Source organism: Zavarzinia aquatilis, from assembly GCF_003173035.1.
GTDB classification, from domain to species: Bacteria; Pseudomonadota; Alphaproteobacteria; order Zavarziniales; family Zavarziniaceae; genus Zavarzinia; species Zavarzinia aquatilis.
Map to the genome: position 1 here is coordinate 1 of NZ_QGLE01000018.1, position 43,408 is coordinate 43,408.

General features: G+C 60.7%; 34 protein-coding genes, 1 tRNA gene and 1 pseudogene. 22 read left to right on the forward strand and 14 right to left on the reverse strand.

The features are described from left to right. Positions 1-150: pseudogene (locus DKG74_RS20110) on the forward strand (integrase core domain-containing protein); the annotation flags it as partial. A 301-nt stretch (positions 151-451) separates the two neighbouring features. Here the strand turns inward: DKG74_RS20110 and DKG74_RS20115 are convergent. The 6 genes from DKG74_RS20115 to DKG74_RS20140 form a co-directional block, all read right to left on the reverse strand. Then, a complete protein-coding gene (locus DKG74_RS20115; RefSeq protein ID WP_165837782.1) occupies positions 452-1,873 on the reverse strand; it encodes a sensor histidine kinase in 1,422 nt (473 codons plus the stop codon). Next, entirely contained in the window at positions 1,863-2,558 is a 696-nt protein-coding gene (locus DKG74_RS20120) for a response regulator transcription factor (RefSeq protein ID WP_109907976.1), read from the reverse strand. The genes DKG74_RS20115 and DKG74_RS20120 overlap by 11 nt, the downstream gene beginning before the upstream one ends. A 55-nt stretch (positions 2,559-2,613) precedes the next feature. Beyond that, positions 2,614-3,342: a hypothetical protein gene (locus tag DKG74_RS20125; RefSeq protein WP_133251646.1), complete on the reverse strand. Its 729-nt coding sequence runs from the start codon at positions 3,340-3,342 to the stop codon at positions 2,614-2,616. Continuing rightward, positions 3,339-4,028: a hypothetical protein gene (locus DKG74_RS20130; protein WP_133251647.1), complete on the reverse strand. Its 690-nt coding sequence runs from the start codon at positions 4,026-4,028 to the stop codon at positions 3,339-3,341. The genes DKG74_RS20125 and DKG74_RS20130 overlap by 4 nt, the downstream gene beginning before the upstream one ends. Positions 4,029-4,038: 10 nt before the next feature. After that, positions 4,039-6,249 (reverse strand): caspase family protein, encoded by a 2,211-nt coding sequence (locus tag DKG74_RS20135; protein WP_165837783.1) that lies wholly within the window; start codon positions 6,247-6,249, stop codon positions 4,039-4,041. Positions 6,250-6,617: 368 nt separating this feature from the next. Further along, entirely contained in the window at positions 6,618-7,064 is a 447-nt protein-coding gene (locus tag DKG74_RS20140; protein WP_133251648.1) for a hypothetical protein, read from the reverse strand. A gap of 263 nt (positions 7,065-7,327) precedes the next feature. Between DKG74_RS20140 and DKG74_RS20145 the strand changes: the two genes are divergently transcribed. Together DKG74_RS20145 and DKG74_RS20150 are read left to right on the forward strand one after the other, a co-directional pair. After that, positions 7,328-7,738 carry a hypothetical protein gene (locus DKG74_RS20145; RefSeq protein WP_133251649.1) on the forward strand — a complete coding sequence of 137 codons (411 nt, stop codon included), beginning with the start codon at positions 7,328-7,330 and terminating at the stop codon, positions 7,736-7,738. A 117-nt stretch (positions 7,739-7,855) separates the two neighbouring features. Continuing rightward, complete coding sequence (locus tag DKG74_RS20150) at positions 7,856-8,323, forward strand: hypothetical protein (RefSeq protein WP_133251650.1); 468 nt, start codon at positions 7,856-7,858, stop codon at positions 8,321-8,323. Positions 8,324-8,508: 185 nt separating this feature from the next. On the opposite strand, the gene DKG74_RS20155 is transcribed toward DKG74_RS20150, so the two are convergent. Both DKG74_RS20155 and DKG74_RS20160 read right to left on the reverse strand, forming a co-directional pair. Beyond that, entirely contained in the window at positions 8,509-12,066 is a 3,558-nt protein-coding gene (locus DKG74_RS20155; RefSeq protein ID WP_109907983.1) for a CHAT domain-containing tetratricopeptide repeat protein, read from the reverse strand. A gap of 99 nt (positions 12,067-12,165) precedes the next feature. After that, complete coding sequence (locus DKG74_RS20160; protein ID WP_165837784.1) at positions 12,166-12,732, reverse strand: tyrosine-type recombinase/integrase; 567 nt, start codon at positions 12,730-12,732, stop codon at positions 12,166-12,168. Between the two features lie 287 nt (positions 12,733-13,019). Between DKG74_RS20160 and DKG74_RS20165 the strand changes: the two genes are divergently transcribed. The 5 genes from DKG74_RS20165 to DKG74_RS20175 all read left to right on the forward strand — a co-directional run bounded on the left by DKG74_RS20165 (position 13,020) and on the right by DKG74_RS20175 (position 17,168). Continuing rightward, positions 13,020-13,511, forward strand: a complete 492-nt coding sequence (locus tag DKG74_RS20165) for a hypothetical protein (RefSeq protein ID WP_133251651.1) — start codon at positions 13,020-13,022, stop codon at positions 13,509-13,511. Positions 13,512-13,540: 29 nt separating this feature from the next. Then, positions 13,541-14,209 carry a hypothetical protein gene (locus DKG74_RS21885; protein ID WP_165837785.1) on the forward strand — a complete coding sequence of 223 codons (669 nt, stop codon included), beginning with the start codon at positions 13,541-13,543 and terminating at the stop codon, positions 14,207-14,209. A gap of 17 nt (positions 14,210-14,226) precedes the next feature. Beyond that, on the forward strand, positions 14,227-15,117 hold the full coding sequence (locus DKG74_RS20170) for a tetratricopeptide repeat protein (RefSeq protein ID WP_165837786.1): 891 nt from the start codon (positions 14,227-14,229) through the stop codon (positions 15,115-15,117). A 242-nt stretch (positions 15,118-15,359) separates the two neighbouring features. After that, the gene (locus DKG74_RS21540) at positions 15,360-15,569 is read left to right on the forward strand and encodes a hypothetical protein (protein ID WP_133251652.1); all 210 of its coding nucleotides are present in this window, start codon (positions 15,360-15,362) and stop codon (positions 15,567-15,569) included. 33 nt (positions 15,570-15,602) lie between these two features. Next, a complete protein-coding gene (locus tag DKG74_RS20175) occupies positions 15,603-17,168 on the forward strand; it encodes an SEL1-like repeat protein (protein ID WP_109907987.1) in 1,566 nt (521 codons plus the stop codon). A gap of 62 nt (positions 17,169-17,230) precedes the next feature. Here the strand turns inward: DKG74_RS20175 and DKG74_RS20180 are convergent. Next, positions 17,231-18,396 (reverse strand): IS3 family transposase gene (locus DKG74_RS20180; RefSeq protein WP_109907988.1). Its coding sequence is split into 2 segments (ribosomal slippage): positions 17,231-18,144 and positions 18,144-18,396, totalling 1,167 coding nucleotides; the frame shifts between segments, so codons are not numbered across the junction. A gap of 785 nt (positions 18,397-19,181) precedes the next feature. Continuing rightward, complete coding sequence (locus DKG74_RS20185; RefSeq protein ID WP_109907989.1) at positions 19,182-20,117, reverse strand: IS5 family transposase; 936 nt, start codon at positions 20,115-20,117, stop codon at positions 19,182-19,184. A 686-nt stretch (positions 20,118-20,803) separates the two neighbouring features. On the opposite strand from DKG74_RS20185, the gene DKG74_RS20195 reads away from it, so the two are divergent. From DKG74_RS20195 to DKG74_RS20240, 11 genes are read left to right on the forward strand one after another with little or no spacing between them, the layout of a single operon-like run. Then, complete coding sequence (locus tag DKG74_RS20195; RefSeq protein WP_109908004.1) at positions 20,804-21,022, forward strand: helix-turn-helix domain-containing protein; 219 nt, start codon at positions 20,804-20,806, stop codon at positions 21,020-21,022. Next, on the forward strand, positions 21,019-21,534 hold the full coding sequence (gene brxF / locus DKG74_RS20200) for a BREX-3 system P-loop-containing protein BrxF (RefSeq protein WP_109907990.1): 516 nt from the start codon (positions 21,019-21,021) through the stop codon (positions 21,532-21,534). Before DKG74_RS20195 ends, brxF begins: the two co-directional genes overlap by 4 nt. Beyond that, on the forward strand, positions 21,531-25,271 hold the full coding sequence (locus DKG74_RS20205) for a DUF6079 family protein (protein ID WP_109907991.1): 3,741 nt from the start codon (positions 21,531-21,533) through the stop codon (positions 25,269-25,271). The genes brxF and DKG74_RS20205 overlap by 4 nt, the downstream gene beginning before the upstream one ends. A gap of 4 nt (positions 25,272-25,275) precedes the next feature. After that, a complete protein-coding gene (locus DKG74_RS20210) occupies positions 25,276-27,138 on the forward strand; it encodes an RNA-binding domain-containing protein (RefSeq protein ID WP_109907992.1) in 1,863 nt (620 codons plus the stop codon). Beyond that, positions 27,128-29,032, forward strand: a complete 1,905-nt coding sequence (locus tag DKG74_RS20215) for an ATP-binding protein (protein ID WP_109907993.1) — start codon at positions 27,128-27,130, stop codon at positions 29,030-29,032. The genes DKG74_RS20210 and DKG74_RS20215 overlap by 11 nt, the downstream gene beginning before the upstream one ends. Beyond that, entirely contained in the window at positions 29,025-31,817 is a 2,793-nt protein-coding gene (locus DKG74_RS20220) for a DNA methyltransferase (RefSeq protein ID WP_109907994.1), read from the forward strand. Before DKG74_RS20215 ends, DKG74_RS20220 begins: the two co-directional genes overlap by 8 nt. Continuing rightward, positions 31,814-32,848 carry an AAA family ATPase gene (locus DKG74_RS20225; RefSeq protein WP_109907995.1) on the forward strand — a complete coding sequence of 345 codons (1,035 nt, stop codon included), beginning with the start codon at positions 31,814-31,816 and terminating at the stop codon, positions 32,846-32,848. The genes DKG74_RS20220 and DKG74_RS20225 overlap by 4 nt, the downstream gene beginning before the upstream one ends. Further along, positions 32,845-33,354 (forward strand): hypothetical protein, encoded by a 510-nt coding sequence (locus tag DKG74_RS21545; RefSeq protein ID WP_133251653.1) that lies wholly within the window; start codon positions 32,845-32,847, stop codon positions 33,352-33,354. The genes DKG74_RS20225 and DKG74_RS21545 overlap by 4 nt, the downstream gene beginning before the upstream one ends. Beyond that, on the forward strand, positions 33,351-36,167 hold the full coding sequence (locus tag DKG74_RS20230) for a DEAD/DEAH box helicase (protein WP_109907996.1): 2,817 nt from the start codon (positions 33,351-33,353) through the stop codon (positions 36,165-36,167). Before DKG74_RS21545 ends, DKG74_RS20230 begins: the two co-directional genes overlap by 4 nt. Further along, positions 36,164-38,200, forward strand: a complete 2,037-nt coding sequence (gene pglZ / locus DKG74_RS20235; RefSeq protein ID WP_109907997.1) for a BREX-3 system phosphatase PglZ — start codon at positions 36,164-36,166, stop codon at positions 38,198-38,200. The genes DKG74_RS20230 and pglZ overlap by 4 nt, the downstream gene beginning before the upstream one ends. A gap of 6 nt (positions 38,201-38,206) precedes the next feature. Then, on the forward strand, positions 38,207-38,929 hold the full coding sequence (locus DKG74_RS20240) for a hypothetical protein (RefSeq protein WP_109907998.1): 723 nt from the start codon (positions 38,207-38,209) through the stop codon (positions 38,927-38,929). Between the two features lie 11 nt (positions 38,930-38,940). Here DKG74_RS20240 and DKG74_RS21550 read toward each other — a convergent pair whose 3' ends face one another. Next, the gene (locus tag DKG74_RS21550; protein ID WP_133251654.1) at positions 38,941-39,450 is read right to left on the reverse strand and encodes a hypothetical protein; all 510 of its coding nucleotides are present in this window, start codon (positions 39,448-39,450) and stop codon (positions 38,941-38,943) included. After that, positions 39,447-39,953 (reverse strand): hypothetical protein, encoded by a 507-nt coding sequence (locus DKG74_RS20245; RefSeq protein WP_109907999.1) that lies wholly within the window; start codon positions 39,951-39,953, stop codon positions 39,447-39,449. The genes DKG74_RS21550 and DKG74_RS20245 overlap by 4 nt, the downstream gene beginning before the upstream one ends. Before the next feature lie 719 nt (positions 39,954-40,672). Between DKG74_RS20245 and DKG74_RS20250 the strand changes: the two genes are divergently transcribed. The 3 genes from DKG74_RS20250 (at position 40,673) to DKG74_RS20260 (ending at position 41,707) form a co-directional block, all read left to right on the forward strand. Next, on the forward strand, positions 40,673-40,942 hold the full coding sequence (locus tag DKG74_RS20250) for an antitoxin (RefSeq protein ID WP_109908000.1): 270 nt from the start codon (positions 40,673-40,675) through the stop codon (positions 40,940-40,942). Continuing rightward, positions 40,939-41,343, forward strand: coding sequence for a type II toxin-antitoxin system VapC family toxin (locus DKG74_RS20255; RefSeq protein ID WP_109908001.1), 405 nt, complete (start codon positions 40,939-40,941; stop codon positions 41,341-41,343). The genes DKG74_RS20250 and DKG74_RS20255 overlap by 4 nt, the downstream gene beginning before the upstream one ends. Positions 41,344-41,437: 94 nt before the next feature. Further along, positions 41,438-41,707: a hypothetical protein gene (locus tag DKG74_RS20260; RefSeq protein ID WP_109908002.1), complete on the forward strand. Its 270-nt coding sequence runs from the start codon at positions 41,438-41,440 to the stop codon at positions 41,705-41,707. A gap of 100 nt (positions 41,708-41,807) precedes the next feature. Here the strand turns inward: DKG74_RS20260 and DKG74_RS20265 are convergent, their stop codons facing one another. Continuing rightward, the gene (locus DKG74_RS20265) at positions 41,808-43,139 is read right to left on the reverse strand and encodes a site-specific integrase (RefSeq protein ID WP_109908003.1); all 1,332 of its coding nucleotides are present in this window, start codon (positions 43,137-43,139) and stop codon (positions 41,808-41,810) included. A 146-nt stretch (positions 43,140-43,285) separates the two neighbouring features. Further along, a tRNA-Met gene (locus tag DKG74_RS20270) sits at positions 43,286-43,362 on the reverse strand. Between the last annotated feature and the right edge of the window lie 46 nt (positions 43,363-43,408).

Below are 43,408 nucleotides of genomic sequence, written 5' to 3' on the forward strand. Positions count from 1 at the left end.
AACGGGCGAATGCGGGACGAGCTTCTGAACGAGACCTTGTTCTTCGGCTTGCGCCATGCCCGCGCGGTCGTTGCCGACTGGATCGAGGACTACAACACCGAGCGGCCACATTCCTCGCTCGGCCACGAGACGCCGGCAGCATACGCCGCCGGCCTGCGCAAGTGAGACCAGGGGCAGGCCCCCTCCCTTGCATCAAACTTCACCTTGCGCAATTCTGGCCAAAGGCTCTGCTCCCAACGGGGTGAGCCATGGGGGACAGGTCACCCGACCGATGACGGGGCCAAGCCGCAAACTCGGTGACGACCGCTGTTCGCATCCCGCGCAAGTGACCGAAGCTGCGATCGCCTTCCGTGAGTTTCAGATTCCATACGCCCTGACCTAAGACGACGATCATTTTTCGCCACTGAAACCGATCACATCTCATTTCTGGCCGCAGCAGATGAAGCCACGGCTAGTTTACCTGCGGTGCAGGGAAGCGGAGCTCGAAAATCAAGCCTGGGCGATTGTCGTCCAATCGAAGCTGGATGCCGTGACGACTGGCCACGGCCGAAACCAGGGAAAGCCCGAGGCCGGTTCCCTCGTCCTCGTCATGGACCGACATGCGGTAATAGGGGAGGAAGACTTTATCCCGCTCCTCGACAGGAATCCCCGGACCCCGGTCGGCAATCCTGATCTTGCGCTCCGCCCCCAGCATCCATATCCCGACCTGCATATCGGGCGGGGAGTATTTCAGGGCATTCGCCAGGATGTTATTGAGCATCTGCCTGATATGAAACTCATTGCCGAAGAAGGGAATCGAGCACACTCCATGCGCAACGACGATGTCGGCCTTCAGGGAATCGTTGATTTCTGAAACCGCCTGGACGACCAGATCGCGCAAATCCATGGCTTTCCATCTTGCCCCGGTTTCCGCCCGCGCGCGGGAAATCTGCCACAGACTCCGGAACAGTTTGTCGAGCCCAAAAATCTCGTAGATGCAATCCCTGCGGATTTCCTCCGCATCTTCTGCGGATGCTGTTTCGAGGCGCTGGATATTATTGCGCAACTTGGTGAGAGAATTGCCGAGTTCGTGGGCCTGGAGCTCCGTCGAGACATTGAAGCTTTCCATAAGGCCTTCCAGACGAAGGAGCATGCCGTCGATGTTCTCGGCGACCTTCTCTATTTCACGGTACCCCCCGCCGGTCGGGATTTTTTCTCGGACACCCGCTGAAGATCTGAACCGGTAGCGGTCGCAGAAGGCATTGATCTCGGCGATCCGGTGAAGCAGAGGCCGCGACATGTACCAGCCTAAGAATATGCCCATCAGCGACAAGACGAGCAATGAGCCGGCGGCCGTCAGGCGCAGGACGGCATCCAGATCGTGAAGGGCCTGGATATTGCGGGAAACGATGTAGCTGAAACCGCCGCCGTCCTGGATTTCAAAGCGCCGGGCAAGAAAATGGATGCCTTCGCCGTTTGCGGCGGACTCGGTATAGCTTGCCCATTGGTCGTCGCCAAAAACGATGTTCGATGGGTCGGGGATATTCCATAGGGAACACTGGCCGCCCGAGCGAACGGGATCGGCACATGTGCCGTCGGGGGCCAGCAGGGCAAAGCGACGCAGGCCGGCTTCGGCCATGCGCCCCAGCCTGATATCTTCATCCACCCTGTCGAGGCGGAAGCGAATTTCCGCCCGAATTTCGTTCAGCCCGCGGATCGGCGAGATTTCCATTTCGATAGCCGACCGGGCCTCGGCCATGCCGCTGTGCCAAAGGGCAACAGCCGTCACCTTCAAAAGACCGGCGACAACAATGGCGATCACGATCGCGGGCGCGCATGTCGTGACGATCAGGCTGAACGAACGGGGCAAAGCACTCGACTTTTCAATGAGCACCGGGCGCCTTGCCGGGCACGAAAGCATAGCCGAAATGGCGCACCGTATCGATTCTGCCGCTAGAGCCAGCCTCCTTGAGCACGGCTCGCAGCTTGCATATCTGGACCCTTATCGTCCCTTCATCGACGAATTCTCTCCTGAACCCCTCGCGGGCAATCCGGTCGAAGCCGACGGGCTGCCCCGCATCCCGGGCCAGCACAAGGAAGATCTCATATTCCATGGTCTGCAAACGCAACTTCCGCCCACGGACCGCGACCGACCCCAAGTCGAGGTAAATTCTGACATCGCCAAGACGAAGAACGCCGCCCGGCCTCTGCCCTATGTGCTCACTCCAGTTCAACAGACCATCCAGCCGGTGGAGCAACTCCCGTTCCGAATAGGGCTTGCAAAGATAATCATCGACACCGAGTTCAATCCCGGTTTCCCGGTCTTGCGCGTCGATCAGAGCGCTCAAAGCCAATGCGGGCGTGAGCATCCCCTTCTCCCGCAACACCTTCAAAACATCGAGCCCCTCGCCATCCGGCAATATCCGGTCGACGATCAGCGCATCGAATGTCCTTTCGGCGACCAGCGAAAGACCGGCTGCCCGGGTCGGGGCAATTTCGGCTTGCCATCCTCGCTTCGCGATCGTTTCGGCGATATGGCGGGCGATATTCGCATCGTCTTCGACAATGAGGATGTTCATGCGGGCTTCTTTCGCGTCTTTGATCCCACAGGCTCCGGGTCAGTAGGTGGCACTTTCAATGCAGGAGCAGATTGTATCGCAGCGGCGACATTCCTGTATTGCGGACGATGATAAGAAATTCGCCGTCCAGCAGCGGCAACCAACTGCACCGACCGATGCTTGCCGTTCCCTCGTCAGTACAGATGGCGCGATCCCGGTCGTCGGCGACCGTCATCTCGAGAACGCCCGGGCCGTCGGCGACGATAGCCGCCACGGCGGGCGTCCCGGCGCGGAAGGGCCGGCGGAATACATGTACCGCACCGGGGGGCACGTCGAAGATCCCGGTCACGGATGTCGCCGATGCGCCACGCGCCAGGGCCGCCGAGCCTTCGCCGATGTCGTCGATCAATGTCAGCATTGTCGCATTTCCGGCGGCAAGCCGGCGCGCGTCCGCCAGCATGTCCTCGAGTGTGGCGAAAGGCTTGGCTGCGGCCGCATCCCCGGCCGGCGCCGCATATCCGCCCTCGGGAACATCCTCGATCCTGGTAAAAGGGGTAGCCGCCACGATCCGGGCCGCGGCGACGATAGCGAGAACATCCCGGTTCCGAACCGCGAGGCGGAACAGGTCCTGGGCCACCAGCAGATCGTCCAGCTGATACCTCTCGTCCCCCGCGGACGTTGAAGCGGACGAAGGCACCCCGCCATCCGAGCCAGCCCCCGCCCCGTCCGGGAAGCCGGCGGCCAGGGCCAGAGCGAGGAGTACGAACAGCCGAGAGCGGGGAAACATGGCGTTGGCGACCGTCAATTGGACATCAGGTAATAGGCGTTGGGAATCGGCCCCAGATTCTTGACGATCACTCTAAACGGACCCTGCCGCGCCGGTGTCCATTGGCAAATCTCACGGTCGGAGTATCGGTTCGCATCACAGATCGGGTTGCCGGACTCGTCCTCGATCGCCAGATCGAGATTGGTCGCGCCCATGCCCTGAACGTAAATGGTCGCCGGCTCCAGCGCCTCGAACACATATTCGAAGACATCCTGGGAAAAGGCCGGTACCAGGTTTCGGCTTCGCACGGGCCGCGCGACCACGCCCCGCGGCACAGCTTCGCGGGTGTCGACGATCAGTTCCGTCAACAGCGGATCATTGGCGGCAAGACGGCCGGCATCGCCCAACAGAACGTCCGGCATGTAGATGTCGAGCGCCGTCAGCACTTCCGGATTCGGTTCGCCCTCGATCTTGATCCCAGCCATCTCTCGCAGCGGTGTCCCCGCGATCAGGCGTGCCGCGACGATCAGCGCGAGAGGATCGCGATTGCGCCGCCCCCAAGCGGCCAGATCGGCCGCCACATGAAGCTGCCGCAGCTTGTCGTCGGGCACCACCGGCGCATGGGGGATCCGGTTCGGACCGCCCGCCTCTGACGGGACCGCCACCGCCAGGACGAGCAAGACGATCGGCGCTAGATATCGAAAGATCATAAAGGCTCGATCCATATTCCGCCCATCATTCCCCGCCCCCTGGCGGAAGCAATCGCAAACGCGCGATATGGGCAAATATTTTCTCCTCCAGGGGAACCGCCAGGCCGGATCTGGTGACGGGGGCATAGCCCGCGGCCTCAAGCATCATGCGCCGGAAGCCGGTGACCGAGCCCCTGCTCTCGGCGTTGGCAGGGGGCAAGTTCCCGGCCTCGTTACAACGCGGAACCAAGCCGACAAAAGAATAGGCGACGGCATCCTCCAGCGGGGACTGGCGGGCACTGCCAAGAAGCACCAACCGTTCGATACCGGTGGTCGAGGGACCACCGCGGCTTGCGCTCCAGGTATTCACAGTCACTTTCAGTATCCGCGTCTTTCCAGGCTCCAGTCGGAAACCGCGCCCTGTCGAGAGCAGGGGGGCAGCACAGCCGAGGCTATCGATATAGAAGGCCGACAAATCGACAGGCCAACGGTCCTCATTGCGGAGCTGGAGATAAAGCGCATCGCAATGGCGAAACGTCGGAATATCCAAATCGTCCAGGGGTTGCGCGCCGAGTGGTAGCCGGTCCCCCGGCGTCTGCGCGCACTGATAGGCGTCTGGGGGGACGACAGACGGCGCCTGCCCCGCGGGCAGTCTGAAGGCCCGGACGTTGATCCGCACACTCGATTGTTCGACCATGCGCGCAGCGACATCCAGGACGTTCAAGCCTTGCGCCAGCTCGATCGCACTTCTGACGAGTGCGGCAGCGGCGGCTTCCGTTCCGCCGTCAAGGGTCGCGGTCTTGAAACGTCGCCGGTCCGGCCCCTGCGAGGGCGGCGGTCCCCATGTCATCGAAGATGGCAGAAGAACAATATTCCGCCCCTCAACCCGCAAGGCGATATCGGCCGACGAATCCCCCGCGGGAAGCCCGACAAACAGGAACCCTCGATCCTCGCCCCCGTCCCGGGTTGCGCGCTCGAAGGCCGCCTGGGCGGCAACCAGATAGGCTTCGTCACCTGCCGCGGCCACAGGGGCAGACAGGTTGAACCGGCGCCGGGCCGGCACTTCTGGCAGGTCAGCCACCAGCGTGAAGGGAAAAGACGGCGGCACTGGGCCGCTGATCGCCAGAACGGATCGTGTGGTCCCAACCTTTTCGACGGTCGCCGGCAGCTGTGCCATGCCGGACTCCGGGACCACAGGGCGAAGCCGCACGGCCATGCCGTTAGCGACGCCGTCTATAATGCCAGCATGGAGGAGCGCCATTGCCTCGTCCAGGCGCTCAACCGGCACCCCCCGACCGCGCGCGATCTCTGTCCCGAATACGGGACGGTCCAGATCTCCATCGAAATAGGGCACCGGCACCGGTCGCCGCCCCTGGACACGAAGGCGGTCATAACCGTCGAATACCGCGACCGATAGTTCACGATAACTTTGCGCCGGCCGCCGCGCGAGTGCCCGCGTAAGGACGAAGGTAAGAGGGCCGTGGACGCGCCGGCTGCTCTCGTCCGCTTCCGGCGGCAGGGGCTGCTCCCAGGTCGGCTGATCGGACCGGGCAGCAAAGAAGCCGACATACCCCCCTTGGCCTGGTCTTTCCAACTCCGTCTCGACAATCGGATCGGTGGGACCGCCCGGGGCGTGCTGCGGCCGACCGCCGGAAGGAGGGGCCGGGATCATGCGCAGGCCGCCACCAGTCCCTCCCTGCCGGGTGAGCGTGCCGGAATTGCAGGAATCGAAAATCGCCCAGACCAAGGCTCCTTTCGCCCTGATTCCGTCGATTGCTTGGCCGATCTCGTCGTCCGTCAAGGCATCGGGCACAATGCCGGTGGCGGGATCTGCTGCGCCGGCATCGACAGGCAGGAAGATCTCGTCCAGCCCGTCCGGCTCGTTCGGATCTCCCGGTCGCGCGGGTTGCTGCGAACCGTGACCGCTGAAATATAGTACGAGGGTATCTCCCGGCCGGGCTTGGTTGGCGGCGCGGGACAGCGCCGCGACGATATTGCCGTTGGTCGGACTTGCCGAAGCCACGACGGAGCCAGCGTCTGGAGGCAAACGATCGGCCAGAACCGTTATGTCCTCAGGGATTACGCCGCGGTCCAACAGCATGCGATACATCAGCACGATATCGTTGGGCGGCCCCTCCAGACGAGCACCGCCAGCGACATAGTCGGCCACGCCGATCAGCACCCCCCTGACAGCGGCAACAGCCGTCAGGTTGTTGAACAGGATGGCCATCACCGCGATCGCCGCGAAAACCGACACCTTTCCCCCAATCCCCATGCCCCAGCCTCACCTTGTCACGCCCACGCATTGCGACTCGGCCTCAGAACAGCTTCAGGATCCGCGGAAGTAGTTCTCCCGAATATGCCCAACGCGGAACCGGCAGCGCAGGCCCGGAACCAACGCCATGCCAAAGATGCACCGAAGGGCACCTTTCGATCGGTCAAGCAGGCCACGGGCCAGCCCCGCTCAGCTGGCGCCCAGTTCTGCAGCAAGCCGGTCTCCATGGTGCCGGAGAAACACTTGATTGTCCCGCGATGACAGCCCGGCCCCCTCGGCCATGAAGACGACACGGACAACCGGAGATCGAAAAATATCGCAGCCACCTTCGCGGGGATCCGGGCCGTCTTCTAGACCGGGGGGAGCCGGGCTGGCCACGAGATCATGCTGCGCTTCCCGGTTAGGAAAATCTGGTCGATGAGTTTACCGAGGGTGGGATCGCTGCCGGCCAGGCGCCGTGCCGTTGCCACCATCTCGGCAAGAGACGGTACTTTGCCGACGCCTTCGGGGTGCGCACTCGCCGGATGGCGGTCGGACGGCGGTTGGACCAGGGTGGCAACGATCCGGGCCGCTACGATCACGGTCAAGGCGTCGCCACGCTCGATCCCCAAAGCATAGAGCGCGCGCGCCACCTCAAATTCGTCGGCCAAATTGTGCGGGACCGCAGATTTCTGCAGGGCGCCGATTTCGCCATTTCCCGTCGCGCCGTATCCGGCAGCAGCAGGCATTTCCCCGGCCTCGGCGACCGCAGTCATAAACAGAAAACTGAGAAACAGGCGGATAATTCGATAAGGCATTTCAGTCTCTCCTCCGACGTCCGGCACCGAAAGGGGATCGCCTTAGGGTTCAAGGGAGAGCGATCAATATCATATATAATAATACCGGTATTATTATTTTTAATTTAACAAAGTTGTTATTTCAAAATTAACAAACCCATAAATGAAAAATTCCCATAGTCATTAAATTCTACAGCAACAGCGCAATGACACCTTTCCTTTTTTTCATGGACGGGAACATTCGCCCCCATGCCCCGGCCGCCACGCCATTTTGGGAGATGAAGATGAAGCTTCTTGCCGGATTTATTTCCCTTGTCGTTCTCACCTTGACGTTGACCGGAGGTACGGCCATGGCCATCCCGGATGATGTCAAGCATATGCTCAAAGTGTGCACCCCGCTTGCCCTTGCCGCCGCGGCCGTAATCGCGGATGCCAGCGATAACGGTGTGTATCTGGACCCCATGAATCCGCGCTTTTCACACAATAATTGGAAAGAACACGGACTTTTCTTTGCGAAAATGGCATTAAATGCCAAAGTTTATAAAAACAGCAATGAAATCGCAGAAGGATACGAACGTGAATTTGAGATGTTCACGTCAGTACATAAATTTAAACCGAATTTCCATGCTGAATACCTCACGACGGGATTGAGAAAGACCTGCTTCGACGGCGCAAAATATTTGAAATCGAGATAATATATAGATTTATAAAATTACCGAGGAGAGAAATCGTTTTTTGATTTTCCCCCGGTTCATCCTGAGAGAACTGCCCGCGCGATAAGGGCAATAACCGCGTCGTTCATGGAGGATATCATGTTCCATACCAAGTCACTTCGTCATGCCCTGTCCGCCACCGTGATCGCCCTCATTTTCGCAAACTCCGCTAGCGGCGCCCTCGCAGAACAGAATCGTCTGTTTTCCGCGCCCACCGATGACGACCCAGCGCAGCGGGTCCGGGAATGCACCCTGATCACGGGGGCGGCCTGGCTCCTTCTGAATGAGGCGAAGAAGGATGGGGTAAAACTGGACTGGAACAACGAGCGATACTCGCCTGACAAATGGCTCCCTGTCTTCAAGACCTTTGGGAGTATCGCTCTTTCAGAGAAAATGTTCGGCAGCGAAAAAGAATTGGCTCAGGAAATTTTTCCAGAATATGAAAAGGTGGGCTACGTCAAGGGCGGCAACACCGGTGTGATCACATCATTCCTTAAAATGGACAAACTAATTCGGTGTTATGCCATAGCAACGGCCGTCATGGAGAAACAAAAAGGCGGTCAGTGACGCATGCTTTCGAGGGCATCAGCCGATATTTTCGAAGCGTTCAGCCGGGACAATTCAGCGGTTTTTGTTTCGCGCCCCGCGGCGCAGGCGATCGTGGCCACACCATACGATATCGGCCACGATCCCTTCCTTTGCGGCGGCCCAAAGCGCTCCGGCGCTCAACCGCCGGTTTTCCAAGCGACCATTCAGCGCGCGCCGTTTCCCACAAGGACGAAAGCTCCCCACCACGAGGGATGGGCCGTCGCCTCCGAATCCGCCGCTTGCAGAGCGCCTCGCATGGCCAGGACCAACGCTTCGCCGCGGTCGGTCGCTGGATTCGCAGCCAGAGCGGCAAAACTTCTGGTCGTAAGATCGACCGCCGCCGGACTCGACACGGGCCAGTGGGAAACCATCAGGCTGCGGGCGCCGGCAGCAAAAAAAGCCTGGGCGAGACCGCCCAGGGCTTCCGATCCTCGATCATTGCCCGCCGCCGTATTGCAGGCGGACAGCACCACAAGATCGGCGTTCAGGCGCAAGCGGGCGATCTCGCTGGTGGTCAGCAGCCCGTCGTCGTCAATCGTGCCGCGGGCCGGCGGCGTCAGGATCAGGCCGGCCTCTCCATTGCTGGCGCCCAGTTCCCCGGCGACCACGGCATGCGTAGCGAAGTGCAATATCCGGTATTGCTTCAATGCCCCGGTATGATTCAGGGCTTTCACCTGGGCTTCCGTGGCCTCGGCCCCCAGGAAAAGTGACGTATCGCCGGGTTTGGGGAACAGACCGGCGATCGCCTCCAATTCGCAGCGGCTGTCCGGCAGGCTGGCCTGAGCCCTGACGATTTCAACATCGACGGTTGGGGTCCCGCCGCTGTTCAGGCTCGACAGCAATGCCTCGGCCTGTTGCGGCAGACCACGCAATGCGACTTGCTGGAAGGTTTTCGTGCAATCCACCGTGCCCCCGACACCGATGACCGGATCGCCGAACCCCACCAGGGCCTTGGGCGCCGGTGGGCGCCTGTCCGCCTCGCGCAGGTCGCGCAGGCTGGAGATCGTAGGCAGGATGGTGATCGAGGGGTGGGACTGGAACAGCCAGGGCGCCTTGCGACTGGCCTCGGCCCCCGCCAGGCCCGCAGGCAGGGGGGCCGTCAGCAGCAGATGGAAAGGCAGGCCCATCAGATCAGGATCCGGCGAGATCAGCAGCTTCCGCCCAGCGACATGAGCGCGCAATTCCGCCGGGATCAGCAGGTCGTAAAGGGCCGCGGCGGCGGCGAAATCGAAGGGCGGTCGCGCTGCCTCCGCCCAGTCGCGACAAAGATCGCCGTCGTCTGCGCCCCGGGAGGATGGCGAGCATCCGGCGATAACAGCCGCGCAATCCGGATCGGCAAGGGCGGCCGAGCAACGCATCTGCCGCACAAGGAGACGCAGGCGGCTGCCGACATCGCCCTCCCCCAGGTCGAGAGCGGACAAGGCGTAACGGGCGCGACCGCCGGCGCCGCCCTGGATCGCGATCACCGCTACCCGCTCTTTTCCAGCTTCATAATCATCGTAAATGGTAATCGCGAGCAAAGCCTCGTCCCGCTTCAGCAGCGGAACAATTTCATCAAAGGGAACCGGCGCGAATGCTGGATCGGGATCGTACCCCTGTGTTACCGAACTGATCCGGGACCTTAGTCCGGGAATGAAGCCGGACTGAAAGTCGCGCTGCTCCCGCATTTTTTCGACATCGACGACCTTTTGCGCTGGAGGGACAGAAGAGTCCGCCATGAGCCGGTCGATTTCGCGGTCGAGCGCAGCGATCTCGTTAAGAATGTCGTCCAACTCACGCTGAGCCGCAGCAGCGGAAACGCCCACGCCTTGCCGCTGCGCAGCGCTTGCGATGGCGTCGGTCAGGGCGCTGGCCTGAACCCATTGCAGGACGTTGAAGGCGGAAAGAAAGAACTCACCATTATCTGAACCATTGCTCGCCGCATCGTTGGCCCTCAGCAGCAAGGGAACATATTTCCGGAAATATTGCCCAGACGCAGCGATCGTTCCGGCATTTCCGGGTGTCGTCCTCATCGACATGTTCGTTACAGCTTGGCGGGCGGCCTCAATCAGCGAGCCTTGCTGAACCAATGAGTCCAGCATCCCCTCGAAGATGGAAAGAATGCCGGCTCCCGGTGAATCGCCCGAACCGAAGGCATCCGGGCGAGCCAAGGCCATGCCCAATATCATGCCCGCACCGTCGAAATCTCCGCGCGCCAAGAGCAGCCGGGCCTTGGCGACGCGGATTCCGATATAAAGCTCCTCGTCACGGATATTCTTCTCTTCGTATAATTTTTCGGCCTCGAGAACATATCTTTCGCAAGCCGGCACATTTTTCCGGGCCAGAGCGGACCGGGCCAGCCCGAGCAGAATCGAAATTCGCTGCCCGGGATCCGGCACGCCGGCTCGGGCGTCGCGCTCGAGAGCGGCACGATAGCGCTCCTCCGCAGCGGCAATGGCGGCGCGCGCCATTAACCTGTCGCCCTCGGCCACAAGGTCAGCGATATGTTTCCGGTCCGCGACGGAGTCATCGGCCGGAGCGTATTCACGGGCTCTTTCCCGGAACGCGGCAGAGACTTCGGGCTGGTCGGCGGTGGCGCGGGCAAGAACCTTCAGCAGCGCCGAGATTTGCAGCGGGTCCTGCGGCCTGGCCATCTCGGCCCGCAGCAGCGCCTCGTTCAACAGGCGCCGGGCCTCGCCAGCCTTACCCGTATCTATCAACAGCCCCCCAAGGTCGATCGTCAGGTCAATGGCTTCGTGATGACCCAGGAGGTTGTTTTCGCTCCAATACTTGAAGGCATCCCTGAAGAATATCTCGACGTTTTCCGGTCTGCCGAGGCGATGATAGACACCAGCATAGCGCCGGATGAACAAAATTTCGTCGGGAAAATAGGAAGATTTATGGGCATAATAGACAGACGTCAGAAGAGAAAGAAATTCTCTGTCTGCGTCCGCGCCACGACCTTGCCCAATCATGCTATCAATTAGCAGCGCGATACTATATCCATAGCCTAGGAGCCGCCCATACTCCTTGCGCCACGAAAGGTTGCGGGCAGCATCCTCTGTGCCGCGCCATTTCGGCTCGACCGCGCTTTCGTAGATGGCCAAGGCATCCCGGGCGGCGACCTCGGCTTCCCCGAACCGCTTCAGGCGGAGCAGGATCTCCCCGCGCTCCAGCGCGTAACGTCCCCGGTCCATGTGATCCGGCGGCAGATGGCGCTGCCAGATGGCCCCAGCCCGCTCTATTTCCTCCAGAGCCGCAGGCCATTGCTGCAGGCGAACCAGGGCGGTGGCGCGCACCGCATGGACTTCCGCGATTTCGAGCTCGCCCGTCACCGTGGAGGCGTTGGTTAATCGCTGCGCCTCGTCGAGCCGTGCAATAGCTTCCTCGACATACCCCCAGCCAATCAGAGCCCGGGCCAGATCGAGCAGATTGGCTGTGAAGCCGGAGTAACCGGTGGCTTGCATTGGCGGCGCGTCCAGCGCCTCCTGCGCCAATCTCGCCGCATCTTCATAACGGAGTTCGCGATAGGCCTGCCGAACCCGATCCTGCAACATTTCCAAGGCGGCACCGCCCTCGCCCCCTCCCCTGCCAGCATCGTCGGCGAAGACCGGCATCCCCAGCATGCCGACAAAAACTACGAGCAAAAAGCCCAGCACCCTCGTTTTCGTCACCCCGTTCGCCCCCCATAACACATCACCGCACACCATCAGGTTGAGCGAAAGAAAGAGCGGGAGCAACATGCAGAAAGCCCGCGCCGCTTACCGCGCAAGAGGGCGACCACATGCTCGGCGCAGACGAAGCCATCCCGGCGAAGACAAGCCGCAGCTATCCATCATCGTTCACCACATGCGCTCGGCAAACCGCCGCTCCTCGGGACCGACCGCATCCAGGTAAATGGCGGTGGTGGTTTGGGACGCATGGCCCATCCAGCGCTGGATGAGATTGGGCGGGACATTCCTGCTTGCAGCCCGAATCCCGAAAGCATGCCTCAATCCCTTGCAGGTCCCCATGGGCCCCCGAACACCCGCCTGCGTCATGGCATTCCGAACCCAGCGCCAGGCGGTCACCCGGTTGCAGTCCCAGAACCGTCCATTCTCGCACACCCCCATATCGAGAAGCATTCGAATAATATCGCCCGGTACGGGAACGCGGCGATAAACCACGCGCCTGCGCTTGAGCGTCTTCAATGTCACCATGCCATCTTCGAGGCTCAGATGCTCCTCTTCGAGCATAAGAGCTTCAGATATACGACAGCCGGAGTAAGTCAGGAACATCAGCAAAGCCCTCGGTCGTTCTGGGATACGAAGAACAACCGAAAGAAACTTGCTTCGCTCTGCTTCATTTACATATTTCCGGTGCCCAGCTTCGTCGAGCACCCCGTGGTTGCATTTTCCCGGGATTTTCATGGGCTCCCTCCAGTGCAACGGAATCATCAATACCGTTTAGCGGCGCTGCGGATTTTCGGCAGCTGTGACATCACCTGTTGGTCAAGCTAAAATAAACTGGCAAGAATCCCCAATTAATTTAAAAATAACAAAACGGTAACCCTGTAACAAAATTGATGATTTCGTTGCAGCATGAAAGTATTCGACATGTCAGAAGCGCTGGTGGGGCGAGAATTCTCACTCACCGGGGGGCTTCATCCGCGGGCCGCCTTTAGGCAAGGGCTCGAGCGTCGTCATAGGGGGATCGAATGTATTTGGCGTTGAAGAGGTCTTTGCTGCTCGCGGCCGTGCCGGTGTCCCTGGGCCTGGGCGGTTGCGAGGGGACCGGGCTGGCGCAGGACGTCGGTGGGACCATCGGTTCGATCGCGGGGCAGTTGCTCGGGCAGCAGGTCGGCATCAGCGGGCTCGGCAACCTCGGGCAAAAATTCGGCACCGTCTTCGGCAACGAGTTCGAGGCCATGCTGAACGAGCAGGAACAGCGCCGGGCGCTCGAGGCCACGGAACGGGTCATCGCCAAGCCCGCGGTCGGCAAAGGCGCCGGCGAAAGCTGGACCAGCGGCCAGAACCCCGGTGTCGGCGGCACCGCCTATGTCGAGCGCGAATACAAGACGGCGGACGGCATGGTCTGCCGTGTCGCCAACAATTCGGCCCGAGGCCCAAGGGGCGAGGCAGTGGCCGTCCGACAGGACTGGTGCCGCCAAGCGGATGGTTCCTGGGCGCCCGTGGTGCCGGCGGCGTAACCATGCGCAGGCATCGTCTTGCCGCCCTCATGGCGCTCGCCCTGACCGCCACCGTGCCGATGGCGGGGCGGGCGCAGGCCTGCGCGACCGAGCCTTTTGTGGACAACAGTCGCCTCGCCTTCAAGAAAGCCAAATACGACGATCGTGTGATCCTGATCGTCTATGGCGGTATCGCGCGCGGGGATGCCCGGCGGCTCGAACAACAGATCCTGGAACACCGACGGCTTTCGGTGCCGATCGACGAAATCTGGCTGCATTCCCAAGGCGGCAACGCCTGGGAAGGCCTGGGCATCGGCCGCGTCATCCGCAAATACGGCATCATGACCCGCGTTCCCGCCGGCTTCGCCTGCGGCAGCGCCTGCACCACCGCGTTCCTGGGCGGCCCCATTCGTTCGGTTGATCCGGGTGGCCGCTACATCGTCCATGCCTTCAGTTCGCTCGGACGCGACGATGAAAAGCCCGGCGACACGCTCGAAATGCTGTCGGTCGAGCAGCAGCGCCAAAAGGAGCAGGGCGACGCCATCCTGGGTGCGGAATGGTCGGCCTACGCGACAGAGATGGGCGTCTCGACCGATTTTTCGCGCGCGACCATGAATATTCCGCACACCTCCCAGAAGACGTTGAGCCAGAAAGAGATCAACGACTATCTGGTGACCAATTTCCCCGCCGACCCGGTCGGCTGCATGACGCTGAATTAGCGGTGAATGGGAGGAAGATGATCGTGGCGGCACCAAGGTTTGGCTTCGACGACGGGAAACCCGTCGCCCGGCCGCTGCTGCTGGCGCTCGGTGCCGCCCTCTATCTGGCGGTCGCCCCGGGCGCGGCGCTGGCCCAGACCGATCCGGGCGCGCGCTGCGATGCCCTGGCCGCAAACCCGGAAGATCCGGCCAAGCCCCGAAGCGTTCTTGGCGTCCTGTACGACGGTATCGACGCGCCCCAGGCGATCACGGCATGCACCACCGCCATCGCCGCGAAACCCGAAGAAGCCCGCTATCATTTCCAGATCGGCCGGGCCTATGAGAAAAGTGGCGATGAAAAAAAGGCCATGCTGCATTACAAATTCGCCGCGCAAAGAGGTTATAAAATCGCCATGCGTAATATTGGGTTTTTATATTTGCGTAAAATTAATAAAAATAACAATGAAATTAAGGAGATGATGAGGTGGAGCTTGGCATCCGGTTTTTCGGATTCCCTTACATTGCTTGCAATTGGGATAGGGTATGAATTTGTAAATAATGATTATGTGAATGCCGCGAAATATTACTTGAGGGCCGCCAAACCGGGAGAGGCTTTGGCGCAAAATAATCTTGGCCGTTTGTACTGGAACGGCTGGGGTGTCACTAAGAACGCGCAGGAAGCGATCAAGTGGTGGAAACTGGCGGCCGCGCAGGGCCAACAGGACGCGATCGAGAACCTGAGAATGGCGCAACGCCGGGGCTCCGGTGGCTATTCCGGGGGCGGCGGCTCGGGCGGTGGCGGCTATCGGCAGCCCGATCACCCCTATGACGCGCCGACGCCCTATACGCCGCCCCCGCCGGTCTACAGCCCGCCGCCCCCGCCGATCGACCCCTTTTACGGCGGCTGCCACAATCCCATGGGGTGCTGACCGCGAGGCGATCGGCCCGGTGCGAAGGAGCGGACAAGGGGAAACACGATGCATTTCACGCGCGGGCTGGCGGTCTCGATGTTCCTCGGTGCAACCGGCGCATCCGCCGATCTGTCCTGCCTGACGAGTTGATGGACGGCATCGCGGCATCGGCAGGCCGACTGTCCATGTTTCTGTAATCCGGATGTAGACATTCCGTTGGTCCCCAAGCGGTGCCGAAGAAAAGACCAAGGAGAAAGATCATGAGGGTTGCCGGCATGAAATGGGCGATCTTGGCCGTAGCCGCATTGTCGGCGGTCGCTTGCCAGAATACCGCGGAAACATCGAGCCCCGCCAAGGCCCCGGTTGCAGGCGGCAATACCGAGCAATGCGATCCCAAGGATCCCTACAGCCGCGCGTGCGCGGATGCTCTCCGGCGAGGTATGGGCCTCGACCAGCTCAACGCGCACTGAAACGGCACGATCGAGCGAAAGACAAGGGGAAACATGATGCATTTCATGCGTGGGCTGGCAGTGCTGGCGGTTTCAGTGTTCTGCGGTGCCGCCGGCGCCTGGGCAGATGGGGCCGACTGTGATGCACTCGCCGCCTCGCCTTACGATTCCCGGCGGCCGCCAGGGGTACCGGGCGTGCGGTTTGCGGCGATGGACGTGGCGAAAGCGGAAGCCGCCTGCCGCCAGGCCGTCGCCGCCTATCCCGGTGAGTTCCGCTTCAAGTATAATCTGGCGCGAGTTCTCTGGCAGGAGAACAAGAAGGGTGCCGAAGCGGCGCGGCTGATGCGTGAGGCTGCCGGAACCTATCCCGCCGCCATGACCGACCTCGGCGTTTTTTACGAGCTCGGCTTCGGGGTCGAGAAGAACGACGTCACGGCCATGATGTGGCATCGAAAGGCTGCTGAAGCCGGCGACGTGATCGGGATGTTCTCGCTGAGTACCGGTTATCAAGAAGGACGAGGCGTTCCCAAGGATATGCAGCGGGCGCTGGAATGGCTGGGGCGCGCGGCCGACAAGGGCTTGGCTGACGCCAGCTATGGCCTCGCCTTCATCTATCAACAAGGCGTCGACGTGCCGAGGGATATGACGCAGGCGATAAAGCACTATCAGGACGCTGTTGCGGCCGGGTTCCCGGCGGCGATGGTGAATCTCGGAAAAATCTATTACGAGGGAGATGGCGTTCCCATTGACCGCGCGGCCGGGATGCGCCTTTTGCGGCAGGCGGCCGAAACTGGCATTCCCCGGGGCCAGGCGGCATTGGCGCATGCGCTTTTCTCCAGCGACAAGGAAGCCGACTGGCGGGAGGCGAAAATCTGGGCGGAAAAGGCGCGTGCCGCCGGCGATCCCCACGGAACCTTTGTCCTGGCGCTCCTGTATTCGCACGGTAAAGGGGTGCCCAAGGACAGCGCGAAAGCCCGAGAACTGGTGAGGGCAGCGGCGGAAATGGGGCACCCCTACGCCATGTACACCTATGGTGTGATGCTGTTGAGGAGCAAGGATTATGTCGGCGCCGCGTCGATGGTCGGAAAGTCGGCCGAGGCTGGCCAGCCCGAGGCCATGTTTCTCCTCGCCAATCTCGTCGGTCAGGGGATCGGGACCCCGCAGAATGAAGAGGCATCGCTGAAATGGCTGACCAAGGCCGCTGACGCCGGTTATCAGTTGGCCAAAGGGCAGCTTGGACTGATCAGGGCGGGCGGTGGATTGAGGTCGTCGCCCGGCGCGACGGCCGAAGATATCTCCCGGCGCGCCCGCGAAATTCTCGCCATGGTCGACGGCTATAATGCGGTCGGCACGGATCGGGACGAATTTGCCCGGGACTGGCAAAAGGTGGAGGATTTCTTCGCGACCCTGAATTCTGGCGGGATGGATGAGGCCAACCGGAGCATCGCTGAGGAACTCCGCGCCATCGTGCTCCATGCGGATATCGCCGGCATGGACCCGGCGCGGGGATTGAAAATGCGTGAACTCGTGCTCGGCATCGTGGACGACCTAATGGCGGGCAACAGGACGGCAGAGGCCGCCCGAAAGACGCAGGAACTGCGCGATCTCGTGACGGACTGACCTACCGGCAGAGCAATATGCGAAGGCTTTGCTGTCTCTGACCTTGACCTGACCCCCATGGTTCATCCAGTTGGGAGCAGAGACCTTTGGGCAGAATTACGGATGGTGGAGGTTGAAGCAAGGGAAGGGGCATGCCCCTTCCGTTGCTTGTGCAGGCCGGCGGCATAGGCTGCCGGTGTCTCATAGCCGAGCGAGGAATGTGGCCGCTCGGTGTTGTAATCCTCGATCCAGTCGGCGACGACTTCTCGGGCATGGCGCTGGCTGAAGAACAGGGGCTCGTCCAGAAGCTCGTCCCGCCTCAGGCCGTTGAAGCTCTCGACGAAGCCGTTCTGCATGGGCCGGCCCGGCGCGATGTAATGCCATTCGACGCCGAAGGCGCCCGCGAAGGCCAGTACCGCGTTCGAGGTCAACTCGGTGCCGTTGTCGCTCACGATCATTTGTGGCTTGCCTCGCTCGGCGATCAGCTCGGTCAGCTCCCGCACCACCCGCCGGCCGGAGAGCGAGGTATCGACCACCGCCCGCAGGCATTCCCGCGTCTCGTCGTCGACGATGTTCAGCACCCGGAAGCGGCGGCCATCGCCAAGTTGATCGTGCACGAAGTCCAGGCTCCAGCGCTGGTTCGGCAAGGCCGGCAGCATCAGGGGCGCCCTCGTGCCGACAGCCCGTCTCCGGCCACGGCGGCGGCGTACCGACAATCCTTCCTCGCGATAGAGCCATTGCACCTTCTTCCGGTTCACGACCAAGCCCTCACGGCATAACAGGATATGCAGGCGCCGGTAGCCGAAGCGCCGCCGTTCGAGGGCCAAGGCCCGCAACCGCTCCCGCAAGGCACCGTCGTCGCCCCGGCGCGGGCGGTAGCGGACTCTCGTTCGATCCGCCCCGATCACACGGCACGCCCGCCGCTCGCTCATCCCCAACATCCGCCGAAGATGCGCGACCGCTTCTCGCCTGCCGGCGGGCGTCACCATTTTTTTGACAGGAGTTCCTTCAGCCCGGCGTTGTCCAGCATGGCATCCGCCAGCAACCGTTTCAGCTTCGCGTTCTCGTCCTTCAGCGCCCGCAGACGCTTCGCCTCCGAGACCTCCAGCCCACCGTACTTCGCCTTCGAGGCATAGAAGGTCGCACTCGACAGCCCGTGGCGACGGCAAATCTCCGTCACCACCGCTCCCGCCTCGGCCTCCTTCAGAATCCCGATGATCTGCTCTTCGCTGAACTGCTTCCGCTTCATCTCAAAGCCCTTCCTTCTCGGTCGGACTCTACTCCACCCTGGATGAATTCGCGGGGGTCAGGTCAACAGGCCCGGGAGACCGGGCCCGTCGGCGCGTTCGGACTTAGTCGGGGACAGCAAAAAGCCCACGAGCTTTCGCACGTGGGCTGAATTTGGTTGCGGGGGCCAGATTTGAACTGACGACCTTCAGGTTATGAGGCGGATTACCAGATATCTATCTGTTTGATATTAAAAGAAATAAACCCAATACAATATGTGATGTGCTAAAATTTGTGCTGAATTTGGACCGCACCAGAATCGGCGAAGGTTCCTCACTTCCGAGCCGAGCAACAACCAGGCTTCGGCCTCAACAGATTCTCGTGCGGTTGGAAACATCAAACCTTCGTCACCTGCCGCGAGCGCCTCGTAGCCCCGCCTCCCCAGCCGGGTGATATCGAACAACGAGTCGTGCACAGCCCAAAGCGTCCCAAGCAGGTCGGACAGGGCCTTGATCGCTGCAAGCGGCTTGTCATCGATTCGCTGCTATACCAGCGCGAACGCTTGCCCGGAAACCCGTCCGACAATCTATTTGTCCGGAAACCCAACGTCCACATCGGTCGTGGACAGATCGAGGTTTGGCCGTCAATCGGCGGTTTGCCGGACATGGCTAATTAATGAGACCTGTGCGCGGCAGGCTCATCATGTTGATTTGACGCGTCGAATGTGCCTCTGGCCGCATCGTGGCTACGGATTATGCCCGTTGCGGTGATCTTCACGCCGGAAGTCGACGCCTTCCCCGACGCCCCTTATGCCGCGACGGCAAGGATGCTCAGGGTTCGTCTCATGTTGTAGGCGATGGCGGTAAGGCGGATCTGTAGGGAGGCCTTCGCCAAACCCAACCATCGGATCCGCCGGAGCCCATAGGATCGCTTCCAGGTCCCGAAGACCTTCTCGATCCGGCCGCGGATCCGGTGGATCGGCTGGTTCCAGGCATCCAGCTTTGCCTGTGTCTCCTCCTCGTCGCGGCCCCACATGTGGGTGGTGACGATGCGCGGTGTTCCGCCCTTGGCGCGAACCGCCGCGCGAAACATCTCGCCGCGATAGGCACTGTCGGCGAAGACATGACCGGGATCGTCGGGAAGCGCGTCACCGCCAGCTTTGCCGTCATGGACGTTGGCCGGGGCGACGGCGATCTCCTCGACCAACGCGGTGTCGGCGTCCGCGCCGACGTGAGCCTTGAAGCCGTGGACCGCAGGCTTCCGCTTGTGCTTGACCCATCGCGCCTCGTCGTCGCCCTTGCTTGCCGAAGCGATGATGGTGGCATCGACCAGCGTGCCGGTCTTCACCCGGATCGCCTTGCCCTTCAACTGGGCTGTCACGCCGTCGAACAACGCCTCGTCGAGCCCTCGGGTGGTCAGCGCCTTACGGAAGCGAACGAAGGCGGTCCGCTCCGGCGTCGGATCGGCACCGGAGAATCCGCAGAACCGGCGGAACGAGGCCCGATCGTCGAGAGCTTCGGCGAGCTTCACGTCGGACAGATCGTACCAGACGGCCAGCAGCAACGCTTTGAACAGCGCCACAGGCGGCCACGCCGGCTCGCCCTTCGCCGCGCAGGAGATATCGGCAAGCCATTGATCGACTGAAGCCCAGTCGATCAGCTTCGCCAGATCGTCCAAGGATGAATGCCGGCGTTCGGCACCGCCGAACCCGAAGCTCTCCCGCCCGATCCGCCGGCGCGACATGGAACACCTCAATCCATTGCTTTGATTAAGTGAATCACGTCAGATGACGGTCGTCGAGACCTATCCGCGCACAGGTCTCATAAGATCGCTTGGCAAGCGTTGCCGCTCTCCTCCCCCGTTGGCCAAGCCAGCGACGCGTCCGTCGTCATGGCACGGCTCCGGGTGCGAGGCCGAGCGGGGGAGGAGGAGAGGAGGAGGAGCCATAGGGTGTCCGCTCCTATTCTGCTTCGAAACACCTTGAGTGTCGAACTTCAGGGTGCGGCTGTTCTCCGTCACGGTACGACCGAGCTGATACGTTGCCCCGTTCGGCAGCCTCGCCTCGATCTCGATGGTGATTGTGACTTCCGCGCCCATCTGTCCAGTCAGATGGGCGATCACCTCATCGGCAATGCGGCCGGCATCGCGTCCGACGCGGGCCGAATCCACCCGCGCCGATCCGTGGAAGCGTCGAAGCTCATCCCTGAAGAAATAAATAGCTTCATTTGTGCGATCTATCGCGTTCGGGAATGTAGACATCGTGTGACGCCTCTGTTCGCTGGCCAGGCACATTCTCCCCCCGTTTTTGTGGCCGTCCGAAGGCCACTCACCGGATCATCTGGATGCCCGTCTTTCAGCAATCAGTTTGCCAAATCTTGCCAACTTGCGCCAATATGGCACAGTATTGCCACCAACATGTCGGCCACATTATGATCCAACAGTCCGATGACATCCTGACCATCGAGGAGGTCGCCGCCTACCTGAAGGCTGGGCGACGCACGGTCTATCGCCTCGCGGCCAATGGGCAGATCCCGGCCTTCAAGCTGGGTGGTACATGGCGCTTCCAGCGCGCCGAACTGGACCGGTGGATCGCTGCCCGCATGGGCACGCAGGAGGGAAAGCCCAAGCCGGACGAGGAGAAGTCATGACCCGTGCGTTCGCGGCAGACATCGCCAATCTCCCTGCGCTTGAACGGCTTATCGAAGATGTCAGCGATCTTCAGGGCAAGCTGATCCTGTTGGTTGGCAGCAGCGGCAAGACCCGGCTCCTGCGCGCCTTGGCGCGACGGCTGAATACCGCGTCACTCAATATCGGCGTAGAACTGGGGCGGCGCCTGACGGCAACGCCCGACTCCGATCGTGGCTTCTCATTGAACGAGTCGCTGCGTGAAGTCACGGTCAACGCGCGCAACGACGTGCCGTTGCTGCTCGACAATCTCGAAGTTCTCTTTGAGCCAAGCCTGAAGATCAATCCGCTCAACGTTATCAAGTTGCTGGCGCACTCGCGTCCGGTCATCGCCGCGTGGCCTGGCGAAATGCGCGATGACCACTTGATTTACGCCGGCATAGGACATCCCGAACACCGCGACTACACCCGCGATGGCGTCGTCGTCTTTGAAACGGCGCAAAGCCATCAAGGGGCCGGAAGGCCAAAAGTATGAAGTACAGAGACCTTATTCAATTCGAGCAGATTGAGTCGGTTGTTCAACTACTCGACGCCGACCGCCCGGACGAAGCCAAGAAGCTCGTTTCGACCTTCGTCATCTCCGACGACATGGCCGAGCGCATTGCCAAGCTTATGGTGCCACAACTCGGCTTCGATGATGCTGTCGACCACAAGGGCGTGCTCATCGTCGGCAACTACGGCACTGGTAAGTCGCACTTGATGTCGGTGTTATCGCTGGTGGCCGAGGACGCGGCCTATGCGCCGATGATCCGGCACCCCAAGGTGGTGGATGCGGTTACGTCCATCGCCGGCCGTTTCAAGGTGCTGCGCATCGAGGTTGGTGGCTTGGAAATGCCGCTGCGCCAGATCATCACCCAGCAGATCGAACGCTTCCTCAAGAAGCTCGGTGTCGATTTCACCTTCCCGAGCGCCGATCAGGAACTGAACAACAAAGACTCCTTCGAGGAGATGATGGCCGCATTCGGGGAGAGGTTCCCGAATCAGGGGCTTCTGCTCGTGGTCGACGAGTTCCTCGAATACCTGCAATCGCGCCGCGATCACGAGTTGGTGCTCGACTTGGCCATCCTGCGTCAGATCGGCGAGGTCGCCAAGCATCTGAAATTCCGCTTCGTCGCGGGCGTGCAGGAAGCCATTTTCGATAGCGGCCGCTTCCAGCATGTTGCCGACAGCATCCGCCGCGTCAACGAACGCTTTACGCAGATACTGATCGACCGCCAGGACGTGAGCTTCGTCGTTTCCGCACGTCTGCTCAAGAAATCCGCCGATCAGCAGAACAAAATCCGCGAATATCTCAAGCCCTTCGCCAAATTCTACGGGTCGATGAACGAACGCATGGACGAATATGTCCGGCTATTCCCGGTTCACCCCGACTACCTCAAGACCTTCGAGCAGATTCACTTCACCGAAAAGCGCGGTGCCCTCAAAACCATTGAAGCCGCGATGCGGGCCATTCTCGATCAGGACCTGCCGACCGACCGGCCACAACTGATCGCCTACGAGAGCTTCTGGAACACGGTCAAGAGCAACCAGGTGCTGCGTGCCGATCCCAACATCAAGGAGGTGCTGCGCGTCTCCGAGGTGCTGGAATCTCGCATCCAGCAGGCATTCACGCGGCCGGCTTACAAGCCGTTGGCGCTGCGCGTCATCAATGGTCTGGCTGTGCATCGCCTGACCACCGGCGGCGACATCCACGTCCCGATCGGTCCAACCGCCGCAGAGCTGCGCGACTCCCTGTGCCTGTTCCAGCCGGGCGTCGGGGACATGCCGGGCGAGCCCGCCGAGAACCTGCTGTCGATGGTTCAGACCGTGATGCGCGAGGTGCTGAAGACAGTCAACGGCCAGTTCATCTCCAAGGCCGCCGACACAGAGCAGTATTACCTCGATCTGAAAAAGGACATCGACTATGACGCCCAGATCGAAAAGCGCGCCGAAGCCTTGTCGGACGACGCACTCGACCGAGCCTACTACAGTGCTGTCAAGGCGCTGATGGAATGCAGCGACGATCTCCGCTATCCAGGATTCCAAATCTGGCAATACCAGATCGAGTGGCAGGAGCGCCGCGTCGAGCGCTTGGGCTATCTGTTCTTCGGAGCGCCGAACGATCGCCCCACCGCGCAGCCCGAGCGCGATTTCTACATCTACTTCATCCAGCCTTTCGACAAGCCGCGCTTCACGGACTCGCAGCAGCCGGACGAAGTGTTCTTCCGGCTGAAATCGCCGGACGAGGACTACAGACGCCACCTTTCCCAATACGCCGCATCGCTGGATCTGGCGTCCACCGCCAGCGGAGGCGCGAAGGCTGTCTATCAGTCCAAGGCGCAAGATGCCCTGCGCGCCATGAGCAAGTGGCTGCAAGAAAAGCAACTAACCGCGTTTGAAGTCACCTACCAAGGCAAGGCCAAGACGCTGCAAGATTGGGCCAAAGGCGTGTCCCTGCGCGATCGCGCGCGCTTGGGACCGGAGGAAAGAATCAATTTCCGCGACATCGTGAACATCGTCTCGGGCCTGGTCTTGTCCCAGCATTTCGCCGACATCGCGCCCGAGTATCCCAAGTTTCCGGTGCTCGTCACCGAGGCCAACCGTAAGTCCCTGATCGGTGCCACGCTGCGCGCGCTGGCGGGCGGCACCCGCACGAAGGACGCCACCGCTGTGCTCGATGCGCTAGAGATGCTCGACGGCGAACGCATCGACCCTGCCGGTTCTCGCTACGCCCAGGAGGTGTTGAATCGCCTCAAGGCCAAGGGGCATGGGCAGGTGCTCAACCGCAACGAACTCATCACCGGCGCAACCGATGTAGAGTATTTCTCCCCGACCAAGCATCGACTCGAACCCGATCTGCTCGTCGTTGTGCTAAGCGTCCTAGTCTATTCCGGCGACATCATTCTCTCGATTACCGGCGACAAGATCGATTCTGGCAAGCTCGTTTTGCTGGCCGAACGCTCGCTCGATGAACTCAAGCAGTTCAAGCACATTGAAGCGCCAAAGGAAATGAACCTTGCGGTGCTGCGCGCGCTGTTCGAGTTGCTCGGTCTGCCGTCTGGTCTTGCGCAGAAAGCCAGCCAAGGCGACACCGAGCCTGTCGTCGCCTTGCAGGAAAAGATCAGCGCCCTGGTGCCGCGCGTGCTTAAGGCCGGTTCCGATCTCCAGCAGGGTAAACTCGGTTTCTGGGGCCAGGGCCTGCTTCGCGAGGAAGAGGCCAAGGATTGGTATGCGCGGCTCGACGCGCTCAAAAAATTCACCGAAGCGCTGTCGCCCTACAACACCGTCGGCAAGCTCAAAAACCTGCGCGTCACGCAGGAAGACATCGACACCCAGAAGAAGAATCTGGACCTGCTCACTGGAGTTGAGCGTTTGCTGGATCTGGTCGGCGAATTGGGGGGCACCGCGTCCTACCTGTCGCAGGCGGAGATGATCTTGCAGCCCGGCCATGATTGGGTGAAGCAGGCCGAAGCGGAGCGCAAAGCTCTGTTCGACAAGCTGGCAGAGGACCGCACTGCGGAACGCGCCGCAACCGTGCTCGGTGAAGGCCGCCAGACCCTCGCCCGGCTCAAGAAGGACTATATCGGCGCCTATATCGCCAGCCACAGCAAGGCGCGACTGGGCGTCGCCGAAGAGAAGACGCGCAACGCGCTACGTCGAGACGATCGTTTGTTGTCGTTGCGCGTGCTGGCAGGCGTCTCGCTGATGCCCACCAGTCAGCTCACCGGCTTCGAGGACGCGCTCAACGGCCTGAAAAGTTGCTCCGCGCTGGACGAGCCGACGCTGCTCAGAACGCCGGTATGCCCCCACTGCCAGTTCCGCCCGTCCGCCGAGCAGTTGGAACTGTTGCCCGCCGCCAGTCGCTTGAACAAGCTGGACGACGATCTGGATCAGTTGCAGACCAACTGGCAGCAGACCCTGCTGGAAAATCTGGAAGACCCCTTCACGCAGGATAGCCTCGGCCTGCTGCCGCCGGCGTCGAAAACGCTGATCGACGCCTTCCTCACGGCGCGCAGGCTGCCGGAGCCTGTCACCACCGAGTTCGCCAGCGCCGTGCAGGAAGCTCTGTCCGGGCTGGAGAAGATCACGGTCAAAGCCGACGAGCTTCGTCAGGCCCTGCTGCAAGGCGGCTCGCCCGCCACGCCGGATGAACTGCGCAAGCGGTTCGACACCCTTATCAGCGAGCGCGGCAAGGGAAAGGACGCCACCAAGCTGCGGTTCGTGATCGAGTGACGCCATGACCAGAGACGAACTGCTCGCCAAGCTCCGATCCATCGAATGGAGCGACATCGAATTTAAGGAAGCGACTTGGGCTGTGCCCAAGGATGCGCTTTCGACTGTCAGCGCCTTCGCCAACACGGAGGGCGGGCACATTGTATTCGGCGTCAAGCAGGGCAACGGCACCTTCACCGTCACCGGCGTGACCGACGCCGATCAGATGCAGAACACCTTTCTCGGCCAGGTGCGCGATACCAACAAGGTCAGCGTGCTCCTGCCGATTGATCCGCAAAAGCACGATTTGCCGGAAGGCATCACCCTGGCATTCTACATCCCCGAAGCCACGCGGCAGCAGAAGCCTGTCTATATCGACGGAAATCCGAAGAAAGCCTACATCCGTCGTGGTGGCCGCGATGACACCTGCACGGGCGACGAACTGCTACGCTTCATCCGCGACGCATCGACCGTCCGGTACGATGCCGAGCCGCTGGACGTGGACACCAGCCGCTGCTTCGATGAAGCCTCGGTGCGTTGGTATCGTACGCGCTTTGCCGCCAGCAATCCCGGCAGAGACACCGCCGCCGATGATACCGCTTTCCTGCGGACGTGGGGTTTTCTCGTCGAGCAAGGTGGCGTGCTACGCCCCACCCGCGCCGCCATTCTGGTGCTGGGCAGCGGCGAATATGTCCGGCAAGTGCTACCGCGCATGGTCACGGACGTGCAGCTCTACCGCAATGCCAGTACCCAGTATGACTCCACGGTGCGCTGGGCCGATCGCCTCACCGTCGAGGACAACCTCATCAAGGCGTGGCAGGCCATCGTGGAGTTCTACTTCCGCCACAGCGAGCGCCCCTTCGCCGTGGATGCCGCCACCCTGCGGCGCGACGACGATCCGCCCGACTACATCTCCTTCCGCGAAGCGGCCATCAATCTGCTGATCCACCAGGACTTCGGTGATACCACCCGCGTGCCGGTCATCCGCTTCTTCCGTGACCAGACCGAGTTCTTCAATCCCGGCGATGCCTTCGCCTCGCGCGAGCAACTGCTCGATCCGGGCGACAAGGAGGTTCGCAACCCCAGCATCGTCAATGCCTTCCGACGCATCGGTCTGTCCGATCAAGGCGGCACCGGCGTGCGCGCCATCTTCGACGGCTGGCGCAAGTTGGGCTATCTGCCGCCCGAGATCGAAAACCACAGGGCCGAAAAAAGCTTCCGCCTGCGCCTTTGCAAGGTAAAGCTCATCACCGAAGCCCAGCTTCTGGCGCAGGCAAGCCTGGGCGCACACCTATCCGAGCACGAGGCGGCAGTGTTTGCCTTCCTTCTGCGCAGCGGCCAGGTCGATGTAGCGGACATCAAGGCGCTGACTGGTCTCACCGGCGCGCAGGCGCTGGATCTGGCGCAGCGCCTGACTGTGCAAGTGCTGACGGAACCGCTCGGCGAGGCGGCCCACACATGGCGGCTGGTCCCTCACTTGCGCACCCGCTTCGCCGCCGAAACGGCTGAAGATACCACGGATCAACCGACTGGCGCGGAAACGGTGGTGGCAGGCGCTACCGATCAAGTCACCGAACAAGTTGCACAGCAACAGCCCGGACTTGATCGGTCACTTGATCGGTTGACGGAGGTGCAGTGGCATATCGTCGGCTACGCCGATGTCCCGCGCTCGCTGGCCGAACTGATGGCCCACGCCGGCTATCGCCAGCGTCCGCACTTCGTTGCCACGCATATGGAGCCACTCCTGACCGGCGGCGTACTACGCCCAACTATCCCGAACAAGCCGCGCTCGTCGCGGCAACGCTACGTGCTCACAGAAGCGGGCATCCAACTCAAGCTACTGCGCGAACAGGCGCTGGCCAAGCCGGACGAAGAAGATGGATATTGAAACCTCCGGGGCCATCAGGCTGTTTTTCCCCAATCCGTCGTTGACGCTGGTCTATTTTGAAGCGCTGGCCAATGCGCTGGACGCGGGCGCGACCGACGTATCGATCAATATCGATGTTCAAGCTTTTGATAAGCCAGGCACGTTGAAAATAACCGTTTCGGACAACGGCGACGGCTTCACTGACGAGAATTTTGAGCGGTTCAGGAAACTCCTGCGGCCAAGAGATAAATTCCACAAGGGCATCGGCCGCCTCGTCTTCCTCAACTATTTCGCCCGTGTGGATGTTGATAGCGTTCGCGAAAAATGGCGGAGAACCTTCACCTTCAAGGACGGCTTCGACGGCAATGCGCCGCTGCAGGCCCTTGCAGATCAACAGGAAGCGAAAACCTCGCTGATTTTCAGCGGCTTCGCCAAAGAGCGTGTTAAATCATACGACGATCTGAAGCCGGATGCACTTAAGCCGCTTCTTATTGAGCAATTTCTGCCAACGCTTGACGCGCGCAAGCGCGAAGGCAAGGCATTCAAGATCTCTATAAATCTGACGACTAACGAAAGTAACGCGCAAAAGGAGTTCTTCCCTCAGGCAGCCGAAATAACACCGGCTGATTTGCCGACAATGACCAAGATTACCATCCAGGATGATACACTGGATGCCATCTCGACCATTGACATGCACTATCATATTGCCCCCGTATCGGGGAAAGGCAGTTCGCTCGTTGCCTTTAGTATCGACGGACGAACGATACCGGCCAACCTCATCCCACCTTCGTCATTTCCTACCGGTTATCTTTGCGTCTTTCTTTTCGATTCCGAACTCTTTCACTCGAATGCGGATAGTTCCCGGCAAAGGCTTGTTCTGCCTGCGGGAACGCCCGAGGCTCATCTTTTTCGCGTTCTGCGCCGTGAACTGGGCAAGGTTTTGGCGGAGAATATCCCGCAGATCACCGAGCGAAATGAAAAAACCAAAGAAACATTTGAAGAGCAATTCCCGCATTTGCTCGGATTTTTTGAGGCCGACACCGTTGGCCTAATCGACCGGGACGATGCGCTGTCGATCGCACAGCAGCGATTTTTCAAAGAGCAGAAGGCAATACTTCAGTCCGAAAAACTGAGCGACGCCTCATACGAAAAATCCTTGGAAATGTCTTCCCGAACGTTGACTGAATATATCCTGTATCGAGATAAAATCATTAGACGAATGAAGGAGATGACGACCGGAAATGCGGAATCCGAAATACACAATCTGATCGTTCCGCGATTCAAGGAGTATTCGCAAAGCTCCATGCCATCGGAGATTTACCAGAACAATGCCTGGCTGCTTGATGACAAATTCATGGTTTTCAGGACCATCCTGAGCGAGAAGAGCATGGATGCCGTCATCAATGCCATACGACTGGATGATGAAAACGTGGGGGATACCGGCAGGCCGGATATTGCGATGATCTTCTCGACAGACCCCAAAGACACGACGCCAGTCGATGTCGTTGTGGTTGAGATCAAAAAGAAGACGGATGACGAGAAAGATAACTTCTATGCGGTAAATCAACTTCTCGATCGCGCCGGTAAACTCGTCGCACATTGCCCGAACATTCAGCGCGTTTGGTACTATGCAATTATGAAGGTCAACGATGCGACGGCATTCCGTTTAAGGCAATTCAAGTGGACACCATTTTTCTCGAAGGGGCGCGTTTACTATCAGGAATTCGACACGCCACATCCTGATGGCCGCATTATCCCAACACCAACCTTCGTGGTCTCTTTCGATGCGATCATCGCCGATGCTGAAAGCAGGAATCATACCTTCTTGGAAATCCTGCGGGAAGGCATGAAAAAATACTCTGACGAGCAGGATGGCGACAAATCGTCTGGCGATGAGCAAAGAAAAGATGACTGATACGAACGATCTTCTGAAAAATCATCGCAGTGGAACGAGTGAATCGGTCGAATGTCTTGGTCAGACCTTTGCTAGCGACGACGCGCGGCGCACGCACTTCCTGACGCTGCTGGCCGAGAGGCTGCAAGACCCGGCGTTCCGCAGGCAGGAAGGTTTTCCGAAGGGATCGGACGCGGCCATTCTCGCCATGTCTGATCCGCCCTATTACACCGCCTGCCCGAACCCGTGGCTGGCGGAGTTCGTGGCGCACTACGGCAAGCCTTACGACCCGGCGGTGAAATACAGCCGCGAGCCGCTGGCGATCGACGTGAGCGTTGGCAAGACCGACGCCATCTACAAGGCGCACAGCTACCACACCAAGGTGCCGCACCTGGCCATCGTGCCGTCGATCCTGCACTACACCCAACCGGGTGATGTGGTGCTGGACGGCTTTTCCGGCTCAGGCATGACCGGCGTGGCCGCGCAGTGGTGCGGCACGGCGCCGTCCAGCTATCGGCACGAGCTGGAGCTGACCTGGAAGAAGGAAGGCCGCGCCGCGCCCAAATGGGGCGCTCGTCGCGCGGTGCTGAACGACCTGTCGCCGGCCGCCACCTTCATCGGCGCGAACTACAACATCCCGTTCGACGTCGATGCTTTCGCCAAGGCGGGCAAGCAACTGCTCAAGGCCGTGGAGCAGGACATCGGCTGGATGTACGAAACGCTGCACAGCGACGGCCGGACCAAAGGCCGCATCGACTATACAGTCTGGAGCGAGGTGTTCGCTTGCCCAGAGTGTGCGGGAGAAGTGAACTTTCTCGATGAAGCATTGGATGGTGCCAGCAAGCGTGTTCGCGACAGCTTTCCGTGCCCGCATTGCGACGCCCAACTGACGAAGAAGAAACTAGAACGAATCTATATTACGAAGCGGGATAATGCCACGGGCGATACGCTTTCAACACCCAAGCGCGTGCCCAGCTTGATCTCATATCGCGTCGGTAAAACCAAATACGAAAAGAAACCGGACGCAGCAGATTTGGCTTTGCTGCAAGAGATTGATGCTTTGCCGCTGCCCGGTAGTGTTCCTGTGGTTGCGTTTCCTTTTTCGGACATGTGGGAAGCGCCGCGCATGCGCGACAAGGGTATCACCCACACGCACCACATGTTCCTACCGCGTGCTGCGCAAGCCATGGGCGCACTGTGGGCCGAGGCACAAACCGATTCCGACGCACGGCTCCGCTTATTTTTGGAATTTTTCGCGGAGCAAGCGATTTGGGGAATGTCCGTTCTTGCTCGCTATGCACCAACTCACTTCTCTCAGGTAAATCAGTACCTTGCCGGCGTATATTACGTCGCTTCACAACATGCCGAATGCAGCCCTTGGTACATCCTCGATGGCAAGTTGGATAGGCTAGTTAAAACATTCGGCAACTTCAAAATTGGTGCTGGTTGGGCGACAGTCAACACAGGATCGGCTGCATCCTTACCGTTGTCGAACGACTCGATCGACTACATATTCACTGACCCACCATTCGGTGAAAACCTACCATACGCCGAACTGAATTTTTTGGTCGAGGCATGGCATGGCGTGATGACGCAAGCCAAGCTGGACGCCATCGTTGATCGCTCGAAAGAGAACCGTGCGGCGCAGAAGTCGGTGGATGACTACCGACGGCTGATGGCTGCTTGCTTCCAGGAATACTTCAGAGTTCTCAAGCCAGGCCGCTGGATGACAGTGGTGTTTTCAAATACGCAGGCTGCTGTGTGGAATAGCTTGCAGACTGCCATGCAGGAAGCAGGCTTCGTCGTCGCCAATGTATCCGCACTCGACAAGCAGCAAGGCAGTTTCAAGGCCATCACCACGACAGTTGCCGTCAAGCAGGATCTAGTCATTTCTGCCTACAAGCCCAATGGTGGACTGGAGCAGCGCTTTGCAGAACGCGGTGCCGTGCCAGAATCGGCGTGGGACTTCGTGCAGACACATTTGCGGCAGCTTCCGGTTCTAAAGGTAAGAAACGGCGAGTTGGAATTTGTCGCCGAACGCGACCCGCGTATCCTGTTCGACCGGATGGTGGCGTGGTTCGTCCGTCACAGCGCGCCAGTGCCGCTTTCCAGTCAGGAATTTCAGGATGGTCTTCGCAGCCGCTTACCGGAACGCGACGGCATGGTCTTCCTCCCCGAGCAGGTGACGGAATACGACAAGAAGCGCACACAGACCGCGCAGGCGCCGCAGATGGAACTGTTCGTCTCTGACGAGCGCAGCGCCATTGACTGGGTGGCGGACTTTCTGAAGGGACGGCCATCTACCTATCAGGACATCCACCCGGAGTTCATCAGGCAACTGGGCGCGGGCTGGAAGAAGCACGAGGCGCGGCCGGAACTTTCCGCGCTGCTGGAAGCCAATTTCCTGCGCTACGACGGCACAGGCGAGGTGCCGAGCCAGATCCACCGCTACCTCTCGACCAACTACCACGATTTGCGCGGCCTGGAGAAAACCGACCCGCGCCTCAACGCCCGCGCGCAGGACCGCTGGTATGTGCCCGATCCTAACAAGGCGCAGGATTTGGAGAAGAAGCGCGAAAAGGCCCTGCTCAAGGAGTTCGAGACCTACAAGACGTTCACCGGCCGCAAGATCAAGGAAACCCGGCTGGAGGTGCTGCGCGCCGGCTTCAACGCGGCGTGGGCGGCCAAGGACTACGCCACTATCCTCGGCATCGCCCACAAGCTGCCGGAGGAAACCCTGCAAGAGGATGAGCGGCTGCTCACCCTCTACGATATGGCGCTGACGCGCTCGGAGAGCGAATCATGACAAAGATCACCCATATCAAGCTGGACAATTTCACGTCTTTTGCCGGGCTGGATCAGGCATTTTCATCAGGCGTAAATGTCATTATCGGCGCCAATGGCACGGGCAAGACGCACCTGCTGAAGGTAATGTACGCTGCCTGCGCGATAACCGTGGGTGAGGACAGGGAAAAGGGGTTTGCGATCAAATTACGCAACGTGTTCAACCCATATGAAGGTCGCATAGGTCGTCTGGCTCGTCGGCAGTCCAACAGCGTTAAAACCAAGGTGGTGATTACCCGGGAGGGCGGAACCAAGCTTTCAGCGGAATTCTCCAATCACACAAACAAGCCAGAAGATGCAAAGGTCACGGGTGAAACGGCCTGGAAAAAAGAAGAGTTGGTCAGTGCTTATATTCCGGTCAAGGAAATGCTGGCTCATGCACCAGGTTTTCTGGCTACGGCAGCCAAGCGAGAAATTGCCTTTGAAGAAGTCTATGTGGACATCATCAAGCGCGCTTTCCTACCCAAATTGATGGGGCCGACCGATAGGGATCGACAACGATTGTTGACCGCGCTGCAGAAAGCCATCGACGGCAAGGTCGTGGCCAAGGGCGAATTCTTTTTCCTAAAGAACAAGCAAGGCGATCTGGAATTTACCCTGTTGGCTGAAGGCATGCGCAAGCTGGCATTGATCTGGCTGCTTATCCAGAACGGGACTTTGCTATCTGGCTCCGTGCTGTTTTGGGATGAACCAGAGGCCAATCTCAATCCCTCTCTGATGGGCGAAGTGGTTGAGGTGATCCTAGAGCTTCAGCGCATGGGTGTGCAGGTGTTTTTGACAACGCACAATTATGTTTTGCTCAAAGAGTTTGATCTGAAAAAGCAGAGAAATGATAAAATACGCTATTTGTCGCTGTTCCGAGATGAATCGGAAGCTGTTACGGCCAAGTCGAGCGATAGCTATTTAGGCGTTGACCCAAATGCGATTGCTGCGACTTTCAGCAATCTTTATGATCGTGAAATCAAGCGCAGTGTGGAAGGCATCGAACCATGATGGTGCTTGCCGAAGACGACATGCAAATCACTCTGCCGGCTGGTATCACCGGCCGGAGGTTCGATGATGAGACTAGCCATGGCCTGAGTCATTGCATGAAAGCGGTGGACTTCATCATCGAACTTGAGGATCGGACGATTTTTATCGAATTCAAAGATCCAGAAAATCCAAAAGCCAAAAAAAAAGACAGTAATGCTTTCCTAAAAAAATTCCTGAGCGGCACAATAGATACGGATCTCAAAACAAAATATAGAGATTCGTGGCTATATGAGCACGCGGATGGTCGAGCGAAAAAGCCTATTTATTACTGGGTACTGATCGGTGCGAGCACATTGTCCGACGCTGAGTTGTTAGCGCGGACCGATGCTCTGAAGCGCCTGATTCCGATGAGCGGACCTGATGATCGTTCGTGGAAGAAGCCATTTATAGCCGGCTGCGCCGTGATGAACCTTGCCGCATGGAATAAAGCCTTAGGACACATGCCAGCAAGCCGGGTCGGTCCATGAACTTTATGGTTGGCGATTGGTGCTGGCACACGCGGCAGGCTACGCCCTGCCGCGTGGTCGAGCGGCTGACGCTGTGGGGTGAAGCGGCCTTTCGTGTGTGGCTGCCGGCGAAGGACGCCGTGCTGCGCGCGCGGGCGACGGACTTGGCGACGCTTTCCAGCGTGCGGCCCACGGTGGAGCAGATTCTCCACGCCACGGCGGCGGCCAAGTTGCAGGACGCGCTGGAAGACAATCTGCTGCTGGCGCCGATCCAGTCGAGCGTCATTCCGCTGCCGCACCAGCTCTACGCGCTGAACCGCGCCGTCGGGCAGGATCGCATCCGCTACCTGCTCGCCGACGAGGTGGGTCTGGGCAAGACCATCGAGGCAGGTCTGGTGCTGCGGGAGCTGAAGCTGCGCGGCCGCGCCAAGCGCATTCTGGTGGTCGCGCCCAAAGGCCTGGTGCGGCAATGGCAGGCGGAGATGCGCCAGCATTTCGGCGAGCCGCTCCACTTCGTCGATCCTTCATCGCTGGCGGCCCTGCGGCAATGGCGCGGCGACAACGCGGAAGACAATGCCTGGCGGATGCACGACCAGGTGATCTGCGCGCTGGATTCGGTGAAGCCGCTGGAATCGCGGCGCGGCTGGAGCCTGGATCAGATCCAGACCTACAACCGCGAACGCTTCGAGGATCTGGTGTCGGCGGCCTGGGATCTGGTCATCATCGACGAAGCGCACCGCATGGGCGGCAGCACCGAACAGGTGGCGCGCTACAAGCTGGGCGCGGCGCTGGCGGAAGCCTCGCCCTACCTGTTGCTGCTCTCGGCAACGCCGCATCAGGGCAAGACCGACCAGTTCATGCGCCTGATGCAGTTGCTGGACCGGGACGCCTTCCCCGACGAGGGCAGCGTCAGCCGCGAGCGCGTGCAGCCCTTCGTGATCCGCACCGAAAAGCGCGCGGCGATCAATGCCGAGGGACAACCCCTGTTCCGGCCCCGGCTCACGCGCTTGCACGCCGTCGCGTGGCAGGCCCGGCACGCGGCTCAGCAGCAATTATACGAAGCCGTCACCGACTATGTGCGCCACGGCTACAATCAGGCGTTGGCGGCCAAGCAGCGCCATGTCGGCTTTCTGATGATCCTGATGCAGCGGCTGGTGACGTCCAGCACCGCCGCGATCCGCGCCACGCTGGAAAAGCGCCAGACGGTGCTGGACACGCCGCAGACGCAAGCGCGCCTGTTCGACACGCTCAGCCCGGACGAATGGGCCGATCTCGACGGCGAGGCGCAGGTAGATCTGGCGCTGCAAGCGGGTGGTCTGGAGCTAGAGAAGTCGGAGGTCGAAACGCTGCTGGCGCTGGCGCGCTCCACCGAGGCCGCCGGCACGGACGCCAAGGCCGAGAGCCTGCTGGAGCTGATCTACAGGCTGCAACAGGAAGAAGGCAACCCGGCGCTGAAGATGCTGGTATTCACCGAGTTCGTGCCCACGCAGGCGATGCTCGCGGACTATCTGGAAAGCCGGGGCTTCACGGTCGCCACGCTCAACGGCGGCATGGACATGGAAGCCCGCACACGGACCTTGCAGACGTTCGCGCAGGACGCGCGCGTGCTGATTTCCACCGATGCGGGCGGTGAAGGTTTGAACCTTCAATTCTGCCACGTCATCGTCAATTTCGACATGCCGTGGAACCCGATGCGCATCGAGCAGCGCATCGGCCGCGTGGATCGTATCGGCCAGAAGCACGTCGTGCGGGCGTTGAATTTCGTGCTGGAAGACACGGTGGAGCACCGCGTCCGGCAGGTGCTGGAGGAGAAGCTCGCCGTCATCGCCGAGGAGTTCGGCATCGACAAGGCGGCGGACGTCATGGACTCGGCGGAAGTGGAGCCGGTGTTCGACGAGCTGTTCGTGCAGAGCCTCCAACACCCCGAAGCCATAGAGCGCGAATGCGCGAGCGTGGTCTCGCAGTTGCGGACCACGCTGGCGGAATCGAATCGGAACAGCGATCTGCTGGCCGTGCCGCACGATCTCGACACGGACCAGGCGCGCAAGTGGCGTGACCACCCGGCTCAATTCTGGCTGGAACGCGCCGTCGTCAACGGGCTGGCGGTGCGCGGCGGATTGGCGGCGCAAGACGGCAACGTCTGGCGCGTGCGCTGGGCCGATGGCATCGAGACGCCGCAAGCGTGCTTCGACGCGCGCGCGGCAAGCGAAAACCCAGCGGCGGAATGGCTGACCATGGAAGACCCACGAGCGCGGGCGATCATCAGCGACGTGCCGCGCTTCGTGGCGGGCCAGCCCCTGCCCGTGATCCGGGTGACGGGCCTGCCCGACTCGGTAAACGGTATCTGGTCGTTGTGGGAGATCGGGCTGGCCGCGCCGGGTGCGAACCGCAAGCGGTTCCTGCCTATCTTCATCAATGACGAAGGCCGCCCCTTCGTACCCACCGCCAAGAGGGTTTGGGATTTGCTGCTGACCGAAACCGTATCTGTGCAGTCGGTGGTGGACGCGGAGGCTTCGGTGCGCTGGTTCGAGGCGTCGTTCGCGGTGGCCAGCGCGCAGGGTGAAGCCCTGTTCGCGGCGCTGGCGGACGAACATCTCACCCGGATCAAGGAAGAGCAGGATCGCGCCGCCTACGCCTTCGACGCCCGCAATCAGGCCATCGGACGCATCGGCCTGCCGGCCGTGCGTCAGTTCCGCCGTCGCCGTCTGCAAACCGAGCATGAGGCACGCCTGGCCGCGTTGGAAGATATGAAATCCAGCGTGCCGGAGCTGAACGCCGTGGCGATGGTGCGGATCGACGCCTCAGCCGGCAAGACCAGCGAGCGCGCGTCATGAGCCAATGGCATCAACGCATTCTTGGCTCTTTCACGGCCGATCTTTCCCGGTTGTGGGTGGCCTGCGATCCAGATGGCGTGCTGTTGGACGAGAAGCTGCTGTCCGAACTGCGCACACGCGGCTTCGAGGTGATGGGATACGACGACCCATTCGGGTTCCGCGCGGAATACGAGGAGCGGTATCGCGCGGCATGGGATGCCGACGAGCCGGCGCCATCACCGGCGCTGATCGTGCATCTGCGCCACGACAACGCAAACGATCTACCCTGGGACATCGTGCATAACGCCCGCCCGGCGGTGCGGCTAAATCTTGCCGAATTGTTCCCCAAACTGGCCTATGGCGCTGTGCGGCAGGTGGAACCGGAACGGCTAGAAATCCTGTTCGACGCCCATCAGACCGAGTTGCAGTCAGCGCGCGGCGAAAGCGAGTCGAAGGACTTCATTCTCGAACATGTCTATCAGTTGACGCCGCGATCGATCCGTGCGCCGGTGGACTTCTGGCGTGAAGTGCTGCGGCTGCACTTCGCCGGTCACGCCTTGCCGAAGCCGTTCGCCGATCATGTTGCGGCCATCCTGCACGGCAGAGACTTGCTCGTCGGCCATCCGGTCGCGGAATGGCTGTCATCCAGGAGCGCGCTGCTGCGCGTGGTGCAGGACGCCTGGTATCGCTATCTGGAAAAGCTGAAGCTGGAAGGCAGGCGCATGTCCGAGCCTGATCCGCCACCCTTTGGAGCAGGCCAGATCGGCACAGAGATCGAGATTCCCTTCGATCACTCCGACGTGCGCGCCATCATCGACTCGATGTTTCTCGACGGCAGCTTGCATCCGATGGCGGTATCCGATGTTCCCACCGCCATGCCAGGCTGGATCAAGGCAGGCATCGTCGAGGATGTGTGGTCGCAATTCGCACTGGCGGAAAAAGGCATTGAGGCGCTTGCCGCAGCGGTGCCGGAAGTGGACGCGCCGCACAAGCTGTGGGGCGACTTTGCAAAACGCTATGGCGAGATGCTGAGCCGGGTTCATGAATTGCCTGGCAAGGATGCCGTCGAACGGATGGTCGCGATCCGGGAGCACATCAAGGCGATCCAGGCGCTGACGGACGAACGGTTGCAGGCGTGGATTGCCGCCGGCCACTACGCCGACCTGATCCTGCAACCGGCGATCAAAGGCCCGGTGATGGTGCATCATGTTCCGCGCTTCTTGCGGCAGCGCCGTAGTGCGGGCGAAGCCAAGCTGGCGCTGCTGGTGTTCGATGGGCTGGCCTTCGATCAATGGGTGCGGATCAGGGAACATCTGATCGCTAACCAGCAGCCTTTGGCATTCGACGAGCGCACGGCCTTCGCGTGGTTGCCCACGGTGACGTCGGTATCCCGTCAGGCGCTGTTCTCGGGCTTGCGGCCGCGCGAGTTCGACGATTCGATAGACCACACCAACAAGGAAGAGACCTTGTGGAAGGCGTACTGGCAGAACGAAGCCGGTATCGCGGCCAGCGACGTGCTGTACCGCCGCGCATTGCACCAAGTCGAGCAACTGGGTGCCCTGAAAACCGAAATCGCCAGCCGCAAACCCAAGGTTCTGGGGCTGGTCATTGATGAGGTGGATGAACGGCTGCACAAAGAGCGATCCAAAGAGGATGTAGCGCTGTGGATCGGGCGCTGGCTCGACACCGGCTTTGTTGAACGCCTCTTCGCCTTCCTGCTGGGCGAAGGCTTCAGCATCTATGTCACGGCGGACCACGGCAATGTCGATGCTGTCGGTATCGGCAGGCCCAATCAGGGTGTGATCGCGGAAACACGCGGCGAGCGTGTGCGGGTTTACCGAAGCGAGCCGTTGCGCGCCGAATCGGCGGCCGCCTATCCGGGCACGCTCGCTCTGGACATCGCGGGGCTGCCTGCGAACTTCAAACCTCTATTCGCCGGAGGACGCAGCGCATTCGTTCCGTCCAGCGATCAGGTAGTGGTCCACGGTGGTGTGTCTGTCGAGGAACTAATCGTCCCCTTCGTGCGGGTCTCAAATGTAAGTGGCGTTGGGTGAGTTTGAGTGATGCCGCAGGCTCCCCGCATAGGCTTCGATCGGTTCATCGCTCCCGAATGGGCGACGACCGCGCTGAAAGTTCGCGCTAGACTGGCGCGGCCCGAAGACTTAGAGGCATTGTTGGATGCCGCCGGGTTGGGGGCCGCCGCGCGAACGAAAACGCGCACGGTCTTGAAACGCCTATGGCTGGAACCGCGCATCGATCTGGTGGACTACGCGGATCGTGGCGCGGCGATCTTCAAGGCGCACCCGGATGTGCCGGTCGCGGTGGTGCATTGGGGCATGGCGGTGGCCACGTATCCGTTCTTCGGCAAGGTGGCTGAACTGATCGGGCGCTTGTCCGCTCTGCAAGGCGATTGCGCGTCCGCCGAAATCCATCGGCGTATGAGCGAAACCTACGGCGAACGTGAAGGCACCTACCGAATGACCAACATGGTCATTCAGAGTCAGGCTGGCTGGGGCGCTGTAGCGCGAACCGAAAAGGGCAGGCGTGTGTCCCGTTTGGCCCCCATCGTGATCGAGAATGAAGAACTGACGGCATGGTTGGTCGAAGCCGCCTTGCGCTACGCGGGCAAGCCGCTGGCAATTTCAAGTTTGCGATCGCAGCCGGTGCTATTCCCGTTCAATCTGAAGCGGCCTTTGGCCTATCTTGCATCGAATAGCGAACACTTGGCCATGAGGAGGGAGGGAGCGAACGATCAGCTTGTCGCCTTGCGCGACGCGATTTGAGAACGAGATTGTCAATCGGCGTGCAAAGTTGCCCCTGGATCGGCGCCCAATATTGACCCCTGCGCCGGGTTGTTCCGGTAGTGCATAGGAGGGGCCCGCGCGCGTCGCGCAGTGCCCTGTGCGAGCGACGAAGCGGCGCGCGTGGGAGGTCCCTGTGAACCCACCGGGGCAACCCGAGGGGACGCCTCGAAGAACCAGCCCTCCGTTGACACCGGTGATGAATTTGGTGCCTGGACTGTCGCTGGCCAGACACCTGGGCCCGCCGTTGTGGTTATGCGGATCGTGCTGTTGGCGTTGTGCAGTGTGTTCACTTGCAGCCATGCGATTGCCCATTTCGCTGTCGCGTCGAGTTCCGTGGCCGTTGAAAGCGCGATCAAATATGTGAGCCAGAGGCCGACGCTGATCACTGTCATGATGAGTATGAAGCTGATCGCCGATCGAAATTGGATGCGCGTTTGCTGCTTCACCAGCTCGACGCCGCGCGTGAAATTGTCGGTGGCTTGGCTTTGTTTGAGCGTCATTCGGCCGCCCCGCGCTCGCGTTCATCTGCTTGAAGTTGGGCGATTTCGGCGTTTAGCCGGTCTTTCAGTTGGCGATATTTTTCCGACATGGCGTCGCGCCGATCGCTTGGCGTGAGCGGTGGGGAGTGGTCTGCCAACACTTCAGCGTAGGTGTCTTCGAGCGTAACGGTGACCTGCATGAGTAGTTTCAGGGATTGCTCTTGGCGGACCGCCATGACGCTGAGCGCCTGTTCGATGGTGTCGTTGTTGGCCGCGTGTTCGTGTTCTTCAATGGAGGCTTTGTGCAGGGCAAGTTGCTTTGTGATCGCCTTAGTCGTTTCGTGAACCTCTTTCAGGTGGTTGATGACGTGGGCGGGACTGAGACCATCTCGCCTCGCTCCAACAGCTTCGTAGAGCGCATTCCGAATGAATTCTCGGGGCGGGTAGTTACCGGCCACACCCTTTATCAGGGCCAGTAGATCGGACGAGATCCAGACGCTTAGAGCCTGTCGAGGGGATTTCATGGGGTTTGTCCTGGTTTGAGTGCTCCCTAGAGTATGGCACCGCGGGCACGGTCGTTTGGGCTCAACAGGATCAATTTTCGGCAGGTATACGGTTTTTCCCGACAACTTGCCGGGGCCAGCGCCATGAGAGAATTCGAGAGCAGGATGAGAGCAATCGAGAGCGCGACGCGAAAATCTGAGAGAAACCGAGAGAAAAACGAGAGAAAGTGAGATGCCGATGAGATGATTTGAGAGGAATTTTGCCAAAAATTGGCCATCTACTCGCCGATTTATTCTTTAATTTCAAAGGCTTATGGGAATGTTGAGAGGAATGGGAGAATAGCTTTTTGCCGCGCTCTCACTTTCTCTCACCAGTAAGCCTTTGATTTTAAAGCGTTTTCTGTTGAACTTGTCCCGCGCCTGCAAGGTGCATGGGGTGTGACATGAATTTTTCCTTCGATGCCCCGCATCGGCCAGTACTCGATAAGGGGGTTCTCGTGGGCTCGTTTCGATGTTCCCGGCAGGGGGATCCGACCGCTGGGCATGAGCGCGCGACGATGCAGTAATTCGGCGTCGCGATCGCTATTGCTCCCGCCGCAGGAGGCACCCGAGCCGGCGACGGCCCCCTCCTCCCCTTTAGGGCTCCTCTCTATCGCCGTACCGCAGGCCGCTTGTCGATATCCCCTGGAACACTCCGGCGCCCGGATGTATATGTTCATACATATGCAATAGGAATTCAGATGCCCCAGCCTCGACGCAGCGAGCCGATAGCCCCCCGCGAAGCCAAGCTGTTCCGGAACAACAAGAGCCAAGCCGTGCGCATCCCGGCGGACTTCGAACTGCCGGGCGACCGGGTGATGATCCACCGGGACGGCGATCGCCTGATCATCGAGCCGGTGCGGCGCCAGAACCTGCTGGACGTCCTGGCGGGGCTGGAGCCGCTCGGGCCGGAAGACCAGTTCCCGGAGATCGACGACACCCTGCTCCCGGCGAGAGCCATCGACCTGTGAGCCAGCTCTACATGCTGGACACCAACATCGTGTCCGCGCTGGCCCGCGACCCTCACGGCATCGTCGCCAGACGCATCGCCGAGGTCGGGCCGGAATCGCTCTGCGTCAGCATCGTCACCGCGGCCGAGCTGTGCTATGGCTGCGCCAGGAAGGGATCGCCCAGACTGCAAGCGCAGATCGAGGCGATCCTGGGGGCCCTGCAGATCGTCGCCCTCGACGTCCCCGCCGATGCCGAATACGGCAATGTACGGGCCTCCCAGGAAGCCGCAGGCACACCCATCGGCCCCAACGACTTGTTCATCGCCGCCCATGCCCTGGCGCTCGGCGCCGTGCTGGTAACGGCCAACACTGGAGAGTTCACGCGCGTCGGTGCTCTGCGGGTCGAGAACTGGCTCGCATGAGCCTCATAAAAAAATTCGGCGGCACCCCTGCGGGGTGCCGGTCACCGCGCGGCCCCGATATAATTGCCCGACGATTTCCAATGACGAGGCGCCCATGCGCGAATTCTCTGAAGCCGAATGGCGGAACGATCCGACGACAGTAGCGGCGGCGGCGAACGACGCCCTTGTCGTCCTCCTGAACGACGGCCAGGCGCGCCATGTCCTGATGACGATCGAGCGCTACAGACGCATGCAGCGATCCGACCCTCGGCCCGTTTACAGGACCGACAATATACCGCCCGAGATTGCCGCCGAGATCCTCACGGCCATCGACGCATTTCTGGGCGATGACGTCGAGCACGAAGCGGACGACCACCGCGCCTGATGCCCTCGATCCCGGCATGAGCGCCGCAAGGGCGCTCATGCCAGACACACCCCCGAGGGGTGTGTCCGCGCGCCGCCGGGCGGCGCTTCGACCATGTCGACTACAGATCGTCCTCGAACACCACCGGCAGCGCCTTACGCCGGCCGCCAAGCTTCGCCCGCCGCACATTCACCGCCGCCGCGCTGATCATGTTCTTGATGTGCGCCGCGTAATATTTCTGGATCATCTCGACGCTGGTCCGGCAGTTCCGCGCCACCGCATAGACATCGGCGCCTTCCATGAGCCGGACGCAGATGTAGGTGTGCCGCAAGCTGTAGGTCGTGCGCGCCTTGCCATCGCGATCGAGCTTCAACTTCTCGCGCACCAGCAGGCTGTTGAACAGATTGATGTGATTACCCGGGAACACATTGTCCGTCGGCTGCGGATAGCTCTTCGTCGGCGCATCAGTAGGGATCTCCTCACCAGTCCGGCGCATCCCCAGCTCCCTCTGGCGGCTGATCACCTCGACGGGCTTCGCCCGCCCCAGCAGGCGCTCATAGGGCCGCACGGCATTCGGCATGCTCTTGCAGAAGCCCACACCGCGTTTGCCCCGCACCTCGATCTCCAGGATGCGCTGGCCGGTTTCCTGGTCGACGACGATCTCGACGTCCAGATGCTCGAGGTTCACCGCCTCGTCCGGTCGCAAGCCCGTGATGGTCATGAACAGCACGTAGTCATGGACCTGCTCCGCGCTCCAGCGGAAGCGATCTCGGAACGGCGCTTTGGCACAGGCGCCCGTCGCCATGTAGAGCTGCTTGTATTCCGCCGGGCTGAACCAGGCCCGGTGCTCGACCTTGGCCGAGGCCCTGTAGGGCGTCGAGATATCGGGCACATGGGACAGCCAGCCGTGATTGACGGCGGTACGCAGCACCATGCGCAAGGTCACGGTCTCGTTGTGCAGCGTGTTCCGGGCCGGCAGTTTGTCCTTCAGCGGCCGATTGCTCCGCGAATGGGGGTTCGGCTCCATCCGCGTCGAGATCCGGTGCACCCGATAGTCCTGCACCTTGCCCGCCGTGATCTCGGACAGCCCGAGGTCGCCAAAGAACGGCAAGAGATGCACGCGCAAACGGATGGCATTCCCCTCGGTCCAACGCTTGCTGCGCTCGCCCTCGGTGATGATCTCATATTCGCGCAGGAACTGGTCGGCCGCCTGTCGGAAAGTCTTCTCGGATTTGAGCAGGCCGGCGTGCCGCTTGCCCCGCAAGCCGAGATACCAGTCCTCGGCGACCTGCTTGGCCAGCGCGAGGCTGTCCTGCTTCGCCAGCGCGAGGCTGTCCTGCTTCGTGGTCGCGCGGCGCTGCTTGCCGCCCACGGAGGTCGAGCAATGCCACTTGCCGCCGTCGACGCGGCGGTAGAGCTGGACGTTGCCGCCGAGAATCTCGTGCCGCTGCAAGAGAAGGCGCCCACCATAACCTGGAGATGCGCCACTATCAGCACGGAACAGGAACGCCGTCAAAATGTGTTAGCACTGTGCTAAGCCAAAAAGGCCGCCCTTTTGGGGCGGCCATTTGGTCAAGCTGTTGAGCTTGTGGTGTATTTTGGTTGCGGGGGCCAGATTTGAACTGACGGCCTTCAGGTTATGAGCCTGACGAGCTACCGGGCTGCTCCACCCCGCGCTGGGTGTGGGGGGACATTGTGGGTTCTCTGTATGCTTTGCAGGCC

Excerpts from the sequence above, each read along its gene's own strand:
- DKG74_RS20120 (WP_109907976.1), bottom strand. The coding sequence starts at position 2,558 with ATGAACATCCTCATTGTCGAAGACGATGCGAATATCGCCCGCCATATC.
- DKG74_RS20130 (WP_133251647.1), bottom strand. The coding sequence starts at position 4,028 with ATGGATCGAGCCTTTATGATCTTTCGATATCTAGCGCCGATCGTCTTG.
- DKG74_RS20140 (WP_133251648.1), bottom strand. The coding sequence starts at position 7,064 with ATGCCTTATCGAATTATCCGCCTGTTTCTCAGTTTTCTGTTTATGACT.
- DKG74_RS20145 (WP_133251649.1), top strand. The coding sequence starts at position 7,328 with ATGAAGCTTCTTGCCGGATTTATTTCCCTTGTCGTTCTCACCTTGACG.
- DKG74_RS20150 (WP_133251650.1), top strand. The coding sequence starts at position 7,856 with ATGTTCCATACCAAGTCACTTCGTCATGCCCTGTCCGCCACCGTGATC.
- DKG74_RS20155 (WP_109907983.1), bottom strand. The coding sequence starts at position 12,066 with ATGTTGCTCCCGCTCTTTCTTTCGCTCAACCTGATGGTGTGCGGTGAT.
- DKG74_RS20160 (WP_165837784.1), bottom strand. The coding sequence starts at position 12,732 with ATGAAAATCCCGGGAAAATGCAACCACGGGGTGCTCGACGAAGCTGGG.
- DKG74_RS20165 (WP_133251651.1), top strand. The coding sequence starts at position 13,020 with ATGTATTTGGCGTTGAAGAGGTCTTTGCTGCTCGCGGCCGTGCCGGTG.
- DKG74_RS21885 (WP_165837785.1), top strand. The coding sequence starts at position 13,541 with ATGGCGCTCGCCCTGACCGCCACCGTGCCGATGGCGGGGCGGGCGCAG.
- DKG74_RS20170 (WP_165837786.1), top strand. The coding sequence starts at position 14,227 with ATGATCGTGGCGGCACCAAGGTTTGGCTTCGACGACGGGAAACCCGTC.
- DKG74_RS21540 (WP_133251652.1), top strand. The coding sequence starts at position 15,360 with ATGAGGGTTGCCGGCATGAAATGGGCGATCTTGGCCGTAGCCGCATTG.
- DKG74_RS20175 (WP_109907987.1), top strand. The coding sequence starts at position 15,603 with ATGATGCATTTCATGCGTGGGCTGGCAGTGCTGGCGGTTTCAGTGTTC.
- DKG74_RS20185 (WP_109907989.1), bottom strand. The coding sequence starts at position 20,117 with ATGTCGCGCCGGCGGATCGGGCGGGAGAGCTTCGGGTTCGGCGGTGCC.
- DKG74_RS20195 (WP_109908004.1), top strand. The coding sequence starts at position 20,804 with ATGATCCAACAGTCCGATGACATCCTGACCATCGAGGAGGTCGCCGCC.
- brxF (WP_109907990.1), top strand. The coding sequence starts at position 21,019 with ATGACCCGTGCGTTCGCGGCAGACATCGCCAATCTCCCTGCGCTTGAA.
- DKG74_RS20205 (WP_109907991.1), top strand. The coding sequence starts at position 21,531 with ATGAAGTACAGAGACCTTATTCAATTCGAGCAGATTGAGTCGGTTGTT.
- DKG74_RS20210 (WP_109907992.1), top strand. The coding sequence starts at position 25,276 with ATGACCAGAGACGAACTGCTCGCCAAGCTCCGATCCATCGAATGGAGC.
- DKG74_RS20215 (WP_109907993.1), top strand. The coding sequence starts at position 27,128 with ATGGATATTGAAACCTCCGGGGCCATCAGGCTGTTTTTCCCCAATCCG.
- DKG74_RS20220 (WP_109907994.1), top strand. The coding sequence starts at position 29,025 with ATGACTGATACGAACGATCTTCTGAAAAATCATCGCAGTGGAACGAGT.
- DKG74_RS20225 (WP_109907995.1), top strand. The coding sequence starts at position 31,814 with ATGACAAAGATCACCCATATCAAGCTGGACAATTTCACGTCTTTTGCC.
- DKG74_RS21545 (WP_133251653.1), top strand. The coding sequence starts at position 32,845 with ATGATGGTGCTTGCCGAAGACGACATGCAAATCACTCTGCCGGCTGGT.
- DKG74_RS20230 (WP_109907996.1), top strand. The coding sequence starts at position 33,351 with ATGAACTTTATGGTTGGCGATTGGTGCTGGCACACGCGGCAGGCTACG.
- pglZ (WP_109907997.1), top strand. The coding sequence starts at position 36,164 with ATGAGCCAATGGCATCAACGCATTCTTGGCTCTTTCACGGCCGATCTT.
- DKG74_RS21550 (WP_133251654.1), bottom strand. The coding sequence starts at position 39,450 with ATGACGCTCAAACAAAGCCAAGCCACCGACAATTTCACGCGCGGCGTC.
- DKG74_RS20245 (WP_109907999.1), bottom strand. The coding sequence starts at position 39,953 with ATGAAATCCCCTCGACAGGCTCTAAGCGTCTGGATCTCGTCCGATCTA.
- DKG74_RS20250 (WP_109908000.1), top strand. The coding sequence starts at position 40,673 with ATGCCCCAGCCTCGACGCAGCGAGCCGATAGCCCCCCGCGAAGCCAAG.
- DKG74_RS20260 (WP_109908002.1), top strand. The coding sequence starts at position 41,438 with ATGCGCGAATTCTCTGAAGCCGAATGGCGGAACGATCCGACGACAGTA.